The following is a 57,671-nucleotide window of genomic DNA, read 5'->3' as shown; positions in this document are numbered from 1 at the left end:
GCAATATGGCCGCAGGAGCCATCCTCACGCACCAGATAAGAGGCTACCGTGTCTGCGTGATTTACAGCAATCTGCTGGAAGCGGGGATCTCCGGTGATCTGGCCTGCCCAATACAGGAGGGGAATATTCATCATGGAATCTACGATGATCCATCCGGTGCAGTCTTCTCCTTCTTCTACACATTCAGGATTCCATGCCCGGATAAATTTTCCGTTTGGATTGTATCTTCCGGCCAGAACAGAGGCTGCATTGAGGCCGCGGACTTTGGCTTCTTCGGAACCTGTGAGGCGGTAATCAGCGACAGCGCTGTGGAGCCACATGAAACCGGTATCGTGGTGAAGGCCGATGAAGCCGTGAAGGGCCTGATCCAGTAAATCTTCATTTTTTCGGGCTGTTTCCAGATAAAGTTCATTTTTTGTGGCATGATAAAGCTGCCAGAGGATACCGCTCCAGAAGCCGTTGGTCCACCAGTAGATGTCTTTTTTGGCATAATCTTCTTCGTATACACCACCGACCGTCCAGTAGGGAATTTTTTCACCCATTCTTGCACATTCCGCATACAGCTTCTGTTCCATTTTTTCGTAAATCTCATTTACCCATTGTGTTTTTGATGTCATAAGTTGATACCTCCTTGAATGTACTGCGCATGATGCGCCCATTATTTTCAAATTCAAGTATAAAAGAAAAAACGAATAAAGAAAATGGAGAAAACATCCGTATAACGTAACATTTTATACATGGTAAAAATGAAAAGTGCAAAATAATCCTGAATAGTATATAAAATTTCAATAAAAAACGGGAGAATACATGGATGAGTTTATATTAAAACAATATAATAACAGATATTCCATTCAGAAATAAAAAAATTTTATCTATAATAAAGGCATCAAATGTGACTGAAATGGAAAGAGGAGGATATGATGAGACACAATAAGTTATGGAAAAAAGCAATGGCACTTACCTGTGCAGCGGCATGTGCTGCAACAACTCTGGCAGGCTGCGGCAGCTCTACACAGGCTGAAAAGCCTTCTGAAAAAACAGAGGCTCAGGGGGAGAGCGGCGCTGCAGAGGGACAGACAGAGATTACATTTACCGTATGGGATTATGAGACAACCGACTACTGGAAAAAACTGGTAGAGGCATTTGAGGCAGAAAATCCAGATATTAAGGTAAAGGTAATGGATATCGGGGCTACTGATTACGATACAAAGATTCCTGTACTGCTTTCTTCCGGTGATACATCTGATGTTATTACTATTAAGAGTATGAACATTTACAACAGTCTGGTGGAGAAAAATCAGCTGATGCCTCTGGATGATAAGGTGAAGGAGAGCGGCGTTGATATGGCTCCTTATCAGGGATCGGATGAAGGAATCCGCATCGATGACAAGCTGTACGGCCTTCCATTCCGTAATGACTACTATCTGCTGTATTACAACAAGACTCTGTTCGATCAGGCGGGTGTTGAGTATCCAAAGAACGATATGACCTGGGATGAGTACAGAGAGCTTGCAAAGAAGATGACCAGCGGAGAAGGAAATGATAAGATTTACGGTGGATACTGCCATACATGGCCGGGTTCCTTATATCGTTGGGGCTTAAGCGAAGAACACAGTATGGCTGACGGTGAGTACAGCTTCTTAAAGCCTGTTTATGAATTATTCCTCGGCATGCAGAATGAGGATATGTCCGCTATGGATTACGGTACATTAAAGACAGGAAACGTTCACTACAGCGGCCCGTTCTACAAGGAGCAGGTAGCAATGGAGTTAATGGGAACATGGTTTGCAAATATGATCATCAACACCAAGAACAAGGGTGAGACCTCTGTTGAATGGGGCGCTGTAAGAGCACCGCACTTTGAGGGCCAGGAGCCTGGTACAGCTGTCAGCAACCCAACTCCGATCGCAATCAACAAGAATGCAGCTCATCCGGAAGAGGCATGGAGATTTGTAGAGTTTATGTGTACAGAGCCGGGTGCCAATATTCTGGCAGGTCTGGGAACGTTGCCAGCATACCAGAACGAAAAGACAATCGATACTCTGGTAAATGTTGAGGGAATGCCGGAAGGCTTCCGTGAAGCGATCGCTGCAGATAATTTTGTACTGGAATGCCAGATGATCCCTCAGGCAGGCGCTCTGGAGCAGATTATTGCAGAAGAGCATGACCTGATCATGCTGGGAGCAAATTCCATTGATGATGGTCTGGCAAATATGGCAAAGCGTGTAAATGATCTGTTAAGTAAATAAGAAGCAGACTGAAAAAAAGTCCTCTGGATCTTTGATTCGGAGGACTTTGAACCATCAGAGAAAAGAAGGAGGAGCTGTTTTACAGCGCGCAGATATGTCAAAACGAAAAGTAAAAAATATAATTACTGCCTATACATTTCTTTTGCCAAATTTTGTGGGATTTCTGCTGTTTACGCTGATCCCCATCGTATGCTCCATGGGGCTCAGCTTTATGGAATGGGATTCTGCAAATCCGATGAAATTTGTAGGGCTTGCTAATTTTGCCAAGCTTTTAGAGGATGAAACATTTAGTATTTCCCTGAAAAATACCATCTATTATTCTGTATTTACAGTACCGCTTACCATGGCAGCAGCTCTGGGGCTTGCTCTGATCTTAAACCAGAAGCTGAAGGGCATCAACATGTTCAGAACCGTATTTTTCTTCCCTCATGTAGCGTCTCTGGTAGCGGTGGCAGTTGTATGGAATCTGCTGTTTCATCCAACCCTTGGCCCGATTAACAATATTCTGCGTGCAATGGGAGTTGCAAATCCTCCAGGATGGACTTCTACGATTGATTGGGCAATGCCGGTTATCATTATTGTAAGTATATGGAAAAGTATGGGATACTATATGATTCTGTATTTATCCGGTTTGCAGGCGATTCCAAGAGAGCTTTATGAGGCAGCAAAGGTAGACGGCGCCAATACATTTCAGCGGTTCAGAAATATCACGCTGCCTATGCTGACACCGACTACGTTTTTCGTAAGCATTATGCTGACCATTGCCTGCTTTAAGGTCTTTGACCTGATTTCCGTCATGACGAACGGCGGACCGGGACGTGCAACCAACGTACTTGTATACCATATTTACAACACAGCATTTATTAATTATGAGTTTGGATATGCAAGCGCAATTTCCATGGTTCTGTTTGCAATCGTACTTGTTATTACTGTGGTCCAGTTCAGAGCTGAGAAAAAATGGGTTAGCTATATGTAAAAGGAGGAAAAAATGAAAACATCAAGAATCAATATAAAGACCATATGTCTGTATGGACTCCTTGTACTTTTAAGCATCACCATTCTGCTTCCGTTTTTATGGATGGTATCCTCATCATTAAAAACCAGCCAGGAAGTGTTCTCTGTTCCCATGAAGTGGCTGCCCGAAGAACCGGTATGGGAGAATTTCCGGGAGATCTGGACAAAGATTCCGCTGCTTATGTTTTTTAAAAATAGTTTTAAGCTGGCAATTATTATTACGGTTCTTCAGGTATTAACCAGCAGCTTTGCAGCCTATCCGTTTGCAAAAATGAAGTTTCCGGGAAAAGATATTATATTTTTGGGCTACATTGCTACGATCGCCGTTCCGTGGCAGGTGTACATGGTGCCTCAGTTTATCATGATCCGTAAAATGCAGCTGGCAGACACCCATCTGTCCCTGATCCTCATGCAGGCCTTTACTGCATTTGGCGTGTTCCTTATGAGACAGTCCTATCTTTCCATTCCAAATGAGCTTTCAGAGGCTGCCCGCATAGATGGTCTGAGCGAGTTTGGAATTTACAGCAGGATTATGCTGCCTCTGTCCAAATCTGCGATTGCAACACTGATTATTTTCAGCTTTGTAAACGTATGGAACGATTACATGGGTCCCATGATTTACTTAAATTCAACCGAACTGAAAACCATTCAGCTGGGTCTTCGTATGTTCATCACACAGTATTCTGCAGACTATAACCTGATTATGGCAGCGGCTCTGATTTCTCTGATTCCGGTGGGAGCATTATTCTTAAGTATGCAGCGTTTCTTTATCGAAGGCGTGGCAACCAGCGGCCTGAAGGGATGATTCAGTTTCTTGCAATAAATTCACTGGGAGTCATCTGAGTAATTTTTTTAAATACCTTGCTGAAATAGTAGGGATCATCATATCCAAGCATACTGGAAACTTCATAGATCCGGTTATTATCCTTTAGAAGAAGCGATTTCGCTTCTTCTATTTTTACTTCTGCCACATAATCGGAAAAGGACTGGTGCGTCACCTTTTTAAAGATCCTGCTTAAATAGCTGGGAGTAATTTCCAGAACAGTGGCCACTTCATTAAGAGATAATTTCTGAAACCGGTTCTCGAAAATGTATTCCCTGGCTTTTTTTACTTTGTAGCGGTAAATCTCAGTCATATACTGATGACTGTAGTGGTCGATTCCCTGAGTCAGATGGAGAAGCCAGGACACAAGCTCCTGGTTTTTCATTTGGTCAAACTGGGAGAGGGAGGTATATTCCCTGCCGAACCATTGGATAAAAAAATCCCGGATTTTTGAGTCAAATCCATACAGACGGGAGATCAGAAGAAAGCAGATCTGTCTGGCGTCCTCCGGCTTTGCGATGCTCTGAGACAGAAATTTCTGAATCTGCAGCATAAGGTTTTCAGCTTCTTCAAAGAACGTACTTTCCGTATTCAGAAGTTCCAGCTGATGCTTCAGTGAATCTGCGTTTAAAAAGTCCGTATAAAAATGGATGGAGGTATCAATGCCGCTGACCTGGAAAGAGAGGCTTTCCATCGCTTCTTCCCTTGCAGCGGCAAGATGCATGATATTGCGATGGGGCGCGCTGATTCCTATGGTAAGCTGTCGGTTCAGATAACGGCGGACGCTGTTTAGGATGGACTGGCATTTCTTTTTTAGAATATCCTGATCCATCCCGTCGCGGTATTCCACATACAGAATCGTCGTATTTGGATTCAAATGGTGTGCGCAAAGGTCTGCACGTTCCGGAAACTGTTCCATACAGATATTATCAAGGTAATTCTGCGGAAGATCTCCCGATCCGGCGGGCACGGCTTCAGAATCCTTCAGACTGAAGCATAAAATACGGTAAAAGCAGTTGTCATTCAGAGCAAAATTTTCCGGCAGCTGTTTGGCAAACAGGCTTTTGTCTGCGTTCATCTGAAGCATTTCTTTAATGAAATTTCGTTTAAAATCTTCTGAGTGAGACGGCGGCTGCAGACGTTTGGGGCGCTTTGAAAGCATTTTCTGAGCAGACTGAATCAGGGAAACGAGTTCATTTTCCTCCAGATTCAGCTTGATCAGATAGTCAATGGCGCCTAAGCGCATGGCAGAGCGGACCAGTTCAAAATCATTATAGGCACTGAGGATAATGAAAAGAGGAGGATCCGGTTCCAAAAGAGCTTTTTCAATCATCTGCAGTCCGTCCATCTGCGGCATTTTAATATCAGTAAATACAATATCCGGGTGGTACCGGCGGATTTTCTCCAGTCCCTCTGCTCCATTAGAGGCCTGGTCTGCAAGACTGCAGTTTAATCGCTCCCATGGAATCAGGCTTTCAAGACCGCGGCGGATTAAAGCCTCATCGTCCACGATTAAGATTGAGGTCATAAAGAAGTGCTCCTTTCATATGGAATGCAGATCAGAACGTCAGTATAGGCTCCGGGTTTGCTGCTGATGGAAATACCATACTCCTGTCCATAGGTCATTTTGATCCGCTGGTTAATATTGCTGATGCCGATTCCGTTTAATCCGCGGCGGTTCTGCGAGCTTTCCTCAGGATTTAAAAGTTGTTCGATCTGTTCCGGGGTCATGCCGATACCGTTATCGACAATGTGGATATAGATACTTTTATCTTGCTGGTTTAAGTAAATATCAATGGTTCCGGAGCCGTCGCCTTTTGGTTCAATCCCATGGAAAATAGCATTTTCTACAATAGGCTGGAACAGAAATTTTAAAATCAGGGCCTGTGTGATTTCCGGATCTCCGATATGATACCGGACATTTAACCGTCCGTCGTACCGGATATCCTGGATCAGTACATAATCATCCAGGAGGGACATTTCTTCATAGATAGAAATTTTATCAGAACCCTTGGAAATATTCTGCAGAAGACGCCCAAGAGCTGCCGTCATATCCCGGATGGTATCTGCGTGCTGCAGGGAAGCCATCCATTTGATCGTATTTAAGGTATTGTAAAGAAAATGCGGATTGATCTGGTTTTGAAGGACGCGGAATTCAAGCTCTTTTTTTATTTCAGATTCTTGTTTTTGAGCCTCCATCAGTTCCCTGATTTCGCGCTCCATTTTGTTGATGGAGTCTGCAATGGTCTGAAATTCATCATTATTTTTCAGAGTCAGTGAGCCCGTAAAATCGCCCTTTGAAACATTTTTAATATAGGAGCTGATGGTATTGATCGGGCGGGTCAGTATGCGGTGCAGGTACATGGTAAGGCAGAGTACCAGCGCAGCGGAAATTACGATTAATGTGGCAGAGAATCGTAAAATCTCAGATTTTTCGCTGAGAAAAGAGAGAAGGGGAGTTTCCTGAACTGCAATGATATTGCTGTCTGGTATTCGGTAATAGTGGGCGATTAAAGGCGTGTGGCTGCGGTTTGCAGTAATATGCCCGATGGAGTCCTGGGTGTTTAAAATCTCACGGATCATAGAATCCTGAGACATATCAGCGCCGATCATGGAGAAATCCGTATGGCCGATGCACTGGCCGGACGGATTGATCAGGTAGATATTCTGATTATTAGAGCCGTTTACCAGATTTTTGGAATACATATCATTGCAAAAGGCAATGATACACCAGCCGATGGGAGCACCGGTCAGATCATTGTAGATACGGCTGCTGACTGGAAAAACATAGGTATCCTTCGCATAAATATCTTTGCTGAGAACCAGCTGGTCTGCTTTGCTGTGATTATAGGTTTCCGCCCATCTGGCATCTTTGATCGCGTCCTGATCCATAAGGGAACGGACATTTCCGATCTGAAAAGATTCCCCATTATCTTCTATGATAAGAATTTTAAAAATATTGTTTTCGATATTTGCATTGATTGCATATTCCGTGGCATAAGAACTGAACTGGATGATATCCAGCTGCTTTTCATATTTTTCAGAGTAGTTAGCAGTGAGTATTTCCTGCAGCTTTCTGTTATAAGTGATCCATCCGAGGAGCTGGTCGGAGATTTCCATCTGCCGTCTGATATCGTAGCTGGTATAGCGGAGCCGGTCAATACTGGCTGATTCGATGTCCTTGGTGATCCGTACATCAAGGAAATGCTGATAAAAAACAGATATGGAAACCAGAGGAAGAAGACCAATGGTAAGCAGAGAAATCAGAAGTTTCATTTTAAAACTGTGAACAGAAAGGGGAAAATGTTTCATGTGTCGCTCCAATGTGAGTAATAGTACTGATTTACAGCATAATTATACAAAATAAGTGTACCATAATTTGGGAAGAGTGTCAAAAAATGAAGAAAAATAATCCAAATGTGGGAAGTAAATTTGATGGAATAGAATGAATGCTTTAAAAACAAAGGGATAAAGGGGAAAAGTTATAACATAAATCTATAATTTATTTTTTTGAAATATACAAAAATAGATAAAGTGTACATATATAGAAAGAAAATAAAAGAAAAAAGAAAACAAATTGCACAAATAAGATAAAATTATACTATAAATATTAAAAAAATACCATTTTAATAAAAAACAAACCTTTATATAATTTTAATAGATGTTAACATTTTGTTAAAAATCAAAATGTTTTCTGCCTGAGCGCGCATGGCAGAAAATAGGGGAGAATAAGGAAAGGAGAAAAAACATGAAAAAGAAAATGAAACCGATCATGGCGGCGGTCCTGGCTGCTTCTATGACCGGCTCCAGTCTTTCCGCCGGAGTTGGCGTTATACCCGGGGGTGGGGGCATGACAAATGTCAGCGAAGTTTATGGTGCAGAATTAACAGATGATGAAGCGGGGGATGAACGTTCCGATCTGGAAGATGAAAAAGAGGATTCCCTAGAAGAAAACGGTTCAGATCAGCCAGAAGAAGTAGAAACCGAGGAGGAAGCTGAGTCAGAAGAAGCAGAAACTAAGGAGGAAACAGAGCCGGAAGAAACAGAAACGGAAGAAGAGTCTGAATCGGAAGCAGAAACCGAGGAGGGAGCCGAGTCGAAGGAAGAAGAAACAGAAGAAGAATCTGAGTCGGAAGAGGCAGAAACTGAGGAGGAAGCTGAGACAGAAGAAGCAGAAACGGAAGAAGAGCCTGAATCAGAAAAAGCAGAAATTGAGGAAGAAAAAGAGACCGCTTCTGCCGTACAGATTCCAGAGAGAGTAGCGACTCCCAGCCAGATTACATTGGCTACGCCCAGTGAACCTAAAAAAGCAACGGACAGTAATGCGCTTCGCAATGAATCTCTCAGCAAGGATATGCTGGATCTGGTAGTTGAGATGCATAACGATACTCCGTCGGTTAAGGAAATTCCTGAAACTTCTGACAGTTTTATGTATCTGAGCCAGAAAGACGGAAGAACGAAGCAGAATATTGGTTTCACAGATAAATACAACTACAAAGAAACAGAATATTTCCTCAGCGGAAATACACGGGTATACGATTTAAAGGACGACCATAAGGTTACAACCGCAACCGGAAGCAATGCATCCAGAAGCAATGCGTCTAGACCGGACAAGCAGGACTATACCAATCGTGTATTTGTGTATATGCCGGAAGATCCTGCCGATTTTAACGGAGTTGTATTTGTAGATATTCTGAATGCCAGCAGCAAGGTGGATCTGCCGGATATCTGGCGCAGAAGCTATGACTACTTTATGAGAAATGGATATGCCTATGTGGGCATTACTTCAAAGTACTGCAATGTAGAATCCTTAAAACGTTTTGATGCCAAACGGTATGAAAACCTTAAATGGGGAGATAAGGGACTGAATGAAAAAGACCGCAACGGATTGTTCTGGGATATGCTGGGACAGTTGGGCGTAATGCTGAAAACTCCGGATAGTGAACTTTTAGGCGGAGAGACAGCAGACAAAGTATTCCTTATGGGACAGTCTCAATCCGGTTTTTATGTGAACACCTATGTGAACTGCTTTGGTCAGGCCAATGCAGTTGGTATGGATTATGATAAAGATACGGGTGACGGAAATCCGGTTTTTGATGGTTTTGTCAATGTAGTGGGCGCATACGCAGATACAGATTTAAGCAGTCACGGCGCATCCAGAAGTTTCCCGACTCCTTATGATTCTCCTGTACCCTACATTCTGTTAGAGGGAGAAAATGATTATTCCAGTTGTGTTAAGTCAAATCCGGATTACATAAAAGAGGATGGGGATGAACCGGGCGTAGATATGTATCGTCATTATGTGGTAGCAGGCGGCGCCCATTCTTCAAAGATTTTCCCACCAGATATGACGGATGAGATACAGATTCAGGCAGGACGTCCCGCCGGCAATTATCCGCCGATGAAGATGGATGCGGAGACAGACCGTCCGAATGCGAATACAGACCTGAATATGGATTCTTATGTGAATTCTGTCTTTGCAAATCTGATTGAGTGGGTAGATGGCTCAGATATGCCGGAAGGTTTTACGGTAGAGGATGTTAACCTGGATTCCAGGGATGCATACGGAAATCTGACAGAAGGTATTGTACCACCTCAGATTTCGGTTCCGGTTGCCAAATATTACGGAGGCGTTAATGGAAAAACTTCTACAGACGGCGGATCAATGGTATATCTGTCTCAGGAGGAATTAAAGGAATTATATACTGATTATGAGGACTACAGAAGTCAGTATGAAAGTTCTCTGGATGAGGCGATTGCAGAAGGATATCTGATTGAAGAAGAGCGGGATCGTATGATGTCCATCGCTGAAAACCAGCCTGTTTTGGGACATCGTCCGGCGTGGTTTAAAGACATTGAAACCTCCATGCAGACAAAGCCGATTCTGAAGAAGCTTAAGGAAGAAAAGAAAGACGGGTATACGGAGATTACATATCGGGCAGAAGGAAAGGCCAATATTTATGGCGTTCTTCTGGAGGATATTCCTTATATCAGAAAGCCGCTTCAGGGATACTCCAACTATATCCGCGTATGCATTCCGGATGACTATAAGGGTCAGGCAGTAATCGGGCCGATGTTTGAGAACGATTCAGAATTTGATGTAACCAAACTGAAGGCTAAGGGAATTGCGTATATTGGTATCACCGCAGATGCAAAGGCTGCTGAAAAGAAAGGATGCAGCTGGAAAGTATTGGATAAAGAGAAGGATCCAACCAGAGAAGAGGATGGCCTTCTTTGGGATATCATAAGCCAGACAGCAGAAGCAGCGGAAGATCTTCTGGGAGAAAGACCATCCAAGCTGTATCTGGGAATTAAGAAGGCTGATAATGCATGTGCATATACCTATATCAATGTATTTAATCATTTTAATGGATACAAGATCAGCGGAGCCGGCGTAGATGGAATTTACGAATTAACAGAACCGAATAAACTGATGAAGTTAAACAGCCTGGATTCCACTTATCCGACCGCAACGGACAATACAGTATCCGCATGGTATGACAGCCTTGTATATAAGGAAAATGATAATGGACCTACAATCGGAGCTACTGTGAAGAGTATCATAGAATCGGACGGTTCCTACTTCAAGGATTCCAATGGAAACGGACAGCTGGATGTATATGAGGACTGGCGCGAAACACCGGAAGCACGTGCGAAGGATCTGGTAGAAAAGATGACAATCAGGGAAAAGGCCGGAATGATGGTTATCAATTCCCGCGGTATGGGTATCTACAGTAAGGATCCTGATAAAGAAACAGGGCTTTTAGATGAAACCTCAAATACAGACGATATGTCTTCTGAAATTTTCGGCGTATCACGCACACTGGGAACAACAGAGGCTATTGTAGATTGGGGACTGCGTCACTTTATTCTTCGTCAGAATCCGGAACCGGAAGATATGGCTTCCTGGATGAACCAGATGAATCTGGTGGCAGAAAAAACAGGTTTAGGTATTCCTGTTGTTATGGCTTCCAACTCCAGAAATGAAAACGGACAGATGACCTTTGGAATGAATGATGCGTCCGGTGTATTCTCTACATGGCCGGGAACGCTCGGACTGGCTGCTGCTGTAATTGGTGATATTGCCAATGGCGGAGATGCAGGCCTGATCAGCCGTTTTGCAGAGATTGCCAGAAGCGAGTGGGATGCCTGCGGTCTGAAAAAGGGCTATATGTATATGGCAGATACGATGACAGACCCAAGATGGCAGAGAACGTATGGAACCTTTGGTGAGAGTCCGGAACTGATCAGCGATATTATTGGACGGCTGGTAGAAGGCTTCCAGGGCGGAACGGAAGGTGTGGAAGAAAACGGAGTTGGCCTTACTGTAAAGCACTTCCCGGGCGGAGGCGCCAGAGAAAACGGATTTGATCCGCATTATTCACAGGGCCAGTGGAATGTATACCAGACAGAGGGAAGCCTGGAAAAATATCATCTCCCAGCCTTTATCAAAGCAGTAGAAAATAATGTTTCATCAATTATGCCGTATTATGCAAAACCTGCAGCTCAGAAGAGTGAACCGCAGTATGATTTAAACGGTGATCCAATTGAGATGGTTCCGGTTGGATTTGCGTTTAATAAGGTATTTATCAATGGTCTTTTAAGAGATCAGATTGGTCATGAAGGATATGTAAACAGCGACAGCGGAATTACCGGAAATATGGCATGGGGTGTAGAAGAACTGGATGTTCCGGAAAGAAATGCACTTGCTGTTAATGCCGGAACAGACATTATCAGTGATACGAACGATGTCAACTCAATTGTAGAAGCATGGAACAGAGGACCTGACGGACCTAAATCTGATTACTATCAGACAGAGAAACCGGTACCGGATGGTTATACGGTAGATGATGTGACGCTGACAACGGCTGATCTGGATCAGTCCAACGAGCGTCTCTTAAAAGAAATGTTTGAGTTGGGTCTGTTTGAGAATCCGTACCGCGATCCTGAGGAAGCAAAGGCAGTTGTAGATAATGAAAGCAATTGGGATGAGGCATATGAGGCACATCAGAAGTCAGTTGTTCTTTTGAAGGACAATGAAGGAGTTCTGCCTCTGACTGAAGATAAGCTTGAGGGCAAAAAGGTATTTATTCAGTACTTTGGACAGGAAAAGTCTGCCGAAACAACCTCTGAGCTTCGCAAAAGCCTTGCGGCAGGCGGATATAATCTTACATTAACCAATAATTATAATGATGCAGATTATGCACTGCTTTTTGTAAACCCGTCTTCTGGAAATTATTTTTCAGCAACGAAGGGATATCTTGAACTGGATATATGTACGAATAAGACAGTCCATGATGTAGATGAGCAGGGACGTCCGATTGAAGCAACGCATGAGGAATCTACGATTGAAAATGCTCAGGAAATTCAGGCGATTTCAGAAGCTGTAAGAGCAAATGGAGGAAAGGTTATTACAAATGTAAACTTTACGCTTGCCTGGATGCTTGGCAATGTAGAGCCATATTCAGATGTTGTCCTTGCCGGTTTTGATACACTTACATCTGCAACTATGGATGTTATTACAGGTGCATATGAACCGACCGGAAAGATGCCGATTACTCTTCCGAGAAATGATAGTGTAATTGAAGTAAATGCAGACGGCGTTTGCATTTCTCCTAACGATGTTCCCGGATATGCAAAGGATCAGTATATGCCGGAATCTATGAAGGATGAGAATGGAAAGGCATACGCATACAGAGACAGTGACGGCAATTATTATGAATTGGGATTTGGTCTTTCCTATGGCGGAAGTGACGATGGAAACAGCAATGGAAATCATGGAGGAAGCTCTGATGGTTCCAGTTCCGGTTCAGCTTCCGGCGGAAGAGTGTATACTTCTGCAGAAAATACCGCAGGAACATGGCACAGAGACGATAAAGGCTGGTGGTTTGAGTATCCTGATGGAACATGGCCTGCTGGAGAATGGAAACAGCTGGTTTGGAATAATGTAATCAGTTGGTACTATTTTAAGGAAGATGGTTACATGGCTACTGGTTGGTTCCGTGATGGAGATTATCTGTTCTATCTTCACCCGTATTCTGACGGAACACAGGGATATATGTACACCGGCTGGCATCAGATCGACGGAAAGTGGTACTACTTTAACGAAGCATCAGATGGAACCAAGGGCCGTTTAATGACAGATACCTATATAGATGGATGGTATGTGGACAAAGATGGCGTATGGGACGGAAAAAGCCAGAAATAAATATGAATACCTGAAGTGTAATACTGCATAACAGGTGAGACAGCTGAGAGGGAATCTTCGGGCCAGATGGTGGCTTTGAGGATTCCCTCATTTTGACAGGAGTTATACCTCCCATATCCGAATGATATACCCGGCTGTCCGTTTTTCCGTTGATTTTCTAATTCAATAAGTCTATAATGGCTGTAAAATAATTCCGCGGACAGGAATGGAGGAAATAAAGATGGAAAAGAAGAATCTGGATTGGGGCAATATCGGTTTTAGCTATATGCCCGCAGATATGCGATATGTGGCAGATTATAAGAATGGAGCATGGGGAGAAGGCAGACTGACTGCGGACTCTAATGTAGTGCTCAATGAATGTGCAGGTATCCTGCAGTACTGCCAGGAGTGCTTTGAGGGATTAAAGGCATATACCACAGAGGACGGCAGCATCGTTACCTTCCGTCCGGACTTAAATGCAGAGCGTATGATGGATTCTGCCAGCCGTCTGGAAATGCCGGTATTTCCAAAGGAGCGTTTTTTAGAGGCTCTGGATCAGGTGGTAAAGGCAAATGCAGCCTGGGTTCCGCCTTATGGCAGCGGAGCGACGCTTTATATCCGCCCGTATATGTTTGCTTCCGGCCCGGTGATTGGCGTTAAGCCATCAGATGAATATCAGTTCAGAATGTTTGTGACGCCTGTGGGCCCTTATTTTAAGGGCGGAGCGAAGCCGATCACGATCTGCGTCAGCGATTTTGACCGTGCGGCTCCTCATGGAACCGGTCATGTAAAGGCTGGATTAAATTACGCTATGAGCCTTCATGCCCATGAAACGGCTCATGCCAATGGATTTGATGAAAATATGTTCCTGGATCCGGCCACCAGAACGTATGTGGAGGAAACCGGCGGAGCCAATTTCATCTTTATTACAAAGGACGGAGAGGTTGTTACGCCCAAGTCCGACTCCATTCTCCCATCTATTACAAGGCGTTCTCTCATGTATGTGGCAGAGCATTATCTGGGCTTAAAGGTAACACAGAGGCCTGTAAAGCTGGAGGAATTAAAGGATTTTGCAGAATGTGGTCTCTGCGGTACAGCGGCTGTGATCTCACCTGTAGGAAAGATAAATGACCACGGCAGGGAAATCTGCTTCCCAAGCGGTATGGAGGAGATGGGCCCAGTTACAAAGAAGCTGTATGATACGCTGACCGGTATCCAGATGGGACGCATTAAGGCGCCTGAGGGCTGGATTCGTAAAATAATGTAAGGGTCTCAGACAGGCCTCCCGGAATATACTGATAACAGATGGTATATTCCGGGAGGTTTTTGCAGCTATGAAACGAGTTTTAAGGATCCTTTGGATAATGGGAGTGATTTTTTCTCTTGCCGCAGGGCTTGCAGGCTGTTCCGTTTCAAAGGAAAACAGGGATAAGGTGCGGGATCTGGAATTTCAGACTGCCCCCTCAGAGGAACTGCCCCAAGAGCTTTCAAAGCTGATTTCAGAGAAAGTGTCCCAGCCATTTAAGCTGACCTATACGGACGATAAGAACCTGTACATAGCAGTGGGATATGGGGCTCAGCCGACAGGGGGGTACAGTATCAGCATAAGAGAACTTTATCTGACGGAAAATTCCATTGTTCTGGCGACGGAGCTGATGGGGCCGGAAAAGGGGGAAGATCCGGGCACGGAGCAGTCCTTCCCCTACATTGTACTGCGGACAGAGCTTTTAGAGGAGCCGGTTATTTTTAAGTAGTAGAAAGAAAAGGCGGGTTTCCGCACGCTGCACTGCATTCTGGCGTCTGTGTTCAGGACTCCGGTTTTCTAATGGCCTTCAAAGTCGTCCTGAACTCCAGATGCCAGCGTGCACTGTAACGTGCGGAAACGCAAGAAAATCCTTTTTTTCGCCGGGATCATATGCTATACTACATCAAAATGCGTTATGAATCAAAATGGACGCATTTGGGAAAGGTTGGTAGCAGAAATGATCTTAAAGGATATTTGGCTGGATATAAAGGCAGTGCAGGAGCGGGATCCGGCGGCCCGCAGTGCGTTTGAGGTTCTTTTGCTGTATCAGGGCATCCATGCTTTGATCTGGCATCGGTTTGCCCACTGGTTTTACCAGCATAAAATGTTTTTTATTGCCAGGCTTATTTCACAGATAGCCCGTTTCTTTACGCTGATCGAGATCCATCCGGGCGCTACGCTGGGACGCGGGATTCTGATCGACCACGGAAGCGGTGTGGTCATCGGAGAGACGGCAGTGGTGGGAGATAACTGCACTATTTACCAGGGAGTCACGCTGGGCGGCGTGGGAACTAAAAAGGGAAAACGTCATCCAACTCTTGGAAATAACGTTATGGTAGGCGCAGGAGCTAAGATTTTAGGCGCCTTTGAGGTGGGAGACAACTGTTCTATTGCCGCCAATGCGGTGCTTTTAAAGCCCTTGGAGGACAATGTAACAGCCGTGGGAATTCCGGCCCGTCCCATAAAAAAGGACGGCGTTACCCTGCCGAAAAAGCGGGAAACTATGACGTTAGAGGAATACGAGCAGATGAAGAACCAGATCCGGATGATGACTCAGGAGATTACGCAGCTGAAGGAAACGGTAAAGCTTCTTTCAGAGAAATCCGTATCCGGAAATGAGAAAACAGAAGGAGAAAGCACACAGGGATGAAGCAGGAAGCCCCTTACGTTAATATAGAACGGAGTATTATAAAAGAATACAGAAAAACCATCTGGAGGCCCTTTGTAAAGGGGCTTCAGGAATATGAGATGATTCAGGACGGGGACCGGGTGGCTGTGTGCATTTCCGGAGGAAAGGACTCCATGCTGCTTGCCAAGTGCCTGCAGCAGTTAAAGCGCCAGAGTGATACGAAGTTTGAACTGGAATTTATTGTGATGGATCCGGGATATCAGCCGGAAAACAGGAAGCTCATTGAGGAAAATGCAGCTCTTATGAATATCCCTGTGCGGATCTTTGACTCGGATATTTTTGATATTGTGGTGGATGTGGATCAGTCCCCCTGTTACCTCTGCGCCAGAATGCGGAGGGGTTACCTCTATTCCCATGCAAAGGAGCTGGGCTGCAATAAGATCGCACTGGGACACCATTTTGATGATGTGATCGAAACCATTCTTATGGGGATCCTTTACGGCGGCCAGATCAATACCATGATGCCAAAGCTTCACAGCACCAACTTTTCAGGTATGGAGCTCATACGGCCTTTGTATTTTGTAAAGGAAGAGGATATTTTGGCCTGGAGGGACAGCAACCACCTTCATTTCCTCCAATGTGCCTGCCGGTTTACGGAGCAGATCGCAAAAGAACGGGCGGCTGCCGGGGAAGCGGTGAACGGTGGTGATATTGTCCATACTTCCAAGCGCCAGGAGATGAAGGAGCTTATCGCAAGGCTTAGGAAAAACAGCCCCTTTATTGATGCGAATATCATGAAAAGTGTGGAAAATATCAATCTGGACGCTTGTTTGGGCTATGTTCAGAAGGGTGTGCGGCACCATTTTTTGGAAACTTATTGAGAGTTATATTTAACCTGCCATTTGCATAGATTCTTTTTATAAGAGACTATGAGGGATGGCAGGTGTTTTTATGGAGCTTATAAAGAAACAGATACATATGAACCAGTGGAAAGGAAATGTGGCTACTCAGATCACCCTGGATGATGATTTTATTGTGCCTGACACCATGGACGATATGGAGCAGGTTATGCTGGATAATGGAGAGATCCAGGCGGAGCAGGTAAAGCCTATGGGGGATAAGGTAAATGTAAAGGGACGTCTGGAATTTCAGGTTCTGTACCGCAGGGAGGGGGGCGGACTGCAGACGCTGGGAGGCAGCATTCCTTTTGAGGAGATGATCAATGTTCCCCAGTTAGAGGATAAGGATACAGTGAGTCTGTCCTGGACGCTGGATGACCTGAATACCAATATGATCCATTCCCGAAAACTGGGAGTTCAGGCGATCGTTACCCTTCAAGTGCGGATTGAGGCATCAAAAGATACAGAAGCTGCTGTGGATGTAAAGCAGGGGGGGACGGATACAGAGGCCTATACAGGGGCTGCGGAGAATCATGGGGAAATGCCGGTTGAAACCCTAAAGCGCCGGAGGACGGCGGCATCTATGGCAGTATGCAGAAAGGATACCTATCGGATTCGGGAGGCAGTAGGGCTTACAGGCGGAAAGCCGGGGATCGGCCGCCTTTTATGGAAAGAAATGAAGCTGCGGGCTGTATCGGTAAAGCCTCTTGACGGCACTCTGCATCTGGAAGGGGAGCTCACGGTATTTGTGATCTATGAAGCGGAGGATGATACAATGCCTGTGCAGTGGCTGGAGGAAACGATCCCGTTTTCAGGAGAAATGGAGGCAGAGGGAGTAAAGGAGGATCAGATCCCCATGATTACGGTCCGGCTTTCCCATCGGGAGATCGAGGCAAAACCGGATTATGACGGAGAGATGCGGGAACTGGAGATTGACGGGGTTCTTGAGCTGGATATCCGTCTGTATGAGGAGCTGGAAACAGAGCTTTTAAGCGATGTATATTCCAACAGCCGGGAATTGACGCCGGAGCGTAGGGAAACGGTGTTTGACCGGATCCTTACACGAAATGTATGCCGTTCCAGAATCGGAGAAAAAGTGAAGCTTCCCCAGGGAGAGCGGATTTTACAGATCTGTCATCACAGCGGAACCATAAAACTGGATGAGGTAGAACCGGGAGAGGACTGCTTAAAGATAGAGGGGGTTTTGGAGGTGACACTTCTTTATCTTACCAGTGATGACCAGGCTCCGGTTCAGCCGGCAGTAGAGCAGATTCCCTTTAAATGTACGGCAGAGGCCAGAGGGATCCGGGAAGACAGCGTATACCAGCTGGATGCGGGGCTGGAACAGCTCACAGCCGTGATGATGGGCGGAGATATGGTGGAAATTAAGGCTGTGGCAGTGCTGGACTTCCTGGTTCTGCAGCCTGTAAAGGAACAGGTGATCACAGGTATCTCTTCCGGCCCTCTGGATTTAAAGAAGCTTCAGGAGCTGCCGGGAATTGCGGGATACATTGTTCAGCCCGGTGACAGTCTCTGGATGATCGCTAAAAAATTCCATACGACCATCAGCCACATCATATCAGCCAATGAACTGGCGGACGAGGAGATTAAGGCCGGGCAGAGGCTTCTTCTGGTAAAAGAGGTGGCAAGGGGATAAAAAAGGAAACAGACTGTTCATGGAAAAGTAATTCTATGGAGGGTCTGTTTTTTATGACAGTCATATGTGTAAAAATATCAAAAAAAGTTGAAAACAAAATAAAATATTGGAAAATATTGACATTAAGCTGCAGATGTAATAGAATGAAAAAGTAGACAGTCGACAATTTAAAAAGATGGATTAAAATTCAGGGAAGGTGATGAAGTTTGAAGACTATTAAGATTCCATATTACACTTCCAGTCTAGATCTCCATGTGGATGAAAAAAATCTGGAGGCGGTGATCACGGCCCGCACAGATGAATACGAGGCGGGAAAGAGTGAGGAGGAGCTGGTAAAGGAGGCGCTGGAGCATCCCATCGGAACACCCAGGCTCAGTGAACTGGTAAAGGGAAAGAACCGGATCGTGCTTGTTACCTCAGACCACACCAGGGCCGTACCAAGTAAACTGACTCTGCCTTTGCTTCTGGCAGAGATCCGCAAAGGAAATCCGGACGCAGATATTACGATTCTGATCGCTACCGGCCTTCACCGTCCTACCACAGAGGCAGAGCAGCGCAGGATGTTTGGCGATTCGATCGTAGACCATGAGAAGATTGCGGTAAATAAGGCATTTGAGCCGGATGATTTTGCCTATGTGACCGGTCTTCCCTCCGGAGCGGAGCTGTGGGTAAACAAACTGGCCTTAGACTGCGATCTGCTGATTACGGAAGGATTTATTGAGCCGCATTTCTTTGCCGGCTTTTCAGGAGGACGAAAGAGTATCCTGCCGGGTATCTGCAATGCGGCAACCGTAAATGAAAACCATTCCTACAAGGCTATTTCCAGTCCCTATGCTGCTACAGGCGTTTTGGAGCACAATCCCATCCATGAGGATATGGTGTATGCGGCCAGAGCAGTGAATGTTCAGTTTATCTTAAATGTAGCATTAAATGGGGAGAAAAAGGTAATTGCAGCCTTTGCAGGAGATCTGGAAAAGGCTCATGAAAAAGGCGTGGAGTTTGTCCGCGGTCTGGCTCAGTGTCCGGGCATGACGGGAGATATCGTTATTACCTCAAACGGCGGTTATCCTCTGGATCAGAACCTGTATCAGAGTCCCAAGGCAGTGGCCACAGCAGAGGCCTGCTGTAAAGACGGCGGAGTTATCATCATGTGTGCCTCCTGCTTTGACGGTATGGGCGGCACTCATTTTGAAAAGTTGATCGTTCAGGGAACGGTGGATGAAATTGATGCTTATCTGTCAAAGATTCCTCCCAGAGAGACGATCCCGGAGCAGTGGTGTGCACAGATCTATTCCAGGATCTTAAAGAAGCATAAGGTGATTCTTGTGACCACCTATCTGGATCATGAGATGGTACGCAAAGCCAATATGATCCCGGCCTCTTCGCCGGATGAGGCTCTTGAAATGGCCTATGAGATGATGGGACGGGACGCAAGGGTGATTGTTATTCCCGATGGCGTGGCAGTGCTGGCAGTAAAGGAACAGGAGGACTAAGATGGAGCTTAAGCTGGCGTTAAAGGTAGACGATCTGGACAATGTAGCTACCATTTTTGCCGATGATATCACAGACGGCACGGTGGTAGAGGTCCGGGATAAAAAGGGGCAGAAGGAAGAAATCTGCGTCCATGGGGATGTTCCCTACGGTCACAAGATCGCAGTGACGGACATTCCGAAGGGAGCTCATATTATGAAATATGGAGAATCCATTGGAGCGGCGAGCACGGATATCAAAAAGGGTGATTATGTCCATGTGCATAACCTGGATGCATTAAGAGGCAGAGGCGATCTGGAGGAGGTGGAGCAATGAGCGAATATACATTTCAGGGATATCGGAGAGCCAATGGAAAGGTTGGCGCCCGCAATCTGGTAGCTGTGATCCCCAGCGTTATCTGTGCTAATGACGTAGGCCAGGCAATCTGCCGTCAGGTGCAGGGAACCATCGGATATTTTCATCATCAGGGCTGCTGCCAGCTTCCCATTGACTTAAAGAGAGTGACGGACACCCTTTCCAATCTGGGACAGAGCCCCAATGTGGGAGCGGCGCTGATCGTCAGCCTGGGCTGTGAGGGAACAGACCACGAGCGGATGGTGGAAGAAATACGGGCAGCCGGAAAACCGGTAGAGATTATCCGGATCCAGGAGCTGGGAGGAACCTCCAGGGCAATCCAGGCCGGAATTGATGCGGCTCAGAGACTGGTTCAGGAGATTTCCGGACTGCAGAGGGAAACGGTTGATATTTCTGAGGTAGTCATGGCAATTAAATGCGGTGCTTCCGATACTACCTCCGGTATGGCTTCCAACTGCGTGATCGGTTATGTGGCAGATAAGCTGGTAGACCTGGGAGCAACTGTGGTATTTGGGGAAACCACAGAATTCTTAGGCGGCGAGCACATTCTTGCTAAACGGGCAGTAGGCGGAGAAAACGGCCCCATAGGCCAGAAAATCTATGAAATCGTAGATCGGATGGAGAAACGGGCTAAATCCGTAGGAGAGGATATGAGAGGCGGTCAGCCTACACCGGGCAATATTGCAGGAGGACTTTCCAGTATTGAGGAAAAGAGCCTGGGAGCGATCGTAAAATCCGGCCATCGGCCGATCCAGGGAGTTTTAGAATATTGTGACCGGGTAGACGGACAGAAGGGGCTGTGGATCAAGGATGCTCCGGGACGGGAACCGGAGATTCTGACCGGAATGGCGGCCACGGGAGCGCAGTTTATGATGTTCTCCACGGGAAGAGGAGCACCTCAGGGCTTTCCGTCCATGCCTGTAATCAAGATCTGCGGCAATCCTCATACATATGAGCGGATGCAGCACGATATGGATCTGAATGCAGGACGGATCATTCAGGGGGAAAAGACGATCGAGGAGGTAGGAGAAGAGGCCTTCCGTCTGATGCTGGATGTTCTTTCAGGAAAAATGACAAAGAACGAGGCACTGGGCTATTACGGATCCATGGATATTTTCTGCCTGGGTCCTGTAATCTGATATTTGGGGTTTAATCATGTAAGGGGGTAATTATTTATGCTGAATCCTGTATTAGCTATGGCAATCGGTATTGTCGTTATGATGGTACTGATCATTTTTACAAAAATGCATGCATTTCCGTCACTGATCATCTCGGCAATCCTGATTGCGGTTCTTGCAATGCCATTTGGTCCGGAGGGAGCCACAGTTGCGACCCTGACCGAATGTGTAAGCACCGTTACCAAGGGCTTTGGAAACACTATGGCAAGTATCGGCGTTGTAATCGGTTTTGGCTGTATCATGGGAATTTTCCTTGAGAAGAGCGGCGCTGCCAAGCGTATGGCTCTGACAATCCTTAAAATGGTCGGTGTAAAGAACTGCGATGTGGTTCTTGGACTTACAGGCTTCGTAGTTTCCATTCCCGTATTCTGCGATTCCGGTTTCGTTATCCTGTCCTCTCTGGCAAAAGAGTTTTCACGCCTTACCAAGAAATCCATGGTTTGGCTGGGCGGCATTCTTGGTATGGGACTTTACATTACCCACTTTATGGTTCCGCCTACACCGGGTCCTCTGGCAGTTGTAGGAACCTTCCAGGAAAATGGTTATAATCTGGATCTGGGAATGTATATCATTTTTGGTATCCTGATTTCTGTTCCCCTGTTTATCTTTTCTGTATTTCTTTTCCGTTATTTTGGAAAGAAATACCCGGATCTGGTTGTGCCTTATGAGATCGACCGTTCCAAGTACAGTGAGAGCCAGTTAAAGGTTCTTGACCGCATTCAGGAAAAACAGAGCCGCAATGAAGATCTTGCTACAGAGGATTTTGCAGATCTGCTGGCTGCTGAGAAGCTTCCCAGTGCATTTTTATCCTTTGCCACCTTATTAGTACCCATTGTTCTGATCTTTGCCAACACTCTGGTAGGACAGATTGGAGCGCTTCAGGGAACTGCATTTGCAGAGTGTGTGAAATTCCTCGGACAGCCGGTTATGGCGCTGTTTATTTCCCTCTGCATGGGCGCATTCCTTCTGTGTGCGGAATATGACCGCAAGACCTGTGTGGATCTGATGCAGGTCCTATCGTATTCATCACAGCAGCAGGCGGTGCCCTTGGCGCAGTTATCAATGCGACAGGCGCAGCAAAGATGATGGCAGACGCAATCGTTGCAGCGGGAGTTCCAGGTATTTTAGTACCGATCATCATTGGTGTCATCATGCGTTTCCCGCAGGGCTCCGGAACTACAGCTATGATTACAGGCTCCGCGATTATTGCCCCGATGATCAGCACACTGAATATCAATCCGTATCTTGCAGCACTGTCACTTTGTCTGACAACCATGTGCCCAAGCTACTTAAACGATTCCTATTTCCACGTTGTAACCAATTTCTCCGGTATGGATATCAAGACCAGCTTAAAGACATGGACGATTGGATCTATTCTGGTTCCGGCATTTGGTTCAGCTATTTTCTGCATCCTGTCTATCTTTATCCATTGATGGGAAGAATGCAGGACTGTGATATGATATGAAAAAAGAGCTGTCTCTTCTAATTTGGGAGATGGCTCTTTTTTTGCGGGTGCGCCGGCTGTCTTTGTATGGAAATACATCAATCCTGATGCATCTGGTCCAGATATACGATAATGGTATCCTTTGCAAGAAGCAGGTGTTCCCGATTGATCCGGTCTGCCTCTTTGACATTTCCGGCTAGTACATTTTGGATAATCTGTATATGCTCGGTCAGGGAATCGTCAAAACGCTTCCGGCTTTTTAAGGAATAGATGCGGAACCGCTGAACCATGGCGTAGACGCGTTCATAGGTACTGATTACCAGATTATTTCCGCTGAGCTGGATCAAAAGCTGGTGAAGCAGAGTGTCCTCTTCCACATAACGCTGTATATCGTCCTGGCTGTGATAGGTTTTTAAGCGTTCCATGCAGTCGTTTAATTCATGGTGTTTTTCTAAGGTCAGACAGTTTCCGGAACGCATAATGGCATAGCTTTCCAGCAGGATCCGCAAATCGAACACATCTTCAATATCCTTTGGAGTGTAGGTTTTTACAAATACGCCCCGGTTGGGATATTCTACGGCAAGTCCTTCGGATACCAGCTGGCGCAGGGCTTCACGGATGGGGCTGCGGGAAATCTCCAGTTTTTTTGACAGCTCTGTTTCCTGGATCTGCTGTCCTGGCGCATAGACGCCGCTGCAGATATCATCTCTTAATATCTCATATACCTGCTGTTTGATTGTAGTAATTCTTCTGATTTGGCTCATGTATGTTATCTCCAGGATTGAATGTTTAATTTCTTTTATCATATCATCGGAGGGAGCATAAGTAAACGGATGGGAGCAATTTTGTTTTTCATAGTGAATCTAAACGAAACCCGTGCTATAATAGGTTCAAAATCCGGCAAAGGAGGAAAACTCATGGATGAAAAATGGCAGCAGTTAAAGGAGTGGATTCAGGAAAGCCAATATATAGTTTTCTTTGGAGGTGCTGGTGTTTCTACTGAGAGCAAAATTCCGGACTTTCGGAGCGAGGACGGGCTGTATCGTCAGAAGTATAAGTACCCTCCGGAAACAATCATCAGCCACAGCTTTTATATGAAGAATACGGAGGAGTTCTACCGTTTTTATAAAGACAGGATGATTTATAAAGAGGCTGTACCCAATGACGCCCACAGAACGCTTGCAAAGCTGGAGCAGGAGGGGAAGGTAAAGGTTGTTATTACCCAGAATATTGACGGGCTTCATCAGATGGCAGGAAGCAGGGAGGTGCTAGAGCTGCATGGCTCCGTACATCGAAATTACTGCACCCGCTGCGGACAGTTTTATGATCTGGATTATATAACGAACAGTGAAGGTGTTCCCAGATGCACCTGCGGCGGCACAGTCAAACCGGATGTGGTTCTGTATGAAGAGGGATTGGATGATACGGTTCTGCGCCGCTCTATCGAGCACATTTCAAAAGCAGATCTGCTGATCGTGGGCGGTACGTCTCTGGCAGTCTATCCGGCTGCCGGCCTGATTGACTATTATAGAGGAAAGAAACTTGTGCTTATCAACCGTTCTGCCACTCCCAGAGATTCCCAGGCAGATTTGATCATTAACGACAGTATCGGCCAGGTCTTAGGAGCCGTGGCCGGTATCAGATAGAGGAGGAAATAATTATGTATCAGGCAGCAGAAAACAGATATGACCATATGAAATACAGACGCAGCGGAAGAAGCGGCGTACTGCTTCCGGAGATTTCTCTGGGGCTGTGGCAGAATTTTGGACTGGAAAAGCCTCTGGAGGAGCAGAGAGAGATCCTTCTTCGGGCCTTTGATCTTGGGATTACTCATTTTGACCTTGCAAATAATTACGGCGCTCCGGCCAGAGGAAAGGCGGAGGAAAATTTTGGAGCCGTTCTGGCATCCGATCTGGCTTCCTACAGAGACCAGCTGTTTATTTCCACCAAGGCCGGTTATGACTGCTGGCCCGGTCCTTACGGTAACTGGGGCTCCCGCAAATACCTGATGTCCAGTCTGGACGCCAGCTTGAAGCGCATGGGCCTTGACTACGTGGACGTATTTTACCATCACCGTCCGGATCCGGATACTCCTTTAGAGGAAACCATGGGCGCTCTTTCCGATATGGTGCGCCAGGGAAAGGCCCTTTATGTGGGAATTTCCAATTATGAGGCAGAGGAAGCAGAGCGGGCCATTGCCATTTTAAAGGAAAATAAGACCCCGTGTCTGCTTCATCAGCCCCGCTACAATATGTTCGAGCGCTGGTGCGAAGATGGGCTTTTTGAGGTTCTGGACCGGGAAGGAGTCGGATGCATTTGCTACAGCCCATTGGCTCAGGGGGCTTTGACGGGACGGTATTTAAAGGGGATTCCTGAGGGCTCCAGAGCGTCACGCAGCAACACCACAGTAGGAGGGCGCTACCTCACGCCAGAACGCCTGGAAAAAATCCGCGCGTTAAATGAGATGGCAGAAAATCGTGGTCAGAGTTTGGCTCAGATGGCTCTTTCCTGGATCCTTCGCAGAAAGGAAGTGACCAGCGTTCTCATCGGCGCCAGCAGCGTCGCCCAGCTGGAGGACAATATAAAGGCTCTGGACGGACCAGTATTTACAAAAGAGGAACAGGAGGCCATTGACCGTATTCTGGCAGATTCCTAAGAACAGGCAGAATAGGGACAAGGGTAGAGGAATAAAAAAGGGAGAGCGGATTATGACTGAAAAACCAGATTACCAGGTGGGAGACATTGTGAAGCTTAAAAAGCCTCATCCCTGCGGCAGCAGCGAATGGGAGATCCTGCGGGTGGGGGCGGATTTCCGCTTAAAATGCACTGGCTGCGGCCATCAGATCATGGTGGCCAGGAGGATGGTGGAGAAGAATACCAGAGGCCTGAAAAAGAGCGGCGGAGAAATGTCCACAAACCCATGAAAAAAGCGAAAAAAGGGCTTGCATTTAAGCAAAACCTTTGGTAAAATAATTATTCGTGACATATTAAATCCTTGCTCCTGAAACTGAAAGCAGGGGCCAGAGACCACAAGGAGGTAAAGCAAGATGAACAAGTACGAATTAACCGTTGTTCTGAATGTGAAGCTTGAAGACGAAGAGCGCGCAGCAGCACTCGAGAAGGTAAAGGGTTACATCACCCGTTTCGGCGGTACTGTAACTAACGTAGATGAGTGGGGTAAGAAGAGACTTGCATACGAGATCCAGAAGATGCATGAGGCTTACTACTACTTCATCCAGTTCGAGTCTGATTCTGTATGCCCGAACGAAGTAGAAGCTCACGTTCGTATTATGGAACCAGTGATCAGATACTTATGCGTTAAGGCTGAGGCATAAGAGATACCCAGACCGCTTAAGCGGAATTGAAAAGGAAGTGTGACCGTATGAACAGAGTTATCTTAATGGGCAGATTGACAAGAGATCCGGAAGTAAGATATTCCCAGGGAGAGCGTTCTATGGCGATTGCCAGATACACTCTCGCAGTGGACAGAAGAGGCCGCAGAAATCAGGATGGAAACTCCGAGCAGACTGCAGATTTTATCAACTGTGTGGCATTTGACCGCGCAGGCGAGTTTGCAGAGCGGTATTTCCGCCAGGGCATGCGTGTTCTTGTATCCGGACGTATCCAGACAGGAAGCTATGTAAATAAGGACGGTCAAAAGGTATACACCACCGAGGTCATCTTAGATGACCAGGAGTTCGCGGACAGTAAGGGTGCGGCTTCTGATATGGGCGGATATGGACAGTCCGGTTACGGACAGTCTGCACCTTCTCAGAGACCGGCTCCTGCCAGCGCGATTGGTGATGGGTTTATGAATATTCCGGACGGAGTTGAGGACGAAGGACTTCCATTCAACTAGACCGGGATTCTTCACGGTGAATAATAAAGGAGGACAACACCAATGGCATTTAATAAGACTGAAAGACCAGAGGGCGCTAAGATGAGAAGACCGGGCGGTATGCGCAGAAGAAAGAAAGTCTGCGTATTCTGCGGCGACAAGAATGGCGTAATTGACTATAAGGATGTAAACAAGCTGAAGAGATACGTATCCGAGAGAGGAAAAATCCTTCCGCGTCGTATCACTGGCAACTGCGCAAAGCACCAGAGAGCTTTAACTGTAGCTATCAAGCGCGCACGCCACATCGCTTTAATGCCTTATACATGTGAATAATTTTGACATGGGAAAGTCCTGGAAACTTGGTGTTTCCGGGGCTTTTTTCGTTTTTTGTACTCAAATATTTATTAGGGCGTACACCTTTTACTCAAAAAATGCTCAAGCTTAATATCCCCCTTGGCCTGGGGGTATGAATGGGGTATAATAGGCCTGTACAGACATAAGCCTGAAATGAAGAACCGGACATACCGGAACATATTTCCTTTGTATTCGATGCACAGTATTATTCAGATAATAATCCGGATTTGAGAGAAATATACGGTGATGATCTGCCGTCCTATTATAATCATTATATGGACTGTGGCTGGGCTGAGGAACGGATTTGCCATTAAAAAATTTATAAAGAGCGGAAAAGTTGTCTGTTTTCTTATGAAAGAGCCATGTAAGAAAATGTAACATTGATAAAAAATATACAATACTGCGAAACACAACAAATTTTACAAAAATACAGCTATAATTTTCATGTTTTCTACAAAATAAAATATTTCTATTTAAAAAGGGTAAATACCTGTGGTAAAATAAAGTACAAAGATGGTTCACAAAGGAAAGGAGAGAACATTTATTATGGCACTTTTAAATTATGATGTGTTGAAGAAATCCGGCTATGACGGATATATCCTGGAGGACGCCCCTGTAAAGGTCCTTCAGTTCGGCGAGGGAAACTTCCTTCGTGCATTTGTGGATTATTGGTTTGATCTTGCAAATGAAAAGGCCGGATGGAACGGAAAGTGCTGTCTGGTACAGCCCATTGCTCCGGGTCTGGCAAAGATGATCAACGAGCAGGAGGGTCTGTACACCCTGTATCTGCGCGGAAGTGAAAATGGTCAGAAGGTAGACGACAAGCGTGTGATTTCCAGCGTTGCAAACTGCTTAAATCCATATGAGAAGGCTGACTATGACAAGATGATGGAGGTTGCCGCAAGCGACGATCTTGAGATTATCGTATCCAATACGACGGAGGCAGGTATTCAGTATGATCCTTCCTGCCAGAAGGATGACTGCCCTCCTGCAAGCTTTCCTGCAAAGCTGACACAGGTGCTCTATCATCGCTATCAGGCTGGAAAGTCCGGTATTATCATGCTGGCCTGCGAGCTGATCGACAACAACGGCAAAGAGCTGTTGAAGTGCGTAAATCAGTACATTGAGCAGTGGGGACTTGAGGACGGATTTAAGAAGTATGTCAATGAGGACTGCACCTTCTGCGGTTCCCTGGTAGACCGTATCGTTCCGGGCCGTATCCGTGATGCAGAGGAAGTAAAGGCTCTGGATGCAAAGAACGGCTACGAGGATCCGCTGACAGACGTTGGCGAGGTATTCGGCGTCTGGGTAATCGAGGGTGACGAGAAGTTAAATGATGTTCTGCCATTTAAGAAGGCCGGACTGATGGACAAGGTATTTGTAACACCTGATATGAGCCCATATAAGAAGAGAAAGGTGCGTATCTTAAACGGCGCTCATACTGGCTTTGTTCTGGGCGCATACCTGGCAGGCGAGGATATTGTCCGCGACTGCATGAACGATGAGGTGATCAAGGGCTTCATGAACAAGATGCTCTATGATGAGGTGATCCCAACCCTTCCTCTGGACAAGGATGACCTGTTAAAATTCGCAGCAGCTGTATCTGACCGTTTCAATAATCCATTTGTAAACCATGAGCTGATGAGCATTTCCTTAAATTCTACCTCCAAGTGGAAGGCAAGAAATATGCCGTCCTTCCTGGAGTACATCAAGGAAGAGGGCAGGCTGCCTGAGTGCCTGACCATGTCTCTGGCTGCATACATTGCATTTTACAGCAATGATATCCAGGCCCTTACAGATGCAGGTCTTGTATGCAAGCGTCCGGCCGGCAATGAGTATACCGTAAGCGATGACCGCTGGGTACTGGAATTCTACTACGACCATAAGGATGATTCTGAGGAGGAGCTGGTACATGCTGTTCTGACCAATGAAAAAATGTGGGATCAGGATTTGACACAGATCGAAGGTCTGGAGGCCAAGGTTACAGAAAACTTAAAGAAGATTCATACAGAAGGCGCAAAGGCTGCATACGCAAGCTGCCTGTAATCGCCGGAAAATGTGTTAAAACCGCTGAAAGCAGTGCCGCAGAAAGCCTGAAATGGGCTTCTGCGGCATTTTTCAGTTAAATGGAGAAGAATGTGGCAAAAATTAAGGGGGTGTGCCTGTGAGAAACCGAAAACGCCGAATGGAGAACTTTACATTTTACGATTACAGAGAAATCTGCACCCATCTGGAGCAGATGGTTCAAAAGGGGTGGATGCTCAAAAGGATCGGGCTGTTCTGGGAGTATGAACGGATCGAACCGGCAAGACTGCATTTTGCAGTGTCTCATTGCAGGGGGATAAAAGAGGAGATTGAGGAAAAGGACGGGGGCCGGCTGCCACAGGATGGCTGGAAGCAGGTCTGCCAGTCGGACCGTATGGGAATCTACTGCTGCAGCCGGGAGGAGGCGCCTCCTTTTGGTAGTACGGCAAAGGAGGAGCTGGAAGCGGTTCGTGGGATTGGGATAAAAAGATATCTTTTTTCAGGGCTCCTTGTTTTTGCAGCAGCCCTGCTGCAGGAGTGGACTTTTTTTCATCTCTGGGCCGGGATTTTACAGGAGTGCTGTCTGACGGGGGCCGCCTCTTGGGAGGCATTTGTTTTCTGATGGTGGTTTTTATTTGCCTGGGCGAGAAAATCGGTTATATTTTATGGTATTTACGGGCAAAGAAGGAGGTTCTAAAGGGCAGGCTCCCTTCTGCGCGGGGAATGGGGATAGTTCGGAGGATTCTGTTTGGAATGCTGTCGTTTATGATGATACTCTGGACGCTGAGAACGCTGTTTGGCGGAGGTTTGATGGAGCGCTGGCTGGTGGTTCTTGGAGTTGCCTGTTTCAGCCTTTTATTTGGCGTAGTGTATGCGGGAATGGGATGGATGAAAAAAAGGGGCCTGTCAGGGAGAGGACATCAGATCGCAGGAATGATCGCCGCATATTTTATTTCGTGTTTTATGCTGGGATTTCTTACCCTGGGAATTTTGAAGGCGTCTGACAGAGGCATGTTTATTTCAGATGAAAAGGAAACCTATGAGTATGGGGGAAGAATCTGGGAGGTGTCTCAGGATGAGCTTCCCCTTAAGCTGGAGGATCTGACGGGGGAGAGCTATGAGGAATATACCAGAGAAAATGATAAAAAGGAATCCCTGCTTCTCAGGCAGGAGAGCATTTCCCAGAGGCCTCGCCTGGATGCGGAAAATTTCAGGGAACTGCCGGAACTGGAGTATAGCCTGATAACTGTGAAGCTGCCGGTGCTTTATGACCGGTGCAGGCAGGCTCTGATCCGGGAAGGAGAGCGCCATTATCCGGAGGGAGACAGGATTTATCAGGAAGAGGATGCGAGGCCCTGGGGAGCCATAGAAGCATACCGTATCTATGATTCCAGATATGGTTTCCGAAATCAGTATCTGATATGCTGGGAAAATGTTCTTGCGGAAATCCATTTCCCATGGGAGCCGGATGAGGGGCAGAAAGGGATCGTGGAAAAAAATTTAAATAAATTAGCACTCAACTCTTGATAATGGAAGTCGATTTTTGTCCTGTCTTGTGTATCCTAGAAGCGCCTGTTTTACAGGCTTTCCGGGGCATCAGTCATTTTGTCTGGTATTGTAAAGCAGTGTCAGATTTGTCGTAAATGTCGTAAATTTGTGGTCAAAAAATGATGAGAAATGGAGAGTGCTAATAAAATGAAATTAACGTATACGAATGTAAATGGATATCTGATTCCGAATCTCACCTATAAATCCGGTGAGCAGATGGAGCAACTTGGAAAGTATGGTTTTCTTCGTAGAGATTATCTGAAAAACCATCGAAATTCAACCTATCAGGTGATGCTTCTGCAGGATACGATTGGAGAGCATCTTCTGGAAGTGGACAAGGCAGCCAGGGAACGGGAAGAAGTGATTCTGAAACAGTTGGAAGAAAAAGAACCACTGCCGGATAAGGAGAAAGATCAGATGGCATGGGTAAGAGCTGCCAATCAGCACAGAGCGATTGCAGAAGAGATTATCCTGAAAGAATTGATTTATGTATAAGGATTGCCAGTAACTAATCTGGCAGGTAACTGATAAAAATAGAATATTGTGAGCGAAGTAAGACGTGAGTCATAAGATATGGCTTGCGTCTTTTTCTTTTGAACTGGAAAGGAGGATGGGAGCATGGCACAGATTTTTCGTGTAGAGAAAACTAAGAATTTTACGGTAATGAGTAATCACCATTTCAAGAATAAGAATCTGACATTGAAAGCGAAAGGCCTATTGTCACTGATGTTAAGTTTACCAGAGGAATGGAATTACAATATGCAGGGACTGGCAACACTGAACAGAGATGGGATTGATTCTGTTCGTTCTGCAATTAAGGAATTAGAGCATCATGGATATGTGGAACGTCATAGATTGCGTAATGAATATGGCTTTTATGGAGATACCGAATATATTATCCGGGAAGTTCCATTAGGAGAAGAAAATGATTAAGCGAAGGAGAAAATGCCTAATGGTGGATAGTCCAATTTTGGATAATCAGGTCATAGGAAATTCCTATCTCCGGACATCAGAAAATAGGAAAACCAGATATGATAAATCCCATATTGGACAAACCGTCGCTATTAATAACCAATGTTATCAAATATGAATTATTAAAAAACCAGTAAATAAAATATCCATCTTATCAATTCACGTAAGTATTAATAGGATTGGATAAGAAAAGAAAGAATGAGGTATGATTATGAGAATGATGAAAAACAACAATAATGAGATAGTTACAGTGATCGGGATTGATCATGGTTATGGAAACATGAAAACTGCCACTAGATGCTTTCCATCTGGTGTAGCCAGATATGACAAGGAGCCAATCTTTCAGAACAATCTTCTTGTTTACAATGGCATGTATTACCAGATCGGAGAGGAACACAAGGAGTTCTGTGCAGAGAAAACGCAGGATGAGGACTATTATGTGCTGACACTGGCAGCTATCGCAAGGGAACTGGATGGGAAAGGTATGAACCGGGCAACGGTACATATCGCAGCCGGACTTCCCCTTACCTGGGTAGCTACACAGAAAGAAGACTTTCAGAAATATCTTCTCCAGAATGAATGTGTAGATTTTACATTCCGCAATAAAGAGTATCATGTAGAGTTCGCAGGAGCTGATATTTACCCACAGGGATTTGCAGCAGCCTTTTACCGCTTACAGGATTTTAAAGGCATCAACATGCTGGTGGATATTGGAAACGGAACTATGAACATCATGTATATCAACAATTCCCGTCCATTAGAGAAGAAATGCTTTACAGAGAAATATGGAACACATCAGTGTGTGCTTGCTGTAAGGGAATCCCTGCTGAAAGAACTGGGAACAGTGGTGGACGATCTGGTGATTGAGCAGGTAATCCGTACCAGGACAGCAGATATTGGCGAGAAATATCTGACAGTCATTCGTAAAGCTGCCGGAGATTATACGAAAGAAATCTTCCATAAGCTGAGAGAACGGGAATATAATCCAGAACTGATGCGTCTGTATGTGGTCGGCGGTGGCGGTTGTATGATCCAGAATTTTGGAGAATATGACAAGAGCCGGGTGACAATTGTACGGGACATCTGTGCCACAGCGAAAGGCTATGAAGCAATGACCGTAAGGAAAATCCAGAGAAACGGAGGGATGCTTGTATGAGAAAAGAACGGAAAATCATCAATACCAATATCCGTTTGAACCTTTGTGATGAACAGGACAGGCAGGCATGGGAATATTTGCAGACGATGGACAGGGAAAAATATAAATCGTACACCAGAGCAGTTGTAGTTGCTTTAAACGATTATTTTTCCAGAGAGTACAGGAATGAAGCAGATCCGTATCTGGAAACCAGAGAAAAGGAAGATGCTTTTCTGGAAAGAGTGGAAACAGCAGTCCGGGATGGAGTGAAAGAATCTGCCCCGATGGCTATAGCGAAGAATCTGATGGAAATGCTTGTACCGTTTGTAAAAGAATCGGTAGGAGAAATTAATCTGCTGGACAGAACACTAACAATGGAGAAAACGGATGGAGAGATTGCAGAAGATAATCTGGACTGGGAGAAAGAAGCTGATATGGATGCAGCACTGGATTTTGCAGACAGTTTTTAGATAGTTATGAAATAGCAGTAACAGGAAAACAGACTGACAGTAAGGAATAGCTTTACAAAAATAGAATAGCAGAAAAAGACAATGGCAGTGGTGACATTTCAGATATTATGAATTGGAGAAATGTTTATGACTGCTATTTTTATGTCTTTTAGCAGAAATGGAAAGAGATCCAGAAAAAGAAAGACAGAAATAACAGGAAAATATAACAGAAAAGCGTTGGCAGATGGGTGATTGAACAAGCAAGGCGAAGAAAAGAGATAGAGTGCCGGATACGGCACATGATTGTCCGATACTTCGCATCGGAGTGATGCAGGAACAGTCTGTTTCAGAAAGAGAAAATCTATGGAAATGGGAGCTTTTCTATTTCTTCCACAGTCTGTCCCTGCACCACAAAACCACTGTCATCTCCATTTAGGGTTGATAATGCAGTGTGGAAATGTTGCTTGGCTAGTATCGGTTTAGTAGTGGGAAGATGACAGGCAAGTTTCGCAAAGTGGCAAGCCACTCTGCACCGGAGCCAGCCTTTGGGCTGTTCCTAAACTTGCCAGAGGGCTCCGCCCCTTGGAACCCCGGCACGCCAATAACGTAAGTAATCCTGCTAAATGTCCACCGGACATTCCTTCGGATGACTTACTGATTGACTAGGACGCTGTCCTGCACCTGCCAAAGGGGAATATTGCATTTCCCCTTATGGAATCCCCTGCTAATCTACCAGCCGGATGCTAATCTACCAGTCGGAAAGGTTATGGCTGATTTATAAAAAAGATAGAGTGGAGAAAGGAAACGAAGATTTATGCGAAAACGAAATTATACGGTAACGATACGAATGAATAAAGCAGAGTATGATCTGTTTCAAAGCAAAGTAAAAGAATCCGGAAGAACACAGCAGGAAGTAGTAATAAAAGCAATCGCAGATTTGAAGATAGCTTCTACAGAGGAAGTGGAAGAACTAAAAAGATTGAATCAGATGTTTGCCGACATTCTCAGTCAGCTTCGTGGAGCTACTACAAATATCAATCAGATTGCAAGAAAGCTGTATACAGATGGAGAAGTTCCAAATGACAGTACGCTGTATTTCCTCAATAAAAGTATTCTTAAGTACCGGAAGGAGAGTGAAAAGATATGGCTATTAATAAGACGATTAATAAGCGGACAAATACACATGGAGCAATGAGAAACTGCATCGAATATGTATTGCGTCAGGACAAGACCAGTGAGCAGCTTACCTATGTGACTGGCCCGTACTGCCATGACGAGATCAATTATGATCTGGTGTACAGAGCATTTTTAGAGGAAAAGAAGGTGTGGGATAAAGATTCTGGAAGGATGTACGCCCACAATATTATTTCCTGGCACAAGGACGAGCAGATCACACCGGAGCAAGCATTTGAATTTGGAAAAGAGTTTGCAGAAGAATGGTTTCGGGGATTCCAGACCTTAGTGGCTGTGCATAAGGATAAAAACCATATCCACTGCCATCTGGTTACAAATTCTGTGAGTTATGAAGATGGGAGAAAACTGCATAACACCAAAAAGGATCTGGAACGTATGAAACAGCTTACTAATCAGATGTGCCGAGAACGTGGACTGACAGTTGTCGAGAAAGGAAAGCACTTTGATGGAAGCCAGATTGAAAAAGGGGAAGTTATTGCATGGAGCAAAGATAAATATAACCTGTTCTGTCAACAGGTAAAGGATAGTTTTGTAGCGGACTGTGCAATGGCGGTATTAAAGGCACTGGAAAATTGTATCAGCAAAGAAAAGTTTATAGAAAAAATGAAACAGTTTGGATGGAATGTAAACTGGACAGAAAAGCGGAAACACATCACATTTCAGAATCAGGATGGAAAGAAAGTGCGTGACAGCAATCTGTCAAAAACATTCCATCTGGACATCAGTAAGGAGGGCTTAGAGAATGAATTTAATGGAAATAGGGAAAAATCCAGAGTTGCAGCCGACAGAGACGGCAGATCAGACGAAGAACTCAGAAACTATTACAGAGAGCTTGACGCAGCCATTGCAGACACCAGAGGAATCACCAATCAAGCTCAAAGCGGAGAGGGATATTCTCGTACAGAGTTTCGAGAAAGCGAAAGAGTTCATGCGAACACAGAAAAAGCAGATACAGACACTGGAAGAAGAGAAACAGACGATCTTATCCGACAGGCAGAGATTGCGAGAAGAAGTTCGGAAATCAACCGTAGAAATTCAGCGTTTGACAACCGAACTGTCCGAAACGCAGAAGCTGAATCAATCGCTTCAGCAGAGCAACGACGACTTGAGGAACAGAAACGGATTGATGAGCAGGAGCGAGCAAGAGCGGCTCGAAGAAGAAATAAAAGACGTTCGGGACCGGAACTCTAAATTACAGATACAAGTGAACCAATCATCTGTGGAAGCGGTGGAACAGGCACAGCAGAAACAGGAAGAAGCTGAAAAGAAGGTAAGGACAATACAATGTCAATATAACAAATTACAAGAGAATGCAGAAACGATGAAAGAAAAGGCGGATCAGAAAATAAAAAGTCTGAAACAAGAAATGAAAGAAAAAACAAGTTTCTGGCAGATGGCATATATTATTTTTTTAGTATTTGAGATGATAGAAAGCACAGTAGTTCAGAATGATTTAATTGCTTGTATAAAAGTTCCGGTAAGAGTTTGGTGTAGGTATGTAGAATGGGTAATTCGTCCATCAGAATTAAATATTTGGGGTGAGAAGGAATATTTTTCAACAGAATGGTCGTGGTGTTTGCGAGTTATGGCAATTATTATCATTGTCGGAGCAGTAATTGCCGGTGAAATGTTTGTTCTGAAGAAAATAGAACAGTATCGAAGAGTGTGGGATAAATATTCCATACGGTTTATGGTGGTCAGTTTAGAGATGATTATTGTATCAGGCGATGTGTTGAGAAGATGTATGCCAATAAATCTTGTGGTATTATTTGGAATAATAAATATCGCTGTCATAGAAATAAGGATTTATTATCGTAGAGCTAATGAAATATATTAAAAATCAACAATGGTTATCAAAAACCAAATTTGATTATTGACAATCAATAATGTGGGTGCTATAGTAAAAATATGGAAATTGATTGTGAATAACCAAAGGAGGAAGTGGCATTGAAGACTTCGGTTAAAGAGCTAAAAGCAAAAGAAATCTCAAAAGTTGAAGAGATTAGCTGGAATATTTCAAACAGGATAAGAGAATTTGGAAATGCTTCTATGTACGGTGGGTTTTGTTTAGCATATGTGGCCTATGTATCCTTAAAAAATAAGATAACAGATATAAACCAGTTAAAAGAATATGTGGAGCTGACTTTTTCACCAGAAAGAGTCAGTTTCATAAAAGAAAATATTGGAAATTTATGGAATGTTGCAATAGAAATTTCAGAAGAATATTCAGAAGCTGCACTTTTAGCGACTGTTTTATGGTGGCAATTACAGGGGAATCGTTTCATGGGAGAATGTGAAACACCGCAGAGTGTCATAAAGCTGGCAAATGAGATTCTTCAGATTTCAAATGATAAGGTGGCAGATTTTTGCAGCGGAATTGGTTCGTTTCTTGTGAGTGCCATAGAAAAGAGTCCAGAATCACAATTTTATGGTACAGAGATTGTGCGAGATGTAAAAGAAGTGTCAGAAATCCGTACAGAATTGATATCTGATCGGGTAAAAATTGAGCAAAAATCAGTTTTAAATATAAAGGATAATTTGATGTTTGATAAAATATTCTGTGATTATCCATGGGGAATAAAAGCAAAAGACAGCATTGGAAGTAACGAAGCATTACAAGCAATATATGATGAGATACCAGAAGTAAAGAAGGTGGCAGCAGGAGACTGGATATTTATTATAAATGTCATGAATCACCTTAATAAAAATGGTAAGGCTGTTATTTCGGTAAGTAATGGAGTTACTTGGAATGGTGGAAATAATACAATCATTCGTGAAAAATTTATAAAACGAGGATTTGTGGAAGCAGTGATTGCTCTTCCGCAAAATTTATATTTAAATACAGGAATTGCATGTTCATTACTGGTGCTAAGCAGAAATAATAAAAATATAAGAATGATAGATGCAACAGAAATGGTATCGGTCGGACGGAGACAGAACATTCTTAGTGATGAAAATATTTCTGAGATTGTTGAATTGTTGAATACCGATGACAAAAATTCAAGACAGGTTTCTATTGAAGAGGTGGCGGAAAATGAATATGTTCTTAATCCTTCAAGATATCTTCAACAAGAAACAGTTGTAAAAAATGGTGTGCTTTTTGAAACTGTAATAAAGAATATAACAAGAGGAGCACAAATTAAAGCATCTGTTTTAGATGAAATTGTATCAGATAAACCGACGAACATGCAGTACTTGATGTTGGCAAATTTACAGGATGGAATCATTAGTGACGAACTTCCATATTTAAAGGGAATAGACTCTAAATATGAAAAATATTGTATAAAAAATGGAAGTCTGGTAATTTCCAAAAATGCATCGCCGGTGAAAATGGCGATTGCGTCTGTACAAGAAGGCAATAAGATTTTGGCAAATGGAAATCTCTATGTTATTGAACTGGATGAAGATAAGATAAATCCTTATTTCTTAAAAGCGTATCTGGAAAGCGAAAATGGGAAGGCGGCTTTATCCAGAGTCGCAGTAGGTGCTACCTTGTTAAATCTACCGGTGGAAGGATTAAAAAAGGTGATAATTCCGTTGCCGGATTTAGAAAGTCAGAAAAAAATTGCAGATCAATATTATGCGAAGCTAAGTGAGATTAAAGAATTAAAATACAAACTGGAAAAGGCAACAGAAGAACTGGAACATATTTATACGGAGGAAAAATAAATGAACGAGAATAATAAATTTGATGTAGTTGGAACCAATATAGCAGAAAAAGCGACGATGATCTGGAATGTAGCAGATATGCTTAGAGGACCATTCAAACCACATGAATATGGTTTGATAATCTTACCAATGACAGTAGTAAAAAGATTTCATGACTGCCTATTGTCGACGCATAAAGCAGTACTTGAAAAGTATGAGGAAGTAAAGAAATTTGCAGTTATTGATGGATTTTTGACAACAGCCTCTCAGTATCAGTTTTATAATATCAGCAAATATACATTTGATTCATTGCTTGCTGATCCGGAAAATATCGAAGCAAATTTTAGAGATTATTTAAATGGATTTTCTGCAAATGTCCAGGATGTGTTATCGAAGTTTGATTTTGACAACATTATCCGCAGAATGGTAGAAAGCAATACATTATATCTGGTTATCAAAGAATTCAATTCCCAGAAAGGTTACCTGGGACCGGATAAAATCAGTGCTGTAGATTGTGGTTATATTTTTGAGGATCTGGTAAAGCGATTTTCAGAGTCTTTCGGTGAAGAAGCAGGAGCACATTTTACCAGTAGAGATATCATTTATTTGATGACAGACTTGCTTTTATCCGATGCGGATCTGAGTAAGGGGGGAAATGTAACTGTGTATGATATGGCAATGGGAACCTCTCAGATGCTTAGCTGTATGGAAGAAAGAATTCAGGAATTAAATACAGAGATTGGCGTTACCTGTTTTGGTCAGGAGTTCAATCCGTCCACTTTTGCGATTGCAAAAGCAGATATGATGATTCGGGGTGGTGATCCGAATAATATGAGGTTCGGTGATACTTTGTCAGAAGATCAGTTTAGTGGCTATCAGTTCCAGTATATCATTTCCAATCCGCCTTTTGGAATCGACTGGAAAAGAGAAAAGGCAGCAGTGGAAGCAGAAGCAAAGAAAGGTGATCTGGGAAGATTTGCACCGGGACTTCCGAAAATATCAGATGGTCAGCAGTTGTTTGTATTAAATGGTCTTTCCAAGCTTGCACCAAATGGGAAAATGGCAATTATTCAGAACGGTTCGCCATTGTTTTCCGGAGATGCGGGAAGTGGACCGTCAGAAATCAGAAGATATATGCTTGAAAATGACTGGCTGGATGCAATCGTGCAATTAGGAACCGATATGTTTATGAATACAGGCATCAGTACCTACATCTGGATTTGTTCCAAAGATAAACCGTTGCATAGAACTGGAAAAGTGCAGTTGATAGATGCATCACATTGTTATGAAGCAAGAAGAAAAAGTATTGGAACAAAAAGAAATGATATTACGGATCAGTGTCGTGATTTGATTGTAAAGGCTTATGGTGCATTTGAAAATGATGCTGTATATGGAGATAAGGAAGGTATTTATTGCCAGAGCAAAATATTCGATACAGAGGAATTTGGATACCAGAAGATTGTCGTAGAACAACCCCAGAGAGATGAAAATGGAGAAATTGTATTAAAGAAGGGAAAGCCTGTAGCAGATACATCTCTGCGTGATACAGAAAATGTACCTTTGACAGAAGATATCAAGGAGTATTTCAAACGAGAAGTATTACCATATGCACCGGAAGCATGGATTGACAAGAAGAAAACGAAAAAAGGATATGAGATTCCAATGACAAGATATTTCTATGAATATCAGGCACCGGAACCAGTGGAAGAAATTGCAGTGCGTCTGCATGAACTGGAACTGGAAATTCAGAGCAGTTTGGATGCTTTGTTTGGGGGTGAATGATATGAGTAGGGAGATGAAAGATTCTGGGGTTGAATGGTTGGGAGAGATACCAGAGGATTGGGAAATCACAAAATTAAAATATTTAGGAACTTATATTAATGGATATGCATTTAAACCAGATGATTGGGGGAATACAGGAATTCGAATCATCCGTATTCAAGATTTGACTGGTTCTAATGATAAACCTAATTATTATAGCGGAAATTTAGATAATAAGTATCTAATCAAAAAAGGTGATATTCTAGTATCGTGGGCGGCAACATTAGAAGCTTTTATTTGGAAAAAAGATTATGGATGGTTGAATCAGCATATATTTAAAGCACTTCCTAATGAGGAAAGTATTTCACCAGAATATTTCTTTTGGCTACTGAAAGTTGTCATGGAAAATATGAATAATGACAATAAACATGGTATTTTTATGCAACATGTAACGTTAGGAATTTTTAATAATTTTTTTGCTCCGTTGCCCAATAAATATGAGCAGAAAAAAATTGCAGATTTTTTAGATGGACAATGTGAGAAAATAAATTTAGCAATAGAAAAATCTAAAGTAGCTATCGAGGAATATCGAAATTTAAAGCAGTCATTTATTACACAAATTGTAACCAAAGGGATCAATGAAAATGATACGATGAAGGAGAGCGGAACTGAGTGGATAGGTAAAATTCCGGCTTCATGGAAAGTAACACAACTACGACATTGTGCAAGTATAAGATCTGGGATTACATTGGGAAAAACATATTCAAAATATACTGAATTAGTTGAAATGCCATATTTAAGAGTAGCAAATGTCCAGGATGGTTATGTAGATACGAATGATATTGCTGTTCTTCAAGTAAGTAAAGATGAAATAGAGAAATATAGCATATCAGCTGGAGAAGTTCTCATGACAGAAGGAGGGGACAGGGATAAGCTGGGACGCGGTTGTGTATGGGATGGACGAATCACACCATGCTTGCATCAGAATCACATTTTTGCTGTTAAAGTAAAAGAGAAACTGTTAAATCCATATTATTTAGAATATTTAACAGCTTCATCTGTTGGACGTACTTATTTTGATGTTACTGCGGTAAAAACAACGAATCTTGCATGCACAAGTTCAAGTAAGGTGTTAGCATTCACAATTCCTTTGCCAAGTATAGATGAGCAGAATGAAATTGTAGATTATTTAAAAGAAAAATGTGGTTGTATTGAAACTGTTATTTTTAAGAAAGAGCAGTTCATAAGTGAACTGGAAAATTACAAAAAATCCCTGATTTATGAGTATGTTACCGGGAAGAAGGAGGTGCCAGAATCTTGAGCATAGATGTTACTACAGAGAAACGTTTTGAATCAGATATTGAAGAATTCTTTTTATCGCCAGCAGGTGGATATACACACAACCATGATACATACGATCCGCAGTTAGGTGTATATAAAGATACTTTGCTACGTTTTGTGCAGAAAACACAACCGAAGGAATGGAAGCGTTTTTTATTACAAAACAAAGTAGATCCAGAACGGAAATTTTGTCTTGCGTTCAATAATGCCTGTGATATGGATGGTCTCATTTCTGTGTTACGTCATGGTTTTAAACACAGAGGAATTCCATTTAAAGTCTGCTATTTTAAACCGGAATCAGGTCTGAATCAGACGGCGATGTCTTTATACGAAAAGAATGAGATTACCTGTAACAGACAATGGTTTTATTCCAATGATACACACAATTCTGTGGATATGGTTCTGGCTGTGAATGGAATTCCGGTATTTGCACTGGAATTAAAGAATCAGTATACCGGACAGAACGTAGATCATGCAAAACGGCAGTGGATGTATGATCGTGATCCAAGAGAAATTTGTTTTCAGTTCAATAAAAGAATTTTAGGGTATTTCTGCATTGATCAGTTGGAAGTCTGGATGACAACAAAGCTGGAAGGAAAGAATACATATTTTCTTCCATTCAATCAAGGTTCCAATGGTGCAGGAAAGGATGGCGGAAAAGGAAATCCGGCAAATCCGAATGGCTATCCGACGGCGTACTTCTGGGAGTATGTATTTCAGAAAGACAGTATGATGGATATCATTCAGAAGTTTATCCATTTGCAAATCAAAGAAGAAAAGAAACGTTTGTCGGATGGCACAGAGCAGGTTACGAAAAAGAAAACACTGATATTTCCAAGATATCATCAGTTGGATGTGGTGCGTAAGTTAATTGCAGATGTACGGAAAGAAGGAACGGGGCACAATTATCTGATCCAGCACAGTGCCGGATCTGGAAAATCAAATTCGATTGCCTGGACAGCATATAGACTGGCATCCTTGCATGATGCCAATGATATATCTGTTTTCAGCAGTGTTATTGTAGTGACAGATCGAACTGTGCTAGATGCTCAGCTACAGGAAACGATTTCAGGATTTGACCATACGATAGGTGCAGTAGAGACGATTGATGATAAAAAGAATTCAAAAAATTTGAGAGATGCAATTAATAATGGTTCAAGAATTATTGTAACTACTTTGCAGAAATTTCCGGTGATTTATCAGGAAGTGGATAAGGTGGCCGGAAGAAACTTTGCGATCATTGTTGACGAAGCACATTCTTCACAGACTGGAAGTTCGGCAATGAAATTGAGGGCCTCATTAGCAGATACAGAGGCAGCATTACGGGAATATGCAGAAATAGAGGGGAAAGCAGAAGATGAAATTGACAGAAATGATAAACTTGTTCAGGAAATGCTGACACATGGAAAGCATCCGAACTTATCATTTTTTGCATTTACAGCGACTCCGAAACCAGCGACATTAGAGATGTTTGGTAGCCAATGGACTGATGGAAGTTTTCATCCATTTCATATTTATAGTATGAGACAGGCGATTGAAGAAGGATTTATTTTGGATGTACTGCAGAACTACATGACATACAGTACTTGTTTCAAGATAGCAAAAGATACACCGGAAAATCCAGAGCTTCCAGAGAGCAGAGCAACAAAGATTATTAAAAAGTATGAGAAATTGCATCCATATAATATCAGCCAGAAATCGCAAATTATTGTAGAAACTTTTCGGGAAACGACCAAAAATAAAATTGATGGAAAAGGGAAAATGATGCTAGTCACAGACTCCAGACTGGCTGCAGTTCGATATTTCCATGAAATTAAACGGTATATTCAAGAACGGCATTATGCAGATATGGATATTTTAGCGGCATTTTCCGGCAGCGTGCAGGATGGTGACGAAGAATATACAGAATCTGGATTAAATGTCAGAAAAGATGGAAGTCATATATCAGAAGGACAGACCAAGGAAGAGTTTCATGATAACTTTAATGTCCTGGTTGTTGCAGAAAAATATCAGACGGGATTCGATGAGCCTTTGTTACATACTATGATTGTGGACAAAAAACTGAAAAATGTAAAGGCTGTGCAGACATTATCACGTTTGAACCGTACCTGCCCTGGAAAAGTAGATACATTTGTGTTGGATTTCGCAAATAAAAAAGAGGATATTCTAGAAGCATTTCAACCATTTTATCAGGAGACAAGTCTTGAGCAGGAAGTAAATGTGGATTTGATTTACCAGACAGAAAAAGAGCTTTTGGATTATGCGATTTATAATGAGAATGATATTAATGCTTTTATAGACGTATGGAATCATCCGGGAAGACAAGATGCAACTGCTATGGGAAAAATGACGAGTGTGTTGAAACCGATAGCAGACAGATACAATTTGAAGAATCCGGAAGAACGATATCAATTCAGAAGACTGGTAAGAAAGTTGATCCGATGGTACAGCTATATTACACAGGTAGTTCGCATGTTTGATGAAGATATGCATAAAGAATATTTGTTTCTGAGTTATCTGATTGGACTGCTTCCAGAAGAAAAAGAAGAGCCAGTTGATCTGGATGGAAAATTGAAACTGGAATATTATAAGCTGCAGAAAACATTCGAAGGTGCAATAACACTGGAGAAAGTTGATGGTCAGTATGTTCCTTCCAAGAAACAGGGAGTACAGGGAAACAGACAGAAAAGCACATTGGATGAAATATTGGACAAGATTAATGAAAAGTATAAAGGGCAGTTTTCAGAAGGTGATCGGGTAATGCTGGGTGCTTTGCATGATAAATTGATTGCAGATGATAAACTGGAAAGTTCGGCTCGCACTTCTGATCCAAGAATATTTACAGAAAGTATTTTTCCATCAGCGTTTGGAAATGCAGCAATGGAAAGCTATATGGAGGCCCAGGACAGTTATGGATCACTGTTTGAGGACAAAAGCAAGTACGATGCTGTAATGAGTGCGTTAGCAGGGGTGATTTATAGGGAAATGCGTTCTAAAAAGACCGTGGACTACCGGAAAGTTGAACGAGATGAGCAGGTTCAAATGGTGGCGGAAGAACCAGCTAAATATGGAAAGTAAAAAAGAAACTATGATGGTATGAAAAGGCAAGGGAGGGTTTTTATGTGGCTAGATAATGCGTCAGATATTGATATTTTATTTTATGAGCCGTATGCAAGAATAATTGCCGATATTGCAAAAAATGAACAATATAATCCATTGACAGTCGGTGTGTTTGGATTATGGGGAGCAGGAAAATCAACCTTATTGAAGTTAATAGGTGAAAAACTTAAGAGTCAGGACGGAATTATTTGTGTAACTATTAATGCATGGATGTTTGAATCATATGACGATGCTAAAACCGCAATTATGGAGGCTTTATTACAGGAACTTAAAGAAGAAGTTCCTGTAGAAGAAACTAAAAAGAAATTGGGAAAATTAATAAAAAGAGTTGACTGGTTTAAGTTAGGAACAAAAGCAATATCCACGCTTGCACCTGTAGTTGCAAGCGTGGCCACAGGAAATCCATTGCCTATGTTGTTAAATGTAACGGGAAGTGCTGAAGAAATTGGAAATACAGTCAAAAATGCAGCAAATTCCATACAATCATTAAAAGATGAATATTGGAAAGAGGAAGATGTATCAAATGATGAAAGCACGATAAACAATATCAGAAAATTTAGAGAGGAATTTTCTGATGCATTGAAAAGTGACGATATTAAAAATGTAGTTGTAATGATAGATGATTTAGACAGATGTCGTCCAGAACGAATAATTGAAATATTGGAAGTAATTAAACTATTCTTGTCTGTTGACAGGACAACATTTATTATTGCTGCAGATGAAAATGTTATAAAGTACTCTATCCGTGAAAAGTATCCACCAATGAATGGATTTGATGTAGAACTGGACAAAGAATACATTGAAAAAATTATTCAACTGCCAATATATATTCCGGAGTTATCGGCAAAGGATATACAAAATTATCTATTATTACTGGTCACACAAAGCTATTTGGAACAAGAGAGTTTTAAGCATCTAATAGATAAGATATTTGAAGAAAAAAGAACAATTTCTGGGGATGTAATTACATTAGAAGAAATTAATAAGTTGATTGATGAGTTAGGGTTGAATTGGCAGGATGGGGGAAAAACAGCTTTTAAAGAAACGGCGAAAATTATTGATGAAATAAGGGAAATTGTTGCTTCTACATTGAAAGGCAATCCACGCCAGGCAAAACGTTTTTTGAACACATTTATTACCAAACGCCAGTTGGCAAAAATTTATTATGGTGATGAAATTGATATTTCCATTTTAGCTAAATTATTAGTGCTGCAAAAGCTGGATAATGACTTGTTTATACAATTGAATGAATGGAATAAAGAATTTGATACTGAAAATAAAGAATTTAAGGAAATTCGAACAAAAGTGAAGGAAGGAAAGGTTGATGCTCAGAATCCGTGGAACACAGCACAAATAAAAAAGTGGCTAGAATGCAAACCTGTTGAATTAGAAAAATATCGATTGGAAAAATATTTTTATTTGACAAGAGAAAATTTGAAAAGATTTAGTATTGACGAGTCTGGATTCAGTAAAAATACGAAAGAAATTTTAGAAAGAATTGGACGAGCTAAATCTGGTCAAATGGTGGCTATTATAAAAGATATGAAAAAATTGAGTGCAGAAGAAATTGCGGATACATTTAAGGTTGTTGCATCTAAAATCGAAAAAGGTGAAATGAAATTTTTTGTTGTAAGAGATTTGTTTTTGAATTTTGATGCATATAAAGGAAAAATAGTGGATGCAATTGGGAAATCAACAGTTCCTATTAAAGCAGGTGATATGGCTGCATTAAGAACAATGTATAATAGTGATATGGAAAATATGAATACTGTATTAGAAAACATGGTAAAAAGAGGAACGTTAACAGACGAGCAGATTACAGAAATAAAAGAGCAGAGGGAAAGCTAATATGGGTACATCAAAAGGATATATAGCACCAACAACACCGCATTGGTCAACCGCAAAAAGAGCAGTGACGGCCTTTATAAATAATAGAGACTTTGATTCTAAAGCAAAAGCGGCCAGTAAATATGCAACCGCAATGAAAAAAGATATGTCGACAGGTGGTAGTTTTCAATCGGCGGCAGCAGGAGTCTTAGGTTTTGCACAAAAGGTTGCCTCTGGAGGCATAGATAATGCATTACGTGAGTATCATCGTGAAGATCTTATTGGAAAATCGTCAGAAGTTGTTTGGACAGAATTACTTCATGAATTTACAAATTATGGTGCATCGGTAGAAGATAATATGGCAGCGGATGCATTGTCACAGGCTATGGAGAATTTAGAAATAGAAGATATTGCGGATATAGGGAATGTTTCAGTTGATATATTACTGAAGGAAATGTTGAAAGAATACATAAAAGAAAACTTTGATTTTCGATATGAAGAAAAAATATCCAAAGGGAAAACACCTGCACAAACATCTGCAATTTTAAATGACATGCATGAATATATAGAAAACAGTATTGACGGTGATTTGAACTTGGATAATTTGAAATCGGTTGATTTTTCTAACATGGGAACATCACAAATTGTGGAGGATGCATTAAGCGATGCCTTATCTGTATTTGAAAAGTATTATGGGGAGGATTAAGGATGCAGTTTTGGATTGATAAAGAACAAGAGAAAAAACCAGATGCTGAATGGAAAGATGCATATGTCTTTTCAATTAACCGAAAAAAATATAGTACGATTTTTACCAACATAACGGATAGCTGGTACCGAATGGATCAACTGCAGATTTCTACAATATACGAAGATTTGTTCATAATAGGTTTGAGTATTTTTGCTTTGGATAAAAGAGTGTCCAGAAGAAAATTTAAAGACTGTTGGACTAGAGAGATAAGCGTATCTATTCCAGTATTAGAATATGAGAAATGGAAGCGTACGGAATTGCAATGGGAAAACATACTGGGATTTTTGACAGGGGATCATTGGCATATTACATTTAGAAAAAGTGAGATAATATATAGTTATAGGGAACATGCAAATAGAATTCATTTGAATGTTCAAAACTGTAATTGTGTATGCTTGTTTTCTGGAGGATTGGATTCTTTTTGTGGTGCGATTAAACTGTTAGAACAAGGGGAGTCTCCTTGTCTAATCGGACACAATGAATATCCTAAACTTGCAAAAAGACAGAATTTATTTGCCAGGACTTTTCAGGATCTTTATCCAGAACAATTCGTTAAATTTATTAGTTTTACAGCAAATTCCAGAGCTCCTATAAGTGAAAAAGAAGGAATATTAAAGGGGAGTGAAAATACCTCTCGTGGCAGATCATTACTGTTTTTATGTGCAGCACTTAGTGTGGCTGGTATTTTGGGAGAAAATGTACCGGTTTATATTCCAGAAAATGGATTTATCGGACTCAATATTCCATTAACGGGAGGAAGAAAAGGGACTTGCAGCACAAGAACTACTCATCCGTACTTTTTAAGACAATTTAATGATATCTTAGAAAAGGTAGGAATAAAGAATACTATTACCAATTTTTTCGCGTACAATACAAAGAGAGAGATTGTAGGACAAGTTAAAGATACAGATGCATTTAAAAGCTGTTATGCAGATACAATTTCATGCTCACATCCTTGTTTAGCAAGATATAATAAAAAGGGCTCTAAAGAATATCCTGTAAACTGTGGATACTGTTATCCGTGTTTGATACGCAAAAGTTCACTTTTGGACATAGATGAGATAAAAAAATATTCTTATCAGGGAGAAGCTTATGATTTTTTGATAGAATATGAAGAAAGTGAGAAGAGTGCAGATTTAAGAGCGGTGCTTGGAAGTATCTATCGTTGTAAACATTCTTCGGATAAAGAATTAAAAAGATATATTAGATGCGTAGGAGAATTAACAGAAGAGGAAGTTGAAAAATTTTTATCATTATACAAGAAAAGTATAGAGGATTTAGTACAACTTTTTTCCGCAGATCAGAGAATGAAGGAGTATCTGGGATTATGATTCAACACCTTATTGATACACACTTTCATCTGGATTATTACAAAGAGCATCAGAAAATATATGACGGAATAAATGAAAGAAAACAATATACATTGTGCATGACGAATTCGCCTGGAGTATATATATCCTGTAAACGCATATATCCGGAAACAAAATATTTGAAATTTGCACTTGGATTCCATCCACAGGATGTATCACTGAAAGATGCGGATTTTTATGATTTTATGCAATTGGTAAATACAACTAATTATGTAGGAGAAATAGGACTTGATTTTTCAAGACAAAGTTATATTTCGCGTAATAAACAATGTATGTATTTTGAGCAAATTGTAAGAGTGTGTGCAGAAAAGGATAAATTAATGTCTGTGCATCTTAGAAGAGCGGAGGAAGAAGCAATATCTATTTTGAAAAAATATCGTCCTCGTAGGTGCATTATTCATTGGTTTAATGGAAACGGAGAGCAATTGCAACAATTAGTGGATATAGGATGTTATTTTTCACTTAATTCTAACATGGTAACAAATGAAAAGAATAAAGAAAAATTGTATTTGATACCAAAAACAAGAGTATTAATTGAAAGTGATGGACCGTTTACAAAAATTGATGGAAAAAAGTACACATTTAACAACTTAATAAAAATATACGAGTTAGTTGCACGATATTATAATGAACCAGACATTATTAAGATGGTTTATGCTAATTTTCGAGATATTCTTTCAAAATAGTGTTAATTGCAAAGTTAGAGGGTGATTTTATGGCAATACGATCAATAGAATATCTGCAAAGCCTTGTCCGGGAACTTGCAAAACTTCCGGATGAGACTGAGTGGGTAGAATTTAAATGTAATAATAAACAGCCACAGATGATTGGTGAATATATTTCTGCTTTGAGCAATTCAGCAGCATTATGCGAACGACCAAAAGCATATCTTGTTTGGGGTATGGATGATGCAACGCACAAAATTGTAGGCACTGAATTTCAGTATCGCAAAATGAAAAAGGGAAATGAAGAATTGGAAGCATGGCTTTCCAGGATGCTTTCACCAAGAATTAATTTCCGATTTTTTGAGGTTCCGATGGATGAAGGAATGGTTGTGCTGATGGAGATTCCTTGTGCAGAAAAACAGCCGGTACAGTTCGCTGGTGGGGAGTATATAAGAATTGGAACAAATAAAAAGAACTTAAAAGAGTATCCGGATAAAGAAAGAGAATTGTGGAGAACATTTGATTCCACACCATATGAATTGCGAATTGCGATGGGAAATCTGAATGAGGATGAAATGGTGTCATTACTGGATTATTCTAAATATTATGACAAACTTGAAATGCCGATTCCGAGAAATCGAGATAAGGTACTAGAAGACCTGCAACATGAAAAATTTATTATGAAAAATGATGCCGGGACATGGGATATCACGAATATGGGTGCTTTGATGATTGCAAAAGATTTGAAAAAATTCGAATCTTTGCATAGGAGATCGGTTCGAGTTATTTGGTACAAGGAAAATTCCAGATTGGATGCTATAAGAGAAAAGGAATTTTGTGCAGGTTATGCATTTTCACATGAAGAAATCGTGCAGTATATTATGACAATTATTCCGCAAGAAGAAGTCATTGTGGAAACTACGAGAAAATCTGTTGTCAGTTTTCCAGAAATCGCTATCCGTGAGTTGCTGGCAAATGCTATGATACATCAGGATCTTCAGCAAAGGGGAACGAATCCAATGGTGGAGGTGTTTAAAAATCGAATCGAGTTTTCAAATGCCGGAGCACCATTGGTGGCAATCGAAAGAATTGTAGATTCGGTGCCAGTATCCAGAAATGAAAACATTGCCGGATTTATGCACAAATGTGGTATTTGTGAGGAGCGTGGCAGTGGTTATGATAAGATTGTTGAAGCAACCGGTAAAAATGAGCTGCTTGCTCCGAGAATTGAAAATCAGAATAACCAATTCACAAAAGCAATATTGTTTGCAAAAGTACCATTTGAATTAACTACCAAAGAAGATCGGATGCGGACTTGCTATATGCAGGCGTGTCTAGCATATGTCAATTTTGAAGGTATTTCTAATTCAGATATTCGAAAAATATTTGGTCTGGGAGAAAAAGAGAAGGCCAAGGCATCAAGACTTCTTACCAGTGCTGTCGAAGGTGGATATATTAAAGTAATGGACCCGGATACAGCACCAAGATATAAAAAGTACATTCCATATTGGGCATAATTTAAGTTTCGCTAAGTTTCACTTATATAAGCATGTGAGAGAATCTTAATAGAAAAATATGCAAAAAAGGCACTGAAAACAATGGATTATCGGTTTTTCAGTGCCTTTTCCTTGAGTAAAAAGAAAAAAATATAATAAATTTAAGTTTTGCTAAGTTTCACTAAGCTCTACTCGCTTGATTTCAGCCACTGTTTCGACGGTTCCCGTTTACCACAATCATCACAGGTCTGTGGCCAGTTGATTTTCCATTCAAAATATTCATCTCTGGTAATCGCACCAGATGTCAGTTCTTCTTTTCTAAGTGTCCATTCTTTTAGAAAATCATTGAGAATCCCATAATTAAACCACATACCAATAGGCGGATGAGCAGGCCAACTATCAGAATCATGGTAGCGGATAGCGGTATCGCCACTGGAATTTGATTTTTCGCTTGGATAAGTCTCTAATTGAAAGAGATTAATCATGCCAGGATTAAATTCGTCAATCCAGAACAGGATTTCCATCAGTTCAGAAGCATTCATCGTAGTTGGCTCATGCAGTGTCAGTGGATTCACATCCAAAATCTTAGCCATTTCAGTAACCAGATCTTTACGGGGAACCCGGTAATTAGTTTCATATTGGGCAAGGCGGTTTGCACCTTTATCGCCCCAGCCAAGAGCTGCACCGAGTTCTGCCTGTGTCATATTCCGGAATGTCCGGATTTTTTTTATTTTATCACCAATTGTCATATCAGATTTCCTGCTTTCTATTTGATAATTCCATTTTACTATCAAAATCTCAGAATGTAAACAGAAACATTCGCAACTAAGCGAATGAAATACTTGACATTAACATTAAAGCGAATTATAATGACAGAACAATAAAGTTCGCATTAAAGCGAAAGTGAAAGCTGAAATGTAAATATTTTGTGAATTATCGCAAAAGCAGGTTGGTAAATCGCTTCTGTCGGACTTTATTAGTGAAAGGATTTTTTAAAATTCCAAAAATCGAATAACATTTTATCCTCACAGGGCTGTATAGATGAGGGGATATTTAAAATCCTTCTTGTACCTTGAAAATTGAATGAGCTGTACACCATATTTTCCTTTATAGAAAATGTAGCTAACACAGATGCCAAGATCCATAGCTTTTTATGGGGAGCGTTGAAGATACTCCGGAAACGGTCGGTATGTTTGGAAAGAAGCTGCCGACATTCAGAATAATTCTGATAGAGGTTGATTGTAACATTGACAGCAGGTGTACAAATGGAAGCCAACACGCCGAACGGAATGGAAAATCATTGTAAGAAGTCTAAACAAAAAGTAGAGTGTACTGACAACGGGCATAACCGCTGTCTGGGAGGTGATGCAGAAGAATACGGAGGAAAGGAGGTATGTGCATCATGAGAAAAACAACAGAGTATAAGATTGAGAATCGTCTGGCGGTAGATATTGAAGGATTAATGGCAATGTTATCCTGCGGAGAAGTAACTGCAAAGAAAATTGCAGATTATGCAGAAGCAAGAGTGATTGTTGGAAGACGTGTTCTCTATAACGTGGATAAGATAAAAAAATATCTTGATGCAATGGCAGTGTAATGAAAGATAAGAAGATAAAATACAACAACTTTCCTTCGGAATGAAAAGTGAAAAGTATTCCTGTAAAAAAGGCAAATAAAAATTAGCATTTTGCAGGAATCCACCCTTGGAAATCATAAAATATTATGTTAATCTGTGAGCAGATATCAGACAGTAAATGACTGATACCGACAGGACAAAAATCATTCCGAATAACGAAAAATGAAGTGAAAGGAATGATTGATATGGCAAGAAAAGATAATAAAGGAAGAAATTTAAAAACAGGTGAATACCAGCGTCCGGATGGACGTTATGAGTATCGCTACAAGGATGAAATTACCGGAAAGCGTAATTCGATTTATGCAGCTGATCTGGCGAGTCTGCGAGAAATGGAAAAGAAGATCAATAAGGATATGGATGATCTGCTTATTACAGACGCATCAGTCAAGAAGCTGACTGTAAATACGTTGTTTGAGCGATACATGGCAACAAAGAATATCAAGGAAAGAACGAAAAAGAATTATATCCGTATGTGGGACTACCGGATACGAAATACTTTGGGAAACATTCGTGTTGTAGATTTTAAGACATCTCACGTAAGGACGTTCTTTTCCGCATTGTCAGATGAAGGACTGGCACACAGTACGATCAAAGGTCTTTATGGCTTATTGAATCCTAGTTTTGAACTGGCAGTGGAAGATGGGATTATCCGCAAGAATCCGGTAACAGGAACACTTGGAGATTATGGGGCTCCGGCAAAGGAGAAAGAAGCACTGACACTGGAACAGCAGGAAAAACTTCTGAAGTTTGTTGAACAGAGTAATGTGTATAAGCCTCATCTTCCAATGATGCAGGTTATGTTTGGGGCTTGCCTGAGAGTGAGTGAAACCATTGGATTAACCTGGTCAGATGTGGATATGAAGAATCGGGAGATCCATGTAGGTGGACAGCTTGTATATTATGAAGGTGAAGAAGGATATTGTTTCCATGATTCAGAAACCAAAACGGATGCAGGAATCAGAGATATTCCTATGACACAGATGGTATATGATGCGTTCCGTAAGCAGAGAGAACTGAACCTAATGCTTGGTTTACAGAGTAATGTGGAGATTGGTGGACGCAGTGGATTCATCTTCAATACAAAGCATGGACGTCCGATCATGCCGGCGGGAGTGAACAGCTTTCTGAAAAACATTGTCAATGCCTATAATAAGAAAGAAAGCAAACTGGCAGAAGAAGAGAAGCGAGAGCCGGAGCTGATGCCGCCTATTTCATCGCATACCCTTCGTCATACGGGATGTACCAGACTGGGTGAGAACAATGTCAATCCTAAAGTTATGCAGTATGTCATGGGCCATTCGGATGCACAGATTACAATGAATGTCTACAATCATATTGCAGAAAAGTCTCATGTGGAGAACGAGATGTCTAAAATGAACCTGCCAGAAACCGTACCTGCTGTGGTATAAACCATAAGTCGTTGTCGTAAAATGTGGTAAGAAAATCAGATGAATATATTTTTCCAAGAATTTGTGGTAAAAATGTGGTCAAATCAAGAAAATCGAGTGCGAAAGTAAGTGAAAAATCCATGTGAAGCCCGTAAAATCAAGGCTTCACAAATTCTTCACAAAAAAATTAGCACTCACCTCTTGACATTGCTAATAATAAGTGTTATATTACAGCTAGAACAAAGGAAAAGAGTTCAGAAGCAGGAACTTGATTCCGGAGGTTCCCATAGTGGATCGGCAGACGGATTGGAAGATATAAGATCGCAGATCACAGATCCAAAAAGGTTTCACGAAAAGGAGAGATGATTTATGTTGATGCCTAGTATTTTTGGAGAAGATATGTTTGACGAGTTTATGAGAGATTTTCCGTTTTTTGATGAAAGAGATGAAAGAAGAGCTGAAAAAAAGCTGTACGGACGCAGAGGCAAAAATCTGATGAAGACCGATGTGAAAGAGACAGACCAGGGGTATGAGCTGGAAATGGATCTGCCCGGATTTACAAAAGATGAGGTTAAGGTTTCTCTGGAAAATGGCTATTTGACCATTCAGGCAGCCAAAGGGCTGGATCAGGATGAGCAGGAAAAGGATACTGGACGCTATATCCGCAGGGAGCGGTATGCAGGAGCCTGTGAGCGTTCCTTCTATGTAGGAGAGAACATGGTTGAGGAAGATATAAAGGGTGAGTTTAAGCACGGTATTTTAAAGCTGTTTATCCCGAAAAAGGAAGAAAAGCCTGCTATAGAGCAGAAGAAATATATTATGATTGAATAATGGTTTTCCAGTGGGAAGGCCGTCCGGAGAAGACGCCGGGCGGCCTTCCTTTTGCTGGACAAATTCCCTGTGATTTGGTATAGTGGAATAAGATTAAATGAAAAGGAGATTATGAGAATGGCAAATCCAGTTATTACTATTACCATGGAAAATGGCGATGTGATGAAGGCAGAGTTATATCCTGAGATTGCTCCCAACACAGTTAATAATTTTATCAGCCTTGTATCGAAAGGATACTATGACGGACTGATCTTTCACCGCGTGATCAGCGGATTTATGATCCAGGGCGGCTGCCCTCAGGGAACAGGCATGGGCGGCCCCGGCTACTGCATTAAGGGTGAGTTTTCCCAGAACGGCTTTAAAAATGACTTAAAGCATACAGAGGGCGTTCTGTCCATGGCAAGGGCAATGCATCCTGATTCTGCAGGCTCTCAGTTCTTTATCATGCATAAAACATCTCCTCATCTGGACGGCGCATATGCGGCATTTGGAAAGATCACAGAGGGCATGGAGGTCGTAAACCGGATTGCAGATGAGCGCACCGATTACAGCGACCGCCCGTTAAGCGAGCAGAAGATCAAGTCCATGACAGTTGATACATTTGGAGAGACATATCCGGAACCGGAGAAGTGCTGAGATGACAAAGGAGCGCAGGATCCGTATTGATGGAACGGATCACAGGCTTCTGATATCAGATGAACCACAGGCCCTTCTGGCGGCGAAAGCTGCCGGAAGGGCTGTTTTGGGTGTAGAGAATGCTGTGCAGGGCGATTGGAGTCTGAGAGGGATCCCCTATGTGGTTCCTGGCTGGGAGTATGATACAGAAGAGTTGGAGGAGCTGATCCTTCGGCGTCATCTGGGTCTTCCCTGGATGATCGATCTCACTGAACGGCTGATGATACGGGAGTTTGTAAAAGGGGATGTTAAGCAGATCCCTGAGGAGGAATACGCCGGGGAAGAGGCGGTTTTCCGGTCGGAAGAGACTATGGAGCAGTATATCCGCAGTCAGTATGCTTTTTATGAATACGGTACCTGGGCGCTTGTGCGCAGGGAAACAAATGAGCTTGTGGGGATGGCAGGAGTATCATCGCCGGGGGCGGAAATATTTGAGCAGTATGCTTTGAGGAAACTTCCCGAAAAAAGCCAGTGGCTGGAGCTGGGATATCATATTTTTGAGCCTTACCGGAAATTGGGATATGCAAGGGAGGCAGTGACAGCCATTGCAGAGTACGCCCATGAGGTACTGTCAGCAGAACTTCTGGCGGTGATCCATGAAAAAAACCAGGCCTCCCGCGCAGTGGCGGAATGCCTGGGTATGAGAGTGGTTGAAGAAAGAAAATTAAGCCATAGGGATGTTACGGCTCAAGGGAACGGAACAGATAGGAAATGGCCCCAAGGATATCTTCTTTATGCTGAGTGTTAGAGATTACAGCCAGATAGGGCGGCTCCATGATAATACCCGTATCATCCTTTAAAGAGGATTTTTCCAGAGAAACGGCAGCGGGGATTTTTTCACCGTCTGTGGTTGTCGTATAGAGAAACTGATCCTCCAGCTGGCTGCAAAGCTCCTTCGGCAAAAGCTCACTAAGATCCAGGTAAGCATCCAGAGTTTCGTAATGGCGGATGGTAGCCTCATCAGCGATCATAATATCCAGCATTCCTCCGGATACAAGAGCGGCGATTTTTGCCATGCTGGCATATGAATACTGGGACATGGTTTCCTCATTTGTATCCAGAAACAGGCCTTCATTGATCTCGATAATATCCTTTTTCCCACAGTCCAGGGCTTCCCTCAGTCCTGCCATCAAAGGCTCGGTACTGGAATTTCCGCCGGAACGGTCATTGATAACCGCCATGGAAAGCCGGGTGGTAAATGACTGCCGGTACAAAGAGGTGCCGATCACCCAGAGGATTACCATAGCAATGAATGCTAACAGCATATGGAATTTGTAGTATTCCCAGATATACCAGATCCTGTCCTTCCAGGACATATGTTTGAGTTTTTCTTTTTCTTCCTGAGCTTCTTGCCGTAAAGTCATTCGTGTCGCTTCCTCCGTTTGCAGATTTTTACTGTCAGCAGGCTGTTGCTGATGATACCATTTATTATAGGCTATTTCACATCCTCCTGCAACTATTTTGAGTTTGCGCATTTGGGGCTGATATGGTACAATATTCTGTGATATTTTTATTTTAAGAAAGAAGAGGGTATATTATGCTTCAAGGCCTGTTTAATTATGACAATCCCGTCTGGCGCTTTATCGGAAAGCTGGGAGATTTGATTCTTTTGAACATTCTGTGGATTGTGTGTTCCATTCCAATTGTCACTGCGGGAGCTGCTACAACGGCTGTGTACTATGTGACTTTGAAACTGGTCCGGGATGAAAATGACGGTACGATCAAAAACTTTTTCCATTCCTTTAAGGAGAATTTTGTGCAGTCCACGATTATATGGGTGATCCTGCTGGCTGCAGGCGCGCTTTTGGCATTTGACTTCTGGTTCTTTCTTACAGGCCAGATGAACAGTCTTACAGGTGTTCCCAAGCTTTTGATGACGGCTGTATTCGGAGGCTTTCTGATGCTGTATATCTTTATCAGCACCTATGTGTTTGCCCTTCAGTCCCGGTTTTATAATCCGGTGAAGCGGACGCTGTTTAATGCCTTCTTCATGTCCGTGCGCCATCTGCTTCAGACCATTGGTATCATTGCTTTGGATGTGCTTACAGCTGCGGCTGCTTATTTCGGTGTGTTTTTCCTGCCTCAGGTAGCCATGCTGTTAATTCTGTTTGGATTTCCCCTGATTGCCTTTATCAATTCCTATTTCTTTACGGCAATCTTCCAGAAATATATGCCAAAGAAAGAGGAGCATAAGGAAACAGACATGGTTCCTCTTATGGATGACGATAATAAAGAAGTAGAAGAAGCCATTAACAATTTAAAAGGAAATTGATTCACATGTTGTGAAAGCTGTCGGAAAATGATCCGACAGCTTTTTTTTGCTGTGAACTCTTTACAAAAAAATGATTGTGTGCTATAGTAAAAACACAAAAGGTAATACCTATTACTTAATACTTTGAAAAGGAGAGGGAACGATGTATCAGAGCCATGAATTTTATTTAAGGAGAGCGATCGAGATTTCAAAGGAGGCAAGAGCGGCCGGTAATACTCCCTTTGGAGCGCTGCTGGTAAACAAGGATGGGGAAATCATCATGGAGCAGGGGAATATTGAGATTACAGAAAAAATCTGCACCGGCCATGCAGAGGCAACCCTTGCAGCCAGGGCTTCCCATGAGTATTCCAGAGAGTTTTTATGGGACTGTACCTTATATACCACTGCGGAGCCCTGTGCGATGTGTGCGGGAGCGATTTACTGGGCTA

General features: G+C 42.5%; 51 protein-coding genes and 3 pseudogenes (2 of these 54 only partly in view). 48 read left to right on the top strand and 6 right to left on the bottom strand.

Translation table 11 applies throughout. From position 1 onward, the window contains the following. A protein-coding gene (locus ACZM6M_RS07705) for a glycoside hydrolase family 88 protein (protein WP_337434556.1) crosses the window boundary here: on the bottom strand, window positions 1–617 show its 5' portion. 526 nt of this gene lie to the left of the window's left edge; 617 of the gene's 1,143 nt are visible here — the first part of the coding sequence; its start codon is at window positions 615–617; its stop codon lies off the left edge, out of view. Window positions 618–920: 303 nt separating this feature from the next. On the opposite strand from ACZM6M_RS07705, the gene ACZM6M_RS07700 reads away from it, so the two are divergent. From ACZM6M_RS07700 to ACZM6M_RS07690, 3 genes are all read left to right on the top strand, one after another. Continuing rightward, on the top strand, window positions 921–2,249 hold the full coding sequence (locus ACZM6M_RS07700; protein WP_418762728.1) for an ABC transporter substrate-binding protein: 1,329 nt from the start codon (window positions 921–923) through the stop codon (window positions 2,247–2,249). 94 nt (window positions 2,250–2,343) lie between these two features. Then, window positions 2,344–3,225, top strand: a complete 882-nt coding sequence (locus ACZM6M_RS07695) for a carbohydrate ABC transporter permease (protein WP_418493787.1) — start codon at window positions 2,344–2,346, stop codon at window positions 3,223–3,225. A 12-nt stretch (window positions 3,226–3,237) separates the two neighbouring features. After that, window positions 3,238–4,068, top strand: coding sequence for a carbohydrate ABC transporter permease (locus ACZM6M_RS07690; protein ID WP_178274358.1), 831 nt, complete (start codon window positions 3,238–3,240; stop codon window positions 4,066–4,068). Between the two features lies 1 nt (window position 4,069). Here the strand turns inward: ACZM6M_RS07690 and ACZM6M_RS07685 are convergent, their stop codons facing one another. Together ACZM6M_RS07685 and ACZM6M_RS07680 are read right to left on the bottom strand one after the other, a co-directional pair. Further along, window positions 4,070–5,614 (bottom strand): response regulator, encoded by a 1,545-nt coding sequence (locus ACZM6M_RS07685; RefSeq protein WP_178274357.1) that lies wholly within the window; start codon window positions 5,612–5,614, stop codon window positions 4,070–4,072. Then, window positions 5,611–7,398, bottom strand: a complete 1,788-nt coding sequence (locus ACZM6M_RS07680) for a sensor histidine kinase (protein WP_418762730.1) — start codon at window positions 7,396–7,398, stop codon at window positions 5,611–5,613. The genes ACZM6M_RS07685 and ACZM6M_RS07680 overlap by 4 nt, the downstream gene beginning before the upstream one ends. Before the next feature lie 436 nt (window positions 7,399–7,834). On the opposite strand from ACZM6M_RS07680, the pseudogene ACZM6M_RS07675 reads away from it, so the two are divergent. The 12 genes and pseudogenes from ACZM6M_RS07675 to ACZM6M_RS07620 all read left to right on the top strand — a co-directional run. Next, window positions 7,835–9,874 (top strand): annotated as a pseudogene (locus tag ACZM6M_RS07675) (alpha/beta hydrolase domain-containing protein); the annotation flags it as partial. Window positions 9,875–10,624: 750 nt separating this feature from the next. After that, window positions 10,625–12,826: pseudogene (locus ACZM6M_RS07670) on the top strand (glycoside hydrolase family 3 protein); the annotation flags it as partial. A 243-nt stretch (window positions 12,827–13,069) separates the two neighbouring features. Beyond that, window positions 13,070–13,294: a hypothetical protein gene (locus tag ACZM6M_RS07665; RefSeq protein ID WP_337433346.1), complete on the top strand. Its 225-nt coding sequence runs from the start codon at window positions 13,070–13,072 to the stop codon at window positions 13,292–13,294. A 220-nt stretch (window positions 13,295–13,514) separates the two neighbouring features. Further along, complete coding sequence (locus ACZM6M_RS07660) at window positions 13,515–14,540, top strand: branched-chain amino acid aminotransferase (protein ID WP_337433344.1); 1,026 nt, start codon at window positions 13,515–13,517, stop codon at window positions 14,538–14,540. 67 nt (window positions 14,541–14,607) lie between these two features. Further along, on the top strand, window positions 14,608–15,027 hold the full coding sequence (locus tag ACZM6M_RS07655; RefSeq protein WP_337433343.1) for a protease complex subunit PrcB family protein: 420 nt from the start codon (window positions 14,608–14,610) through the stop codon (window positions 15,025–15,027). 228 nt (window positions 15,028–15,255) lie between these two features. Then, on the top strand, window positions 15,256–15,948 hold the full coding sequence (gene cysE, locus ACZM6M_RS07650; protein WP_337433342.1) for a serine O-acetyltransferase: 693 nt from the start codon (window positions 15,256–15,258) through the stop codon (window positions 15,946–15,948). Beyond that, complete coding sequence (locus ACZM6M_RS07645; protein WP_066544757.1) at window positions 15,945–16,808, top strand: tRNA 2-thiocytidine biosynthesis TtcA family protein; 864 nt, start codon at window positions 15,945–15,947, stop codon at window positions 16,806–16,808. Before cysE ends, ACZM6M_RS07645 begins: the two co-directional genes overlap by 4 nt. A 70-nt stretch (window positions 16,809–16,878) precedes the next feature. Then, on the top strand, window positions 16,879–18,483 hold the full coding sequence (locus ACZM6M_RS07640) for a DUF3794 and LysM peptidoglycan-binding domain-containing protein (protein WP_066545286.1): 1,605 nt from the start codon (window positions 16,879–16,881) through the stop codon (window positions 18,481–18,483). Between the two features lie 206 nt (window positions 18,484–18,689). After that, a complete protein-coding gene (gene larA / locus ACZM6M_RS07635; protein ID WP_418926629.1) occupies window positions 18,690–19,976 on the top strand; it encodes a nickel-dependent lactate racemase in 1,287 nt (428 codons plus the stop codon). 1 nt (window position 19,977) lies between these two features. Then, a complete protein-coding gene (locus tag ACZM6M_RS07630) occupies window positions 19,978–20,289 on the top strand; it encodes a UxaA family hydrolase (RefSeq protein ID WP_066544754.1) in 312 nt (103 codons plus the stop codon). Then, the gene (locus ACZM6M_RS07625; RefSeq protein WP_066544753.1) at window positions 20,286–21,467 is read left to right on the top strand and encodes a UxaA family hydrolase; all 1,182 of its coding nucleotides are present in this window, start codon (window positions 20,286–20,288) and stop codon (window positions 21,465–21,467) included. The genes ACZM6M_RS07630 and ACZM6M_RS07625 overlap by 4 nt, the downstream gene beginning before the upstream one ends. Window positions 21,468–21,503: 36 nt before the next feature. Next, a pseudogene (locus ACZM6M_RS07620) lies at window positions 21,504–22,939 on the top strand (GntP family permease). A gap of 109 nt (window positions 22,940–23,048) precedes the next feature. On the opposite strand, the gene ACZM6M_RS07615 reads toward ACZM6M_RS07620, so the two are convergent. Next, complete coding sequence (locus tag ACZM6M_RS07615; protein WP_296036362.1) at window positions 23,049–23,714, bottom strand: GntR family transcriptional regulator; 666 nt, start codon at window positions 23,712–23,714, stop codon at window positions 23,049–23,051. 153 nt (window positions 23,715–23,867) lie between these two features. Between ACZM6M_RS07615 and ACZM6M_RS07610 the strand changes: the two genes are divergently transcribed. The 25 genes from ACZM6M_RS07610 (at window position 23,868) to ACZM6M_RS07490 (ending at window position 50,462) form a co-directional block, all read left to right on the top strand. Further along, a complete protein-coding gene (locus tag ACZM6M_RS07610) occupies window positions 23,868–24,596 on the top strand; it encodes an NAD-dependent protein deacylase (RefSeq protein WP_337932918.1) in 729 nt (242 codons plus the stop codon). A gap of 14 nt (window positions 24,597–24,610) precedes the next feature. Further along, window positions 24,611–25,606 carry an aldo/keto reductase gene (locus ACZM6M_RS07605; protein ID WP_337932920.1) on the top strand — a complete coding sequence of 332 codons (996 nt, stop codon included), beginning with the start codon at window positions 24,611–24,613 and terminating at the stop codon, window positions 25,604–25,606. A 52-nt stretch (window positions 25,607–25,658) separates the two neighbouring features. Further along, window positions 25,659–25,874 carry a DUF951 domain-containing protein gene (locus tag ACZM6M_RS07600; protein ID WP_066545283.1) on the top strand — a complete coding sequence of 72 codons (216 nt, stop codon included), beginning with the start codon at window positions 25,659–25,661 and terminating at the stop codon, window positions 25,872–25,874. Window positions 25,875–25,997: 123 nt separating this feature from the next. Continuing rightward, window positions 25,998–26,285: a 30S ribosomal protein S6 gene (rpsF, locus tag ACZM6M_RS07595; protein ID WP_066544744.1), complete on the top strand. Its 288-nt coding sequence runs from the start codon at window positions 25,998–26,000 to the stop codon at window positions 26,283–26,285. 47 nt (window positions 26,286–26,332) lie between these two features. Then, a complete protein-coding gene (locus tag ACZM6M_RS07590; protein ID WP_066544742.1) occupies window positions 26,333–26,809 on the top strand; it encodes a single-stranded DNA-binding protein in 477 nt (158 codons plus the stop codon). Window positions 26,810–26,851: 42 nt separating this feature from the next. Continuing rightward, complete coding sequence (gene rpsR / locus ACZM6M_RS07585; protein ID WP_066544740.1) at window positions 26,852–27,121, top strand: 30S ribosomal protein S18; 270 nt, start codon at window positions 26,852–26,854, stop codon at window positions 27,119–27,121. A gap of 567 nt (window positions 27,122–27,688) precedes the next feature. Continuing rightward, a complete protein-coding gene (locus tag ACZM6M_RS07580) occupies window positions 27,689–29,188 on the top strand; it encodes a tagaturonate reductase (RefSeq protein ID WP_066544737.1) in 1,500 nt (499 codons plus the stop codon). A gap of 118 nt (window positions 29,189–29,306) precedes the next feature. Beyond that, window positions 29,307–29,789: a DUF2812 domain-containing protein gene (locus ACZM6M_RS07575; protein ID WP_066544736.1), complete on the top strand. Its 483-nt coding sequence runs from the start codon at window positions 29,307–29,309 to the stop codon at window positions 29,787–29,789. Continuing rightward, window positions 29,789–30,694, top strand: a complete 906-nt coding sequence (locus ACZM6M_RS07570; RefSeq protein WP_066544735.1) for a hypothetical protein — start codon at window positions 29,789–29,791, stop codon at window positions 30,692–30,694. The genes ACZM6M_RS07575 and ACZM6M_RS07570 overlap by 1 nt, the downstream gene beginning before the upstream one ends. A gap of 168 nt (window positions 30,695–30,862) precedes the next feature. Beyond that, the gene (locus ACZM6M_RS07565) at window positions 30,863–31,210 is read left to right on the top strand and encodes a TnpV protein (RefSeq protein WP_055220253.1); all 348 of its coding nucleotides are present in this window, start codon (window positions 30,863–30,865) and stop codon (window positions 31,208–31,210) included. A 123-nt stretch (window positions 31,211–31,333) separates the two neighbouring features. Next, window positions 31,334–31,648 carry a helix-turn-helix domain-containing protein gene (locus tag ACZM6M_RS07560; RefSeq protein WP_055220256.1) on the top strand — a complete coding sequence of 105 codons (315 nt, stop codon included), beginning with the start codon at window positions 31,334–31,336 and terminating at the stop codon, window positions 31,646–31,648. Window positions 31,649–31,898: 250 nt separating this feature from the next. Further along, complete coding sequence (locus ACZM6M_RS07555; protein WP_066544733.1) at window positions 31,899–32,843, top strand: ParM/StbA family protein; 945 nt, start codon at window positions 31,899–31,901, stop codon at window positions 32,841–32,843. After that, entirely contained in the window at window positions 32,840–33,292 is a 453-nt protein-coding gene (locus ACZM6M_RS07550) for a hypothetical protein (RefSeq protein WP_066544731.1), read from the top strand. Before ACZM6M_RS07555 ends, ACZM6M_RS07550 begins: the two co-directional genes overlap by 4 nt. Window positions 33,293–34,085: 793 nt before the next feature. Beyond that, on the top strand, window positions 34,086–34,466 hold the full coding sequence (locus ACZM6M_RS07545) for a plasmid mobilization protein (RefSeq protein ID WP_066544730.1): 381 nt from the start codon (window positions 34,086–34,088) through the stop codon (window positions 34,464–34,466). Next, complete coding sequence (locus tag ACZM6M_RS07540; RefSeq protein WP_489490052.1) at window positions 34,415–35,656, top strand: relaxase/mobilization nuclease domain-containing protein; 1,242 nt, start codon at window positions 34,415–34,417, stop codon at window positions 35,654–35,656. The genes ACZM6M_RS07545 and ACZM6M_RS07540 overlap by 52 nt, the downstream gene beginning before the upstream one ends. Window positions 35,657–35,684: 28 nt before the next feature. Beyond that, on the top strand, window positions 35,685–36,302 hold the full coding sequence (locus ACZM6M_RS07535; RefSeq protein WP_143331325.1) for a DUF6040 family protein: 618 nt from the start codon (window positions 35,685–35,687) through the stop codon (window positions 36,300–36,302). 104 nt (window positions 36,303–36,406) lie between these two features. Further along, on the top strand, window positions 36,407–38,134 hold the full coding sequence (locus ACZM6M_RS07530) for an N-6 DNA methylase (protein ID WP_340274921.1): 1,728 nt from the start codon (window positions 36,407–36,409) through the stop codon (window positions 38,132–38,134). After that, window positions 38,135–39,895, top strand: a complete 1,761-nt coding sequence (locus ACZM6M_RS07525; RefSeq protein ID WP_066544725.1) for a type I restriction-modification system subunit M — start codon at window positions 38,135–38,137, stop codon at window positions 39,893–39,895. Window position 39,896: 1 nt separating this feature from the next. Beyond that, window positions 39,897–41,195: a restriction endonuclease subunit S gene (locus ACZM6M_RS07520; protein ID WP_066544723.1), complete on the top strand. Its 1,299-nt coding sequence runs from the start codon at window positions 39,897–39,899 to the stop codon at window positions 41,193–41,195. Then, window positions 41,192–44,293 carry a type I restriction endonuclease subunit R gene (locus ACZM6M_RS07515; RefSeq protein ID WP_489490050.1) on the top strand — a complete coding sequence of 1,034 codons (3,102 nt, stop codon included), beginning with the start codon at window positions 41,192–41,194 and terminating at the stop codon, window positions 44,291–44,293. Before ACZM6M_RS07520 ends, ACZM6M_RS07515 begins: the two co-directional genes overlap by 4 nt. 42 nt (window positions 44,294–44,335) lie before the next feature. Next, window positions 44,336–46,183, top strand: a complete 1,848-nt coding sequence (locus tag ACZM6M_RS07510; RefSeq protein ID WP_340274916.1) for a KAP family P-loop NTPase fold protein — start codon at window positions 44,336–44,338, stop codon at window positions 46,181–46,183. A gap of 1 nt (window position 46,184) precedes the next feature. Beyond that, window positions 46,185–46,868 carry a hypothetical protein gene (locus ACZM6M_RS07505; protein WP_066544717.1) on the top strand — a complete coding sequence of 228 codons (684 nt, stop codon included), beginning with the start codon at window positions 46,185–46,187 and terminating at the stop codon, window positions 46,866–46,868. A 2-nt stretch (window positions 46,869–46,870) separates the two neighbouring features. After that, window positions 46,871–48,241, top strand: a complete 1,371-nt coding sequence (gene qatC, locus ACZM6M_RS07500; RefSeq protein WP_066544715.1) for a Qat anti-phage system QueC-like protein QatC — start codon at window positions 46,871–46,873, stop codon at window positions 48,239–48,241. After that, a complete protein-coding gene (locus ACZM6M_RS07495; RefSeq protein ID WP_055220281.1) occupies window positions 48,238–48,966 on the top strand; it encodes a TatD family hydrolase in 729 nt (242 codons plus the stop codon). Before qatC ends, ACZM6M_RS07495 begins: the two co-directional genes overlap by 4 nt. A gap of 29 nt (window positions 48,967–48,995) precedes the next feature. Continuing rightward, window positions 48,996–50,462 (top strand): RNA-binding domain-containing protein, encoded by a 1,467-nt coding sequence (locus ACZM6M_RS07490; protein WP_066544714.1) that lies wholly within the window; start codon window positions 48,996–48,998, stop codon window positions 50,460–50,462. A gap of 167 nt (window positions 50,463–50,629) precedes the next feature. Here ACZM6M_RS07490 and ACZM6M_RS07485 read toward each other — a convergent pair whose 3' ends face one another. Continuing rightward, window positions 50,630–51,190: a helix-turn-helix domain-containing protein gene (locus ACZM6M_RS07485; protein WP_066544712.1), complete on the bottom strand. Its 561-nt coding sequence runs from the start codon at window positions 51,188–51,190 to the stop codon at window positions 50,630–50,632. Window positions 51,191–51,706: 516 nt separating this feature from the next. Between ACZM6M_RS07485 and ACZM6M_RS07480 the strand changes: the two genes are divergently transcribed. The 6 genes from ACZM6M_RS07480 (at window position 51,707) to ACZM6M_RS07455 (ending at window position 55,719) form a co-directional block, all read left to right on the top strand. Next, on the top strand, window positions 51,707–51,847 hold the full coding sequence (locus tag ACZM6M_RS07480; protein ID WP_489490048.1) for a hypothetical protein: 141 nt from the start codon (window positions 51,707–51,709) through the stop codon (window positions 51,845–51,847). Continuing rightward, window positions 51,844–52,038, top strand: coding sequence for a hypothetical protein (locus ACZM6M_RS07475; RefSeq protein WP_066544710.1), 195 nt, complete (start codon window positions 51,844–51,846; stop codon window positions 52,036–52,038). Before ACZM6M_RS07480 ends, ACZM6M_RS07475 begins: the two co-directional genes overlap by 4 nt. Window positions 52,039–52,262: 224 nt before the next feature. Continuing rightward, entirely contained in the window at window positions 52,263–53,486 is a 1,224-nt protein-coding gene (locus tag ACZM6M_RS07470; RefSeq protein WP_066545279.1) for a tyrosine-type recombinase/integrase, read from the top strand. 348 nt (window positions 53,487–53,834) lie between these two features. Next, window positions 53,835–54,296, top strand: coding sequence for an Hsp20/alpha crystallin family protein (locus ACZM6M_RS07465; RefSeq protein WP_066544708.1), 462 nt, complete (start codon window positions 53,835–53,837; stop codon window positions 54,294–54,296). Between the two features lie 117 nt (window positions 54,297–54,413). Continuing rightward, the gene (locus ACZM6M_RS07460; RefSeq protein WP_066544706.1) at window positions 54,414–54,932 is read left to right on the top strand and encodes a peptidylprolyl isomerase; all 519 of its coding nucleotides are present in this window, start codon (window positions 54,414–54,416) and stop codon (window positions 54,930–54,932) included. A 1-nt stretch (window position 54,933) separates the two neighbouring features. Then, entirely contained in the window at window positions 54,934–55,719 is a 786-nt protein-coding gene (locus ACZM6M_RS07455; RefSeq protein ID WP_066544705.1) for a GNAT family N-acetyltransferase, read from the top strand. Here the strand turns inward: ACZM6M_RS07455 and ACZM6M_RS07450 are convergent. Further along, window positions 55,652–56,335, bottom strand: a complete 684-nt coding sequence (locus ACZM6M_RS07450) for a hypothetical protein (RefSeq protein WP_066544703.1) — start codon at window positions 56,333–56,335, stop codon at window positions 55,652–55,654. The two genes, ACZM6M_RS07455 and ACZM6M_RS07450, sit on opposite strands and share 68 nt — an antisense overlap. 173 nt (window positions 56,336–56,508) lie before the next feature. Between ACZM6M_RS07450 and ACZM6M_RS07445 the strand changes: the two genes are divergently transcribed. Continuing rightward, entirely contained in the window at window positions 56,509–57,243 is a 735-nt protein-coding gene (locus ACZM6M_RS07445) for a YesL family protein (RefSeq protein WP_066544701.1), read from the top strand. Window positions 57,244–57,385: 142 nt separating this feature from the next. After that, window positions 57,386–57,671: the 5' portion of a nucleoside deaminase gene (locus ACZM6M_RS07440; RefSeq protein ID WP_066544700.1), read on the top strand. The gene runs 194 nt beyond the window's last position; the window shows 286 of its 480 coding nt (coding positions 1–286); its start codon is at window positions 57,386–57,388; its stop codon lies off the right edge, out of view.

Source organism: Enterocloster sp. (genome assembly GCF_057861365.1).
Note: the sequence above shows the minus strand (reverse complement) of the source record. Positions and strands in the feature narration are given on the sequence as shown.

Bases quoted from the DNA above. Each gene is read 5' to 3' on its own strand.
- ACZM6M_RS07700 (WP_418762728.1), top strand. From the start codon at position 921: ATGAGACACAATAAGTTATGGAAAAAAGCAATGGCACTTACCTGTGCA.
- ACZM6M_RS07695 (WP_418493787.1), top strand. From the start codon at position 2,344: ATGTCAAAACGAAAAGTAAAAAATATAATTACTGCCTATACATTTCTT.
- ACZM6M_RS07690 (WP_178274358.1), top strand. From the start codon at position 3,238: ATGAAAACATCAAGAATCAATATAAAGACCATATGTCTGTATGGACTC.
- ACZM6M_RS07685 (WP_178274357.1), bottom strand. From the start codon at position 5,614: ATGACCTCAATCTTAATCGTGGACGATGAGGCTTTAATCCGCCGCGGT.
- ACZM6M_RS07680 (WP_418762730.1), bottom strand. From the start codon at position 7,398: ATGAAACATTTTCCCCTTTCTGTTCACAGTTTTAAAATGAAACTTCTG.
- ACZM6M_RS07665 (WP_337433346.1), top strand. From the start codon at position 13,070: ATGGCTACTGGTTGGTTCCGTGATGGAGATTATCTGTTCTATCTTCAC.
- ACZM6M_RS07660 (WP_337433344.1), top strand. From the start codon at position 13,515: ATGGAAAAGAAGAATCTGGATTGGGGCAATATCGGTTTTAGCTATATG.
- ACZM6M_RS07655 (WP_337433343.1), top strand. From the start codon at position 14,608: ATGAAACGAGTTTTAAGGATCCTTTGGATAATGGGAGTGATTTTTTCT.
- cysE (WP_337433342.1), top strand. From the start codon at position 15,256: ATGATCTTAAAGGATATTTGGCTGGATATAAAGGCAGTGCAGGAGCGG.
- ACZM6M_RS07645 (WP_066544757.1), top strand. From the start codon at position 15,945: ATGAAGCAGGAAGCCCCTTACGTTAATATAGAACGGAGTATTATAAAA.
- ACZM6M_RS07640 (WP_066545286.1), top strand. From the start codon at position 16,879: ATGGAGCTTATAAAGAAACAGATACATATGAACCAGTGGAAAGGAAAT.
- ACZM6M_RS07630 (WP_066544754.1), top strand. From the start codon at position 19,978: ATGGAGCTTAAGCTGGCGTTAAAGGTAGACGATCTGGACAATGTAGCT.
- ACZM6M_RS07625 (WP_066544753.1), top strand. From the start codon at position 20,286: ATGAGCGAATATACATTTCAGGGATATCGGAGAGCCAATGGAAAGGTT.
- ACZM6M_RS07615 (WP_296036362.1), bottom strand. From the start codon at position 23,714: ATGAGCCAAATCAGAAGAATTACTACAATCAAACAGCAGGTATATGAG.
- ACZM6M_RS07610 (WP_337932918.1), top strand. From the start codon at position 23,868: ATGGATGAAAAATGGCAGCAGTTAAAGGAGTGGATTCAGGAAAGCCAA.
- ACZM6M_RS07605 (WP_337932920.1), top strand. From the start codon at position 24,611: ATGTATCAGGCAGCAGAAAACAGATATGACCATATGAAATACAGACGC.
- ACZM6M_RS07600 (WP_066545283.1), top strand. From the start codon at position 25,659: ATGACTGAAAAACCAGATTACCAGGTGGGAGACATTGTGAAGCTTAAA.
- rpsF (WP_066544744.1), top strand. From the start codon at position 25,998: ATGAACAAGTACGAATTAACCGTTGTTCTGAATGTGAAGCTTGAAGAC.
- ACZM6M_RS07590 (WP_066544742.1), top strand. From the start codon at position 26,333: ATGAACAGAGTTATCTTAATGGGCAGATTGACAAGAGATCCGGAAGTA.
- rpsR (WP_066544740.1), top strand. From the start codon at position 26,852: ATGGCATTTAATAAGACTGAAAGACCAGAGGGCGCTAAGATGAGAAGA.
- ACZM6M_RS07580 (WP_066544737.1), top strand. From the start codon at position 27,689: ATGGCACTTTTAAATTATGATGTGTTGAAGAAATCCGGCTATGACGGA.
- ACZM6M_RS07570 (WP_066544735.1), top strand. From the start codon at position 29,789: ATGGTGGTTTTTATTTGCCTGGGCGAGAAAATCGGTTATATTTTATGG.
- ACZM6M_RS07565 (WP_055220253.1), top strand. From the start codon at position 30,863: ATGAAATTAACGTATACGAATGTAAATGGATATCTGATTCCGAATCTC.
- ACZM6M_RS07560 (WP_055220256.1), top strand. From the start codon at position 31,334: ATGGCACAGATTTTTCGTGTAGAGAAAACTAAGAATTTTACGGTAATG.
- ACZM6M_RS07555 (WP_066544733.1), top strand. From the start codon at position 31,899: ATGAGAATGATGAAAAACAACAATAATGAGATAGTTACAGTGATCGGG.
- ACZM6M_RS07550 (WP_066544731.1), top strand. From the start codon at position 32,840: ATGAGAAAAGAACGGAAAATCATCAATACCAATATCCGTTTGAACCTT.
- ACZM6M_RS07545 (WP_066544730.1), top strand. From the start codon at position 34,086: ATGCGAAAACGAAATTATACGGTAACGATACGAATGAATAAAGCAGAG.
- ACZM6M_RS07540 (WP_489490052.1), top strand. From the start codon at position 34,415: ATGGCTATTAATAAGACGATTAATAAGCGGACAAATACACATGGAGCA.
- ACZM6M_RS07525 (WP_066544725.1), top strand. From the start codon at position 38,135: ATGAACGAGAATAATAAATTTGATGTAGTTGGAACCAATATAGCAGAA.
- ACZM6M_RS07520 (WP_066544723.1), top strand. From the start codon at position 39,897: ATGAGTAGGGAGATGAAAGATTCTGGGGTTGAATGGTTGGGAGAGATA.
- ACZM6M_RS07510 (WP_340274916.1), top strand. From the start codon at position 44,336: ATGTGGCTAGATAATGCGTCAGATATTGATATTTTATTTTATGAGCCG.
- ACZM6M_RS07505 (WP_066544717.1), top strand. From the start codon at position 46,185: ATGGGTACATCAAAAGGATATATAGCACCAACAACACCGCATTGGTCA.
- qatC (WP_066544715.1), top strand. From the start codon at position 46,871: ATGCAGTTTTGGATTGATAAAGAACAAGAGAAAAAACCAGATGCTGAA.
- ACZM6M_RS07495 (WP_055220281.1), top strand. From the start codon at position 48,238: ATGATTCAACACCTTATTGATACACACTTTCATCTGGATTATTACAAA.
- ACZM6M_RS07490 (WP_066544714.1), top strand. From the start codon at position 48,996: ATGGCAATACGATCAATAGAATATCTGCAAAGCCTTGTCCGGGAACTT.
- ACZM6M_RS07485 (WP_066544712.1), bottom strand. From the start codon at position 51,190: ATGACAATTGGTGATAAAATAAAAAAAATCCGGACATTCCGGAATATG.
- ACZM6M_RS07480 (WP_489490048.1), top strand. From the start codon at position 51,707: ATGGAAGCCAACACGCCGAACGGAATGGAAAATCATTGTAAGAAGTCT.
- ACZM6M_RS07475 (WP_066544710.1), top strand. From the start codon at position 51,844: ATGAGAAAAACAACAGAGTATAAGATTGAGAATCGTCTGGCGGTAGAT.
- ACZM6M_RS07470 (WP_066545279.1), top strand. From the start codon at position 52,263: ATGGCAAGAAAAGATAATAAAGGAAGAAATTTAAAAACAGGTGAATAC.
- ACZM6M_RS07465 (WP_066544708.1), top strand. From the start codon at position 53,835: ATGTTGATGCCTAGTATTTTTGGAGAAGATATGTTTGACGAGTTTATG.
- ACZM6M_RS07460 (WP_066544706.1), top strand. From the start codon at position 54,414: ATGGCAAATCCAGTTATTACTATTACCATGGAAAATGGCGATGTGATG.
- ACZM6M_RS07455 (WP_066544705.1), top strand. From the start codon at position 54,934: ATGACAAAGGAGCGCAGGATCCGTATTGATGGAACGGATCACAGGCTT.
- ACZM6M_RS07450 (WP_066544703.1), bottom strand. From the start codon at position 56,335: ATGACTTTACGGCAAGAAGCTCAGGAAGAAAAAGAAAAACTCAAACAT.
- ACZM6M_RS07445 (WP_066544701.1), top strand. From the start codon at position 56,509: ATGCTTCAAGGCCTGTTTAATTATGACAATCCCGTCTGGCGCTTTATC.